The 56,850-nt window shown below is 63.4% G+C and carries 57 protein-coding genes (2 of these 57 running past the window's edge); 18 read left to right on the top strand and 39 right to left on the bottom strand.

What is annotated here, in order from left to right:
* From QN084_RS06625 to QN084_RS06610, 4 genes are all read right to left on the bottom strand, one after another.
* Positions 1–1,611, bottom strand: the 5' portion of a protein-coding gene (locus tag QN084_RS06625) for an ABC transporter ATP-binding protein (protein WP_285751386.1). The gene continues 222 nt to the left of window position 1, outside the view; only the first 1,611 of its 1,833 coding nucleotides appear in the window; the start codon lies at positions 1,609–1,611; its stop codon lies off the left edge, out of view.
* The gene (locus QN084_RS06620; RefSeq protein WP_021473782.1) at positions 1,608–3,407 is read right to left on the bottom strand and encodes an ABC transporter ATP-binding protein; all 1,800 of its coding nucleotides are present in this window, start codon (positions 3,405–3,407) and stop codon (positions 1,608–1,610) included. Before QN084_RS06620 ends, QN084_RS06625 begins: the two co-directional genes overlap by 4 nt.
* Positions 3,408–3,558: 151 nt before the next feature.
* Positions 3,559–4,506, bottom strand: a complete 948-nt coding sequence (locus tag QN084_RS06615; RefSeq protein WP_021473783.1) for a metallophosphoesterase — start codon at positions 4,504–4,506, stop codon at positions 3,559–3,561.
* 3 nt (positions 4,507–4,509) lie between these two features.
* Positions 4,510–6,828 (bottom strand): transglycosylase domain-containing protein, encoded by a 2,319-nt coding sequence (locus tag QN084_RS06610; RefSeq protein ID WP_069695975.1) that lies wholly within the window; start codon positions 6,826–6,828, stop codon positions 4,510–4,512.
* Positions 6,829–6,865: 37 nt separating this feature from the next.
* Between QN084_RS06610 and sp36 the strand changes: the two genes are divergently transcribed.
* The 3 genes from sp36 to QN084_RS06595 are packed head-to-tail and all read left to right on the top strand — an operon-like array spanning position 6,866 to position 8,489.
* Positions 6,866–7,021 (top strand): Sp36 family protein, encoded by a 156-nt coding sequence (gene sp36 / locus QN084_RS06605; RefSeq protein WP_011775990.1) that lies wholly within the window; start codon positions 6,866–6,868, stop codon positions 7,019–7,021.
* A gap of 2 nt (positions 7,022–7,023) precedes the next feature.
* Entirely contained in the window at positions 7,024–7,560 is a 537-nt protein-coding gene (locus QN084_RS06600) for a RidA family protein (protein ID WP_021473785.1), read from the top strand.
* Between the two features lie 17 nt (positions 7,561–7,577).
* Positions 7,578–8,489 (top strand): NUDIX hydrolase, encoded by a 912-nt coding sequence (locus tag QN084_RS06595; protein WP_069695933.1) that lies wholly within the window; start codon positions 7,578–7,580, stop codon positions 8,487–8,489.
* Positions 8,490–8,614: 125 nt separating this feature from the next.
* Here the strand turns inward: QN084_RS06595 and QN084_RS06590 are convergent, their stop codons facing one another.
* On the bottom strand, positions 8,615–9,292 hold the full coding sequence (locus tag QN084_RS06590; protein ID WP_011775987.1) for a Crp/Fnr family transcriptional regulator: 678 nt from the start codon (positions 9,290–9,292) through the stop codon (positions 8,615–8,617).
* A 236-nt stretch (positions 9,293–9,528) separates the two neighbouring features.
* Between QN084_RS06590 and QN084_RS06585 the strand changes: the two genes are divergently transcribed.
* Together QN084_RS06585 and aroQ are read left to right on the top strand one after the other, a co-directional pair.
* Entirely contained in the window at positions 9,529–10,713 is a 1,185-nt protein-coding gene (locus QN084_RS06585; RefSeq protein WP_062097903.1) for a MarP family serine protease, read from the top strand.
* 145 nt (positions 10,714–10,858) lie between these two features.
* Entirely contained in the window at positions 10,859–11,323 is a 465-nt protein-coding gene (gene aroQ, locus QN084_RS06580) for a type II 3-dehydroquinate dehydratase (protein WP_021473788.1), read from the top strand.
* Positions 11,324–11,472: 149 nt separating this feature from the next.
* Here the strand turns inward: aroQ and QN084_RS06575 are convergent, their stop codons facing one another.
* The 4 genes from QN084_RS06575 to QN084_RS06560 form a co-directional block, all read right to left on the bottom strand.
* Positions 11,473–13,644 (bottom strand): alpha-galactosidase, encoded by a 2,172-nt coding sequence (locus QN084_RS06575; protein ID WP_069695932.1) that lies wholly within the window; start codon positions 13,642–13,644, stop codon positions 11,473–11,475.
* Between the two features lie 93 nt (positions 13,645–13,737).
* Positions 13,738–15,075, bottom strand: coding sequence for an ABC transporter substrate-binding protein (locus QN084_RS06570; RefSeq protein WP_069695931.1), 1,338 nt, complete (start codon positions 15,073–15,075; stop codon positions 13,738–13,740).
* Between the two features lie 29 nt (positions 15,076–15,104).
* Positions 15,105–16,025 (bottom strand): carbohydrate ABC transporter permease, encoded by a 921-nt coding sequence (locus QN084_RS06565; RefSeq protein WP_069695930.1) that lies wholly within the window; start codon positions 16,023–16,025, stop codon positions 15,105–15,107.
* 9 nt (positions 16,026–16,034) lie between these two features.
* Positions 16,035–16,997 carry a carbohydrate ABC transporter permease gene (locus QN084_RS06560; protein ID WP_069695929.1) on the bottom strand — a complete coding sequence of 321 codons (963 nt, stop codon included), beginning with the start codon at positions 16,995–16,997 and terminating at the stop codon, positions 16,035–16,037.
* Positions 16,998–17,194: 197 nt separating this feature from the next.
* On the opposite strand from QN084_RS06560, the gene QN084_RS06555 reads away from it, so the two are divergent.
* Both QN084_RS06555 and QN084_RS06550 read left to right on the top strand, forming a co-directional pair.
* The gene (locus QN084_RS06555) at positions 17,195–18,394 is read left to right on the top strand and encodes a Gfo/Idh/MocA family protein (protein ID WP_069695928.1); all 1,200 of its coding nucleotides are present in this window, start codon (positions 17,195–17,197) and stop codon (positions 18,392–18,394) included.
* 14 nt (positions 18,395–18,408) lie between these two features.
* A complete protein-coding gene (locus QN084_RS06550; RefSeq protein ID WP_069695927.1) occupies positions 18,409–19,425 on the top strand; it encodes a LacI family DNA-binding transcriptional regulator in 1,017 nt (338 codons plus the stop codon).
* 151 nt (positions 19,426–19,576) lie between these two features.
* Here QN084_RS06550 and QN084_RS06545 read toward each other — a convergent pair whose 3' ends face one another.
* The 4 genes from QN084_RS06545 to acs all read right to left on the bottom strand — a co-directional run bounded on the left by QN084_RS06545 (position 19,577) and on the right by acs (position 24,799).
* On the bottom strand, positions 19,577–20,944 hold the full coding sequence (locus QN084_RS06545) for an FtsX-like permease family protein (protein WP_228145565.1): 1,368 nt from the start codon (positions 20,942–20,944) through the stop codon (positions 19,577–19,579).
* Positions 20,937–21,677: an ABC transporter ATP-binding protein gene (locus QN084_RS06540; RefSeq protein ID WP_031216937.1), complete on the bottom strand. Its 741-nt coding sequence runs from the start codon at positions 21,675–21,677 to the stop codon at positions 20,937–20,939. Before QN084_RS06540 ends, QN084_RS06545 begins: the two co-directional genes overlap by 8 nt.
* A gap of 142 nt (positions 21,678–21,819) precedes the next feature.
* Entirely contained in the window at positions 21,820–22,614 is a 795-nt protein-coding gene (locus QN084_RS06535; protein ID WP_021473797.1) for a DeoR/GlpR family DNA-binding transcription regulator, read from the bottom strand.
* Between the two features lie 145 nt (positions 22,615–22,759).
* On the bottom strand, positions 22,760–24,799 hold the full coding sequence (gene acs / locus QN084_RS06530) for an acetate--CoA ligase (protein ID WP_069695925.1): 2,040 nt from the start codon (positions 24,797–24,799) through the stop codon (positions 22,760–22,762).
* 467 nt (positions 24,800–25,266) lie between these two features.
* On the opposite strand from acs, the gene QN084_RS06525 reads away from it, so the two are divergent.
* Genes QN084_RS06525 through QN084_RS06515 form a run of 3 tightly spaced genes read left to right on the top strand, consistent with a single transcriptional unit; the run spans position 25,267 to position 28,204 of the window.
* Entirely contained in the window at positions 25,267–26,727 is a 1,461-nt protein-coding gene (locus QN084_RS06525) for a hypothetical protein (RefSeq protein WP_069695924.1), read from the top strand.
* A gap of 9 nt (positions 26,728–26,736) precedes the next feature.
* Complete coding sequence (nth, locus tag QN084_RS06520) at positions 26,737–27,540, top strand: endonuclease III (RefSeq protein WP_069695923.1); 804 nt, start codon at positions 26,737–26,739, stop codon at positions 27,538–27,540.
* A complete protein-coding gene (locus QN084_RS06515) occupies positions 27,527–28,204 on the top strand; it encodes an NUDIX hydrolase (RefSeq protein ID WP_021473801.1) in 678 nt (225 codons plus the stop codon). Before nth ends, QN084_RS06515 begins: the two co-directional genes overlap by 14 nt.
* 38 nt (positions 28,205–28,242) lie before the next feature.
* Here the strand turns inward: QN084_RS06515 and QN084_RS06510 are convergent, their stop codons facing one another.
* The 3 genes from QN084_RS06510 to QN084_RS06500 form a co-directional block, all read right to left on the bottom strand.
* Complete coding sequence (locus tag QN084_RS06510; RefSeq protein ID WP_069695922.1) at positions 28,243–28,443, bottom strand: YegP family protein; 201 nt, start codon at positions 28,441–28,443, stop codon at positions 28,243–28,245.
* 151 nt (positions 28,444–28,594) lie between these two features.
* A complete protein-coding gene (locus QN084_RS06505) occupies positions 28,595–29,491 on the bottom strand; it encodes a CHAD domain-containing protein (RefSeq protein ID WP_069695921.1) in 897 nt (298 codons plus the stop codon).
* A 44-nt stretch (positions 29,492–29,535) separates the two neighbouring features.
* Positions 29,536–31,218 (bottom strand): bifunctional 3'-5' exonuclease/DNA polymerase, encoded by a 1,683-nt coding sequence (locus tag QN084_RS06500; RefSeq protein ID WP_062099338.1) that lies wholly within the window; start codon positions 31,216–31,218, stop codon positions 29,536–29,538.
* Positions 31,219–31,374: 156 nt separating this feature from the next.
* Between QN084_RS06500 and ssd the strand changes: the two genes are divergently transcribed.
* The 7 genes from ssd to QN084_RS06465 all read left to right on the top strand — a co-directional run bounded on the left by ssd (position 31,375) and on the right by QN084_RS06465 (position 36,592).
* Entirely contained in the window at positions 31,375–32,481 is a 1,107-nt protein-coding gene (gene ssd, locus QN084_RS06495; RefSeq protein WP_139126853.1) for a septum site-determining protein Ssd, read from the top strand.
* A complete protein-coding gene (locus QN084_RS06490) occupies positions 32,478–33,665 on the top strand; it encodes a TadA family conjugal transfer-associated ATPase (RefSeq protein WP_139126852.1) in 1,188 nt (395 codons plus the stop codon). Before ssd ends, QN084_RS06490 begins: the two co-directional genes overlap by 4 nt.
* Positions 33,662–34,498, top strand: a complete 837-nt coding sequence (locus QN084_RS06485) for a hypothetical protein (protein ID WP_069695919.1) — start codon at positions 33,662–33,664, stop codon at positions 34,496–34,498. Before QN084_RS06490 ends, QN084_RS06485 begins: the two co-directional genes overlap by 4 nt.
* Positions 34,498–35,127, top strand: coding sequence for a type II secretion system F family protein (locus QN084_RS06480; protein ID WP_062097863.1), 630 nt, complete (start codon positions 34,498–34,500; stop codon positions 35,125–35,127). Before QN084_RS06485 ends, QN084_RS06480 begins: the two co-directional genes overlap by 1 nt.
* Positions 35,128–35,424: 297 nt before the next feature.
* Positions 35,425–35,802 (top strand): DUF4244 domain-containing protein, encoded by a 378-nt coding sequence (locus QN084_RS06475; RefSeq protein ID WP_228145566.1) that lies wholly within the window; start codon positions 35,425–35,427, stop codon positions 35,800–35,802.
* The gene (locus tag QN084_RS06470) at positions 35,799–36,191 is read left to right on the top strand and encodes a TadE family type IV pilus minor pilin (RefSeq protein ID WP_062097861.1); all 393 of its coding nucleotides are present in this window, start codon (positions 35,799–35,801) and stop codon (positions 36,189–36,191) included. Before QN084_RS06475 ends, QN084_RS06470 begins: the two co-directional genes overlap by 4 nt.
* Before the next feature lie 89 nt (positions 36,192–36,280).
* The gene (locus QN084_RS06465) at positions 36,281–36,592 is read left to right on the top strand and encodes an Rv3654c family TadE-like protein (protein ID WP_241650875.1); all 312 of its coding nucleotides are present in this window, start codon (positions 36,281–36,283) and stop codon (positions 36,590–36,592) included.
* A 68-nt stretch (positions 36,593–36,660) separates the two neighbouring features.
* On the opposite strand, the gene QN084_RS06460 is transcribed toward QN084_RS06465, so the two are convergent.
* Positions 36,661–39,003 carry a DEAD/DEAH box helicase gene (locus QN084_RS06460; RefSeq protein ID WP_069695918.1) on the bottom strand — a complete coding sequence of 781 codons (2,343 nt, stop codon included), beginning with the start codon at positions 39,001–39,003 and terminating at the stop codon, positions 36,661–36,663.
* Positions 39,004–39,012: 9 nt separating this feature from the next.
* Positions 39,013–39,708, bottom strand: coding sequence for a GNAT family N-acetyltransferase (locus QN084_RS06455; protein WP_069695917.1), 696 nt, complete (start codon positions 39,706–39,708; stop codon positions 39,013–39,015).
* A gap of 257 nt (positions 39,709–39,965) precedes the next feature.
* Between QN084_RS06455 and QN084_RS06450 the strand changes: the two genes are divergently transcribed.
* Positions 39,966–40,115 (top strand): hypothetical protein, encoded by a 150-nt coding sequence (locus QN084_RS06450; RefSeq protein WP_285751373.1) that lies wholly within the window; start codon positions 39,966–39,968, stop codon positions 40,113–40,115.
* 50 nt (positions 40,116–40,165) lie between these two features.
* On the opposite strand, the gene QN084_RS06445 is transcribed toward QN084_RS06450, so the two are convergent.
* From QN084_RS06445 to QN084_RS06345, 21 genes are all read right to left on the bottom strand, one after another.
* On the bottom strand, positions 40,166–40,318 hold the full coding sequence (locus QN084_RS06445) for a hypothetical protein (RefSeq protein ID WP_285751370.1): 153 nt from the start codon (positions 40,316–40,318) through the stop codon (positions 40,166–40,168).
* A gap of 10 nt (positions 40,319–40,328) precedes the next feature.
* On the bottom strand, positions 40,329–42,140 hold the full coding sequence (locus QN084_RS06440; RefSeq protein WP_285751368.1) for a polysaccharide deacetylase family protein: 1,812 nt from the start codon (positions 42,138–42,140) through the stop codon (positions 40,329–40,331).
* A 9-nt stretch (positions 42,141–42,149) separates the two neighbouring features.
* On the bottom strand, positions 42,150–42,515 hold the full coding sequence (locus tag QN084_RS06435; protein WP_285751366.1) for a hypothetical protein: 366 nt from the start codon (positions 42,513–42,515) through the stop codon (positions 42,150–42,152).
* 1 nt (position 42,516) lies between these two features.
* Positions 42,517–43,419 (bottom strand): tail fiber domain-containing protein, encoded by a 903-nt coding sequence (locus QN084_RS06430; RefSeq protein ID WP_285751364.1) that lies wholly within the window; start codon positions 43,417–43,419, stop codon positions 42,517–42,519.
* On the bottom strand, positions 43,420–44,502 hold the full coding sequence (locus QN084_RS06425; RefSeq protein WP_285751363.1) for a hypothetical protein: 1,083 nt from the start codon (positions 44,500–44,502) through the stop codon (positions 43,420–43,422).
* 22 nt (positions 44,503–44,524) lie between these two features.
* Positions 44,525–44,791 carry a hypothetical protein gene (locus QN084_RS06420; protein WP_264398749.1) on the bottom strand — a complete coding sequence of 89 codons (267 nt, stop codon included), beginning with the start codon at positions 44,789–44,791 and terminating at the stop codon, positions 44,525–44,527.
* Positions 44,792–45,541 (bottom strand): hypothetical protein, encoded by a 750-nt coding sequence (locus tag QN084_RS06415; RefSeq protein WP_285751358.1) that lies wholly within the window; start codon positions 45,539–45,541, stop codon positions 44,792–44,794.
* Positions 45,538–45,900 carry a hypothetical protein gene (locus tag QN084_RS06410; RefSeq protein WP_285751356.1) on the bottom strand — a complete coding sequence of 121 codons (363 nt, stop codon included), beginning with the start codon at positions 45,898–45,900 and terminating at the stop codon, positions 45,538–45,540. Before QN084_RS06410 ends, QN084_RS06415 begins: the two co-directional genes overlap by 4 nt.
* Positions 45,897–46,898, bottom strand: coding sequence for a hypothetical protein (locus QN084_RS06405; RefSeq protein ID WP_285751355.1), 1,002 nt, complete (start codon positions 46,896–46,898; stop codon positions 45,897–45,899). Before QN084_RS06405 ends, QN084_RS06410 begins: the two co-directional genes overlap by 4 nt.
* 3 nt (positions 46,899–46,901) lie before the next feature.
* Entirely contained in the window at positions 46,902–47,810 is a 909-nt protein-coding gene (locus QN084_RS06400) for a phage distal tail protein (protein ID WP_264398744.1), read from the bottom strand.
* A 9-nt stretch (positions 47,811–47,819) separates the two neighbouring features.
* Positions 47,820–50,399: a hypothetical protein gene (locus QN084_RS06395; RefSeq protein ID WP_285751352.1), complete on the bottom strand. Its 2,580-nt coding sequence runs from the start codon at positions 50,397–50,399 to the stop codon at positions 47,820–47,822.
* Positions 50,400–50,606: 207 nt separating this feature from the next.
* Positions 50,607–51,029 carry a DUF7426 family protein gene (locus QN084_RS06390; RefSeq protein WP_264398741.1) on the bottom strand — a complete coding sequence of 141 codons (423 nt, stop codon included), beginning with the start codon at positions 51,027–51,029 and terminating at the stop codon, positions 50,607–50,609.
* Positions 51,030–51,129: 100 nt separating this feature from the next.
* Complete coding sequence (locus QN084_RS06385; protein ID WP_264398739.1) at positions 51,130–51,831, bottom strand: phage tail tube protein; 702 nt, start codon at positions 51,829–51,831, stop codon at positions 51,130–51,132.
* A 9-nt stretch (positions 51,832–51,840) separates the two neighbouring features.
* Entirely contained in the window at positions 51,841–52,290 is a 450-nt protein-coding gene (locus QN084_RS06380) for a minor capsid protein (RefSeq protein WP_285751350.1), read from the bottom strand.
* Positions 52,287–52,625: a minor capsid protein gene (locus QN084_RS06375; protein WP_227471533.1), complete on the bottom strand. Its 339-nt coding sequence runs from the start codon at positions 52,623–52,625 to the stop codon at positions 52,287–52,289. Before QN084_RS06375 ends, QN084_RS06380 begins: the two co-directional genes overlap by 4 nt.
* Positions 52,626–52,635: 10 nt before the next feature.
* Positions 52,636–52,953, bottom strand: coding sequence for a hypothetical protein (locus QN084_RS06370; protein ID WP_264398733.1), 318 nt, complete (start codon positions 52,951–52,953; stop codon positions 52,636–52,638).
* Positions 52,946–53,254: a hypothetical protein gene (locus tag QN084_RS06365; protein ID WP_285751345.1), complete on the bottom strand. Its 309-nt coding sequence runs from the start codon at positions 53,252–53,254 to the stop codon at positions 52,946–52,948. The genes QN084_RS06370 and QN084_RS06365 overlap by 8 nt, the downstream gene beginning before the upstream one ends.
* Before the next feature lie 189 nt (positions 53,255–53,443).
* Positions 53,444–54,655, bottom strand: a complete 1,212-nt coding sequence (locus QN084_RS06360) for an SU10 major capsid protein (protein ID WP_285751343.1) — start codon at positions 54,653–54,655, stop codon at positions 53,444–53,446.
* 20 nt (positions 54,656–54,675) lie between these two features.
* A complete protein-coding gene (locus tag QN084_RS06355; protein ID WP_285751341.1) occupies positions 54,676–55,308 on the bottom strand; it encodes a hypothetical protein in 633 nt (210 codons plus the stop codon).
* Between the two features lie 23 nt (positions 55,309–55,331).
* The gene (locus tag QN084_RS06350; RefSeq protein WP_285751339.1) at positions 55,332–56,504 is read right to left on the bottom strand and encodes a phage minor capsid protein; all 1,173 of its coding nucleotides are present in this window, start codon (positions 56,502–56,504) and stop codon (positions 55,332–55,334) included.
* Positions 56,428–56,850, bottom strand: partial view of a phage portal protein gene (locus tag QN084_RS06345; RefSeq protein ID WP_285751336.1) — the end only. The gene runs 1,203 nt beyond the window's last position; 423 of the gene's 1,626 nt are visible here — the last part of the coding sequence; the start codon falls outside the window, past its right edge; the stop codon is at positions 56,428–56,430. The genes QN084_RS06350 and QN084_RS06345 overlap by 77 nt, the downstream gene beginning before the upstream one ends.

Genomic DNA, 56,850 nt, shown 5'->3' with positions numbered 1-56,850 from the left:
CATCCGCTCGGAAGGGATATCCAGGGAGGAGGTTGCCTCATCCAGGATCAGGACTGCCGGCGCCGCGAGGAAGGCCCGGGCGAAGCCTATGAGCTGGCGCTGCCCGGAGGATACGCGTCCGCCCCGCTTGTTCACATCGGTGTCGTAGCCGTCAGGCAGGCCCATGATGAACTCGTGGGCTCCCACTGCCCGTGCCGCTGCTTCAATCTCGGCGCGGGACGCTTCCGGGCGTCCCAGGGCAATGTTGTCCGCCACCGAGCCACTGAAGAGGAAAGCTTCCTGGGTGACCATGACCACTGCCCGCCGAAGATCGGTGGTGGACAGATCGCACAGATCGACGCCGTCCAGCGTGATGGACCCGGAAGAGACGTCATAGAAACGCGCTATGAGCTTGGCCAGCGTTGACTTGCCGGCGCCCGTCTGCCCCACCAGCGCCACGGTCTGTCCGGCAGGAATGTGCAGGTCAAGCCGTGGAACCACAATGCTGCCGTCGTTGTAGCCGAACTCCACGCCGTTGAAGTCGATCTCGCCGCGCGGCTGCTTCAACGCCACCGGGTTCTTGGGCGGACGAACGGTGGGAACTTCCTCGAGCAACCCGGACACCTTTTCCAGGGCAGCCTGCGCACTTTGGAAGGAGTTGTAGAACATGGCCATCTGGTCCACGGGTTGGAAGAAGCGCTTAGTGGACAGGATGAGGGCCAGCAGGACACCCACCGCCAGATCCCCGCTGAGAACCCGGAAGCCTCCGAACAACAGAACTACAGCCACGCAGACGTTACCGATCAGCACCAGGCCGGGCTGCAGGACACCGTTCAGGAAGATCGACCGGACCGTGACCTTGCGGTAGTCCTCGGCCACCTCGCCGTACTGTTCGGCGTTCTCCCGCTCCTTGCGGAAAGCCTTGACCGCACGGATGCCGGTCATGGTCTCCACGAAGTGGACGATCAGCCGTGCCGACACGACGCGGGATTCCCGGAAGGCGATCTGGGAACGAATCTGGTACCAGCGGGCCAGGAAGAACATGGGCACCCCTGCAGCCAGGACGATCAGTCCGCTTCGCCAGTCCAAAGCGAAGATGGTGACCGCGGTGAAGATCATGAACAGCAGGCCGGATGCCAGTGAGCTGACGCCCGAGTCCAGGAGCTCGCGGAGAGCCTCCAGGTCCGAGGTCTGCCTGGCGATGATGCGCCCGGAAGTGTATTTCTCGTGGAATTCGAGGCTCAGCCGCTGAGTGTGGCGGAACACCCGGACCCGGAGATCCAACAGCATCGCCTGGCTCAAGCGTGCCGTGGAGGTGACGTACAACGCCGTCATTCCGGCAGTTGCCACAGCCGCGGCGATATACAGAACGCCCACCAGAACCAGCGGACCGTTGTCGCCGGACTGCAACGCGGGGAGTGCGTGGTCGATGCCAAAAGCGATGAGTGCCGGCCCCGCAACGCGGGTGAGCTGCGAAACCACCACCATCACGATCGTCAACCAAAAACGCAGCCGGACCGGACGTATCAGGGAGGCAAGCAAAGCGAGGGACCGCCGTCGTACGGTTTTGCTGTCAGCTTTGGAGAGAAGGGTGTTGTCCTCGTTGGCCGTTCCAAAAGTCGTGGCACTCACCGGCGGGCCTCCTCTGCGTCCTCGAGATCGTGCAGTTCGCTGTCCAGGTCCTTGGGCCCGGTGTCCAGGCTCGCGATGACGTAGCGGTAGTGGGCGTTGTTGGCCAGGAGTTCGGTATGGGTTCCGACGGCGGTGATTGTTCCGTTTTCGAGCAAGGCCACGCGGTCCGCCAACGCTACCGTGGACGGCCTGTGCGCAACGATGAGCGTCGTGGTGTCGTGGAGGACATCGCGAAGCCGCGCTTCCACGCGTTCCTCGGTGTTGACGTCCAAGGCGGACAGGGGGTCATCCAACACCAGGACCTTCGGCTTGGCTGCGATGGCACGGGCCAGGGCGATCCTTTGCCGCTGGCCACCGGAGAGGCTCAGCCCTTCCTCTCCGATCAAGGTGTCCACGCCGTCCGGCAATGAATAGGCGAACTGTGCCTGGGCGACGTCAAGTGCTTCGTCGAGGGCTGCATCCGAGGGGTCGGGCGCGCCCAGCAGGACGTTGTCCCGGACGGAACTGGAGAAGAGCGTGGTGTCCTCGAACGCCACTGCCACAATCCTCCGGAGTTCTTGGAGGTCGAAATCGCGCACGTCCACGCCGTCGATGGTCACAGCTCCTTCGGTCACGTCGTAGAGGCGCGGAACCAGCTGCAGCATGGCGCTCTTTCCGCTTCCCGTGATGCCCACGAGGGCCATGGTTTCGCCGGGGCGGATGTCCAGGGTGACGTCGCGCAGGAGCGTCCCGCCGTCGTCGAACCCGAAGCCTGCGTGCTCAAAGCGCAAGGCGCCCCTGACCACGGAAGGGGTGGCGGGCTGGTCCGGGGACGTGATGGTGTTGACCGTGTCCATGACCTCGAAGTGGCGGTCAAGCGCGGTTTTGGCGGTCAGCGCCATCGCCAGAAGCATGCCCGAGAATTCCACGGGAGTCGCCACGACCGCCGCGGTGGCGAAGAAGGCCACGAGCGCTCCAATGCTCAGCTGGCCTGAAGCAGCCAGCATGATGCCGACTACCAGTCCAACACCCAGGGCAAGTTCGGGCAGGAGGGTGACTACCAGCGTGAAGCCGGCCTGTTGCTTGGCTTTGGCGATCTCCGTCTGGCGAAGTTCCTCGGCCTGTCCATTGAAGTTCTCCAGCGCTTCCCGGCTGCGGCCGAACGCCTTGAGGACGCGGATGCCATGGACCGACTCTTCCACTGTGGTGGCAAGGTCGCCGGCCTGGTCCTGGCTGAGCCGCGTGACCAGGCTGAAGCGGCGGCGGAAACGGAACGAGTTGACCATGATCGGGACGGCAGCGGCCAGGAAGATCAACGCCAACTGCCAGCTCATGGAGAACATGACGCCCACGCCAATGATCACCGTGAGCGTCGTGACCACCAGCATGATGGCGCCGAATGCCATCCAGCGGCGGAGGAAGCTGAGGTCCGTCATGGCCCGCGAGAGCAGTTGCCCCGAACCCCAGCGATCATGGAAGGCAACCGTGAGCTGCTGCAAGTGCCCGTACAGGGACACCCTCATCTTCGTCTCGACCGTGGTCGCAGGGTTGATCACGAACTGACGGCGCAGCGCCACCAGTCCCGCTTCGCCCACGCCAAGCGCAAGAATCACGACGGCGGCAGTCCAGACGGCGCCCGGGTTGCCGTCGGGTTCAAGGGAGTTATTGACCAGTACCCGGAGCACCTGCGGGATGGCCAGTGCGACGACACTGGCAAGCAAGGCACACAACAGGCCCATGAAAAGCCGGGGGAGGATAGGCCGCACATGGGGGTATAGCCGGCCGACGGAGGTAAAGAACGACGTTTGCTTGGACATGCCCGCTTCTCAACAGCTGGATCTTCAGGTGGTGCGGAGGTAGTTTCCCGTAGCAACAACCCTATGTCATGCCGTGATTCGTTTCACAGGATGGCGCGACGCCGTTGGAATGATGGTCCCAGTTATTGGGCTTTGTAATGCCGCAGCTGGTTCAGTTGCGGGCCGTAAGGGTCAACAGGACCGCTTCCGGGCGGCACGCGATGCGGACCGGGGCGAAGCGGGAGGTTCCGATGCCGCCGGAGACGTTCACCGGCGTCGTGAATCCATCGCTTTCCCAATCGTGGAGGCCGCGGGCGCGCCACGTGGGGAGGTCGCAATTGGACACGAGCGCACCGTAGCCGGGGATGCAGATCTGGCCGCCGTGAGTGTGCCCGGCGAGGATGAGGTCTGCCTCCGCTTCGGTGAAGCGGTCAAGGACGCGTTGGTAGGGTGCGTGGATGACCCCAACCCTCAGATGGGGGCGGGCATCCTGGTTGACCGTGCCGCGGGGCCAGCCGGCGAAACGGTCACGCTTCAAGTGCGGATCATCAACACCGGAGAAGTCGAACCGCAGTCCGTCGATGACCACCGATTGTGCCCGGTTGGTCAGTTCGATCCACCCGCCCATGCCGAAGGCCGTGCGGAGCTTGGGCCAGTCGAGCTTGATGGGGTCTTGCTTGGGCTTTGACGGTCCACGGAAGTAGCCGGCCGGATTCTTCATGCGGGGCGCGTAATAGTCGTTGGAACCCGGCACAAAGACGCCCGGGAATTCCATCAGGGGACGGAGCGCCTCCACCAAGGGATCTATTGCCTTCTGGTGGCTCAGGTTGTCACCGGTATTGACCACGAGGTCCGGTTTGAGGTCTGCCAGAGACCGCAGCCACTGCGCCTTTTTGTCTTGTCCCGGGACGAAGTGGATGTCGCTCAGGTGCAGGACGCGGAGTGGTCCAAAGTCCTCGGGCAGAATGGGCAGCGTCTCCCGCCTGAGCTCGAACTGGTCCTTTTCCCACCAGCCGTAGGCGGCAGCTGCTGCGCCGGCTGTTGCTCCGATTGCTGTGGTTACGGCGAAACCGCGCCCGATAACGCGGACGCGGTTTGCCAGGGAATCACGGAAAGTCACTAGTCAGTCCTTGCCGGGGCCGTTGTTATTGCCGTTTCCACCGTTGTTCCCGTTATTGCCACTATTGCCGCTGTTGCCGCCGTTGGACGGGGCTTGGCTGTTCTGTGTGTTGGGCGCCGGTGTGTTGTTGCGCTGCGGTGCTCCGCCGCCCATGAGGTTGGATGGCGGTGCCGGGAACGGGTTGGTTCCATACGCAGGTGCTACCGCCAGCATGAAGTTGGTGAACTGCGGACCGGCGATCATGTAACCGTCAATGGACTGGTAGAACTTGCCGTTGACGGTGATGTTACGGCCTGGGCGGAGCTGGTCACCCAAGGGATCGCCGAACCAAGAGGCCGTGGCCAGCCCCGTGGTGTAACCCACAACCCACGTGGAGCCGTTGGAGTCGTTGGTACCGGTCTTTGCGGCGACGGGGAAATTGTTCTTCGTGCTGAGCGCCGGGCGGATCAAGGAACCGGAGCCGGCATTCAGTACTTCCTGCATCGCGTAAGCCACGCCGCGTGCAACTTCCGGCTTCACAGCGTCCTTGCAGTTGGACGACTGCGCCGGAAGATCTGCTCCGGTCTGGTCCTTCACGGAGGTGATGGCGATTGGTTCGCAGTACTTGCCGTCAGCGGCGAATGTCGCAAAGGCACTTGCCATCGTCAGCGGTGCCGTCTGCGTCGCACCGATCAGGTTGGACAGCGTGGTCATGGTGACCTTGGGGTTCGGATCCGTGATCTTGCCGGTTTCCTTGTCCCGCGCGGGCAGACCGCCATGGATTCCCACAGCGTCAACAATCTTCTGAATCCCACAGAGGTCCACCTGTGCCGCTGAAGCGAACGTGGCGGTGTTGATGGAGTTCATGAGGCCGTAAAGGACGGTCATGTTGCGGTAGTAGCCCTCATCGGAGTTCTGGAGATCGAACGTGCCGTTGGTGGCGTCATACCAGCCAACGGTCGGCGTTTCACAGGTGTTCTTCCACGGGAAGTTTTGTGGATACCGGCGCTGCGCTGCATTGACCGTCTGGTTCATGGACTTGCCTTCGTTCAACCATTCGGCGAACGTAAACGGCTTCATCGTCGAGCCGGGCTGGAAGCCACCGATGCCGTTCAGGTCGTTGCCCTTGGCGTCCATGACGTCCACGTTGAAGTTCTGGGTTTGATCGAACTTGCCCTCTTGCGGGAGCCACACGGTGTTCTGGGCCATGCTCACGATCTGGCCGGTGCCCGGCTGTACGGAGACGATCGACGCGCCCCACTTGTCCGGGTTGGCGCCGGCCGTACCATCCACCTGCTGCTGTGCCACAGCCTGGGCCGTGGGGTCGAGGGTGGTCTGGATGGTGAGGCCGCCGCGCATGATGCGCTTCTCGCGATCGTCGGAAGTTTCGCCGTAGGCGGGGTTGTTCAAGAGAAGGTGGAGCACGTAGTCACAGAAGTACGGAGCCATGGTGGCGTAGGCGCAACCCTGGCGGGCCGGGGTGACCTTGGTGGTGACAGGAGTGGCCACAGCCTCGTCGTACTCTGCCTGGGTGATCTTGCCCTGGTTGACCATGGCGGCCAGCACCAGGTCGCGGCGCTTCTTGGAGTTGTCCGGGTTGCTGATCGGATCAAAGGCCGAGGGGCTGTTGACCAGGCCTGCAAGCAGGGCTGCCTGCGGCAGCGTCAGGTCCTTCGCGCTGGTGCTGAAGAAGAACTTGGAAGCGGCTTCGATGCCGTAAGCGTCACGGTTGAAGAAGACAATGTTGAGGTATCCCTCAAGGATCTGCTCCTTGGAGAACTTCTTCTCCAAGGCGATCGCGAGCTTCATTTCACGCAGCTTGTCCCCAACGCCCTTGTTAAGGCCGTTGAGCTTGACGTCTTCTTCCTTGCCGGAAGCCACCAGTGACTCGTTGATGACGTTGTTGACGTACTGCTGGGTGATGGTGGACGCACCCTGCTTGTTACCGCGGGCCGTGCTCACCAGCGCGCGCATGATGCCCGTGGTGTCGATGCCGCCGTGCTCATAAAAACGGCTGTCCTCGATCGCGATGACAGCGTCCTTGATGAAGGGGCTCATCTGGTCGAGGGGGACCTTCGTCCGGTTCTCCGCGTAGATCGACGCAATGGGCGATCCGTCCTTGGCCAGAATCGTGGTGTTCTGGCTCGGCGGGTCCACTTGGAGCTCCGCCGGAAGCGTGTCAAAGAACTGGATGGAACCACTGGCGGCACTGCCGGAGACGGCGGCGGCCGGGACCAAGAGGCCCGCCACCAAGACGCCACAAATTGCACTCACGCCAAGGAAACCTAGAATCTTTCCGAGGGTGGTGGCAGTGTCGAATATGGGGTTCTTGCGAGTCACCATGTTTTCCACTTTACCGGCAAGGGCTAGGCTTTCTGTCATGACCAAATGGGAGTACGCCACGATTCCGCTCATAATCCATGCCACGAAGCAGATCCTGGACCAGTGGGGCGAGGACGGCTGGGAGCTTGTACAGGTCGTCGGTGGCCCCGATGGCAAAGGACTTGTCGCATACCTTAAAAGGGAGAAGCAGTAACAATGACTACCCCCGCAGAAACCACCTCTGCCGCGGAATCGGGCGCTCCGACGTCCGCCGTCGAACAGCGCCTCGCGGAGCTCGGACTGACCCTTCCCGAGGTCGCCGCTCCGGTTGCTGCCTACGTTCCGGCCGTCGTGTCCGGCAGCTACGTCTACACCTCCGGCCAGCTGCCCTTTATTAACGGCAAACTCGAAGCTACGGGCAAGGTCTCCACAGGCGAACTCGGCACGTCCGATGAGCCCACCGTCGATCCCGAGGACGCCAAGCGTTACGCCGCCGTATGCGCGATCAACGCCCTCGCAGCAGTGAAGAGCGTCATCGGCGACCTCGACCGCGTTACCCGGATCGTCAAAGTTGTTGGCTTCGTCTCATCCGATCCCACGTTCACCGGCCAGCCCGGTGTCATCAACGGCGCTTCCGAACTCCTGGGCCAGGTATTCGGCGACGCCGGCATCCACGCCCGTTCCGCCGTCGGCGTTGCCGTATTGCCGCTTGACTCGCCTGTCGAGGTCGAGCTCATCGCTGAATTCAGCTAAGGAACCGGTTCACCCAAGTGCCTCAGCTTGCCCGTCGCCTGTTTGTCCTGCCTCCTGAACTCGAAGGAGCGGCAGAGAACTGGCTTCACCTTGGCGAGCGGACCCCCAGGACCGCCCGCTACGCATCATCCGTTGTCCTGCTGCGTGATTCGCCCACCGGCTTGGAGACGTGGCTTGGTTACAGGCCCGGCTCCTCGCCGTTGGGCGTTCTCGCGTTCCCCGGCGGTTCGCTTGAACCCTCCGACGACGAACCCGTCGGTTGGTTGGGCCCGTCGCCCCAGCACTGGGCCGAGCAGATGGGGACGGACGACGTCGGACTCGCCCGCCGTCACGTGGTGGGCGCCATCAGGGAGCTCTTCGAAGAGACCGGCGTTCTGTTGGCAGGCCCTGACGCTGCCTCCACGGTGGAGTCGAACTCCACCGTGGAATGGATGAAGGCCCGCGAGGCCGTTGCCGCCCAGGAGAAATCCTTCACAGAAGTCCTGGCGAAGCGCGGACTGTCCGTGCGCACCGACCTCCTCAAACCCCTGGTCAATTGGCTCAGCCCCGACTTCGCGCACTCACGCTTCAACACGCGCTATTTCGCGGCCACTGTTCCCGTCAACCAGCAGCCGAGCATCCTGGGCAGCAAGGGCGTATGGGGCCGATGGGTCAATGCTGCCGAGGCTATTGCCCTCAGGGACACCTCCGCCTTGGGTGATGAAGTGGCACAGGAAAACACCGTCGGCCACAAGCTCGGCGAGCTGCTGGTTCCCGGGTCTGAGATCATGCTCGAGAAAATGGCCCACGCCAACGGCTGCATCGCTTACCTGAGCTACAAGCGGAAGGCGCATGTCTACCAGCCCCGGCTCGTGGACGAGGGCGGGCAGCTCATGCTCGAGGTTGAAGCCGCAAGGACCGTCCCGGGCGAACCCCAGCGCGAACGCTGACCCTCTATCACTTCCCGCCCGTTTTCCGGCGTCCCTCTGTCACGTCCCGCCCATTTTCGGGCGTTCCTCTCTCACGAAAAAGGCCGCCCCGGTGATCACCGGAGCGGCCTCTTTGCGAAGGGGGTTTAGCGGGAGCGCTGACGCAGGCGCTGCATGTCGAGAATAACGACGGCGCGCGCTTCCAACCGCAGCCAACCGCGCTGGACGAATTCGGCCAGGGCCTTGTTGACAGTTTCGCGGGATGCGCCGACCAGCTGGGCCAGTTCTTCCTGCGTCAGTTCGTGGGCGACCAGCACGCCGTCGGTCGCAGGGCGGCCGAAGCGGTCGGCGAGGTCCAGGAGGGCCTTCGCTACGCGGCCGGGGACGTCGGAGAAGACGAGGTCGGACAGGGAATCGTTGGTGCGGCGCAGGCGGCGCGCCAAGGCCTGCAGCAGCTGGGCCGACACCTCAGGGCGGGTGCGGAGCAGTGCGTTGAGGCTCTCGTTCTTCAGGCCGGCGAGGCGGGTCTCCGAGACAGCGGTTGCCGTAGCGGTGCGGGGGCTCGGATCGAACAGGGCCATCTCGCCGAAGAGTTCACCGGGGCCGAGGATCGCCAGCAGCGACTCACGGCCGTCGGGGGAAGTGCGGCCGAGCTTTACCTTGCCGGACACAATGAAGTAGAGCTGGTCACCCTGGTCTCCTTCGCGGAACACCGACGCCCCGCGGGAAAGATCCACCTCGGTGAGTTCGTCTGTCAGCAAGCGGAATGCATCGTCGTCAAGGGTGGCGAAGAGGGGTGCGCGGCGCAATACCTCGATGTCCATGAAGTCTCCTGAGAATAAAGTTTCGGTCGTGGCGCTTCAGCCATTGTTTCAGAATTTTTAGCGTTCTGTGACGTACTTGGCACGTGAAACGCTGAAATCACGCGGATTCCGTTGCCCGATCGCCCTGTTTCAGGCCACAACTGAACCCGGACCGAGCCCGCTCCGTGACCGGGCTAACGGTTTACTGTCAGGGTCCCCCTCTAGAATTGGCGCTACCCGGCTATGAGGAGCACTTGGTGTTTGGCTTGACCATTTTGGACTTTGCATTGATTTTCATGCTCTTGTCCTACCTGATCTATGGCCTTCGCAATGGCTTCCTGGTGACCCTCGGCGGGATCGCGGGATTCATCGTTGGTGCAATCGCGGCCTTCATCGCGGTCCCGCTGGTCAGCGGCTGGGTGAGTGACAGCGCGTGGAGGCTTACCGCCACAGTGGCTGCCGCCGTCGTACTTATTGCTTTGGGCCATGGACTCGGAACCATGATCGGGCGACGGGTCCGTCACGTGGTGCGGCTTAAGCCGCTGCACGCTGTGGACCGCCTGGTGGGCGGTGCGGTAAGCCTCGTGGTCGCCGCGCTGGTCATGTCCATGTTGGCCTTCAGCATCAGTTCCCTCGGTGTGCCCTTCGTCTCACAGCAGCTGGCGCAATCCAGGGTGATCCGGTACATCGATTCACTGACGCCAACGCCCGTCAAAGCCACCATGGCGCAACTGCGGTCCACGGTGATCGGCGATGGCATTCCCAAACTGATCGAGGGCTTCGGCTCCACCACACCGGCCAAAATCCCCAACGAGTCCACCGATACCCCTGCCCTCAACCAGGCTGCACAATCCGTGCTGAAGATCGCCGGCACAGCCTTCCAATGCGGCCAGAACCAGACGGGTTCCGGCTTCGTGGTGTCACCGGAGCGCGTGGTCACCAACGCGCACGTCGTTGCCGGCGTGTCGCAACCGGTGGTGGAAGTGCCCGACGGCGGTGCGCTGCCGGGACGGGTGGTCTACTTCGACCCCCGGCGGGACATTGCCGTGTTGGCTGTGGACGGACTCGCCGCTTCGCCGCTGCCGTTGAGCGGGGACCTGCCTGACGGCAGTCCCGCAGCGTTCGCCGGTTACCCGCACGGCGGGCCGTTCCAGTCCAAACCCGCCACTGTGGAAGGGATCTCGACGATCCTGGTTCCGGACATTTACGGCAGCAACCCGTCACCTGAGCTGGTCTATAAGCTGGCGGGCGACGTCCAGCCGGGCAACTCGGGCGGGCCTTTGCTCACGACGCAGGGGCAGGTGGCTGGCCTCATCTTTGCCAAAACAACAACCAATGCTGCCCTCGGTTTCGCGCTGACCATGCAGGACGTCCAGCCGGTAGCGGCGCAGGCTCCCGGATTGAGCGCCCCGGTGGAGTCAGGCCAGTGCACGCGCAAGTAATAACCGCTGCCTGACCTGCCCCCGTCCGCGTGATGTGCCCCCACATTCGCGATGCTCTCTCACATAATGAGCGTTTTTTGCCAACGCTCGTTCACCTAATGGCCCTGATTCCCAGACGCTCTTTCACCCCTATAGATTGAGAGTCATGACTGAAGCCACTCCCGCCTCTGAACCCGGACGCGGCACCATTCTTGTTGTCAACGGCCCCAACTTGAACCTATTGGGTACGCGTGAGCCCGAGAAGTACGGGACCTCCACATTGGCGGACGTTGAACGACTGGCCTTGTCCGCCGCCGAATCGCACGGGTTCACGGTGGATTGCGTCCAGTCGAACCATGAAGGCGATCTCTTGGACGCAATCCACGCCGCCCGCGGAACGGCGGTTGGCATCGTGATTAATGCGGGGGCGTTCACTCACACGTCCGTGGCGCTTCGCGACGCCTTGGCAGCTGTCCAGCTCCCCGCCGTCGAGGTGCACATCACCAACGTCCACCAGCGGGAGGAATTCCGCCACCACTCATACCTGTCCGGCGTGTGCAATGCGATCATTGTTGGTGCCGGTGTACTCGGGTACAAGCTGGCCGTCGACTATCTGGCCGACACGCTCTGACGGTTGGGATGTGATAGGGCGTCGGGCCCAGCGCGTTGGGATGTGATAGAACGTCGGGCCCAACGCGTTGGGATGTGATAGGGCGTCGCGTCCAACGCGTCGGGATGTGATAGAGCGTCGGGCCCAACGCGTTGGGATGTGATAGGGGATCACAGGGCGGTGATGCGGAGGAGGACCGCGTGTTCAGGGTGCAAAACGGGCATCGGCAGCCCGACCTCCCCGAGAAACCGCCCGGAAGCTTCCGCGCCGGAGGCCAGCCATTGCACCGGCTGGGCTTCGATGACCGTGTGGCTGTAATCGGGGTCTTCCGGCGTGGGGAACAGCAGCTCCACACGGTAGCCACGGTCCGAATCGAGCCCTGGGAGTGAAACGCGGCCCACCTGTTCGGCGAACGACGTCCGCGTCTTGACCACCGCAAACAGCGCCGCAGTGGCACCGGCCGGGATACCGCCGTCGTACTCCGACGCGACCACGCCATGCACCATGAGGGACTCATCGTGGGAGTCGGCGCGCACCATTCGTCCACTGTGGATGAGGTCCCGGTGCGCCTTGTACAACGCGATGAACCGCTTGAGTTCCTCGCGCTCGGCTCCCCTGACCGCGCGGACATCCCACTCCATGCCGAAATGGCCGAAGAGTGCGGTGATCGCGCGGAAGGAAAGATCGTGTGTCCGGGCGGTGGTGTGCGACGTCGTGGGACCGATGTGGCTGCCGACCAGCTCCGGGGGGACCACCATGCCTGTCCAGCGCTGGATGGTTTGGCGCTCCAGCGCGTCGTTGCAATCCGATGCCCAGATCCGGTCTGTCCGCTCCAGGATCCCCAAGTCCACGCGGGCGCCGCCGGACGAGCAGCTCTCAATCTCCACCTCCGGGTGCGCAGCACGCAAGGCGTCGAAGAGTCGGTATGCGGCGAGGGTCTGCTCATGGACCGAAGCGCGCCCCGCATGTCCGTGTTCGAGCAGGTCGCGGTTTTGGTCCCATTTGAGGTAGCTGATGTCGTTCTCCCGCAGCAGGGCGTCGATCCGATCGTAGACGTACTGCCAGGCTTCCGGGTTGACGAGGTCCATGACGTGCTGGTGCCTCCACTCGAGCGGGAGCCGGCCGCCCTCCTTGTAGGACGCAACCGAGGGGCCAACAATCCACTCGGGATGGGCGCGCGCGACGTCCGAATCAAGGTTGACCATCTCCGGTTCCACCCACAGCCCGAACTCCATGCCGCGGGACGTCACCGCCTGGATGAGCGGTGTCAGCCCCTTGGGCCACACCGTTTCATCCACGTACCAGTCGCCCAGCCCGGCATGGTCATCACGGCGGCCACGGAACCAGCCGTCGTCCAGCACAAAGCGTTCCACGCCCAAATCAGCGGCTGACTCCGCGAGTTCCAGCAGGGTGTCCAGATTGTGGTCAAAGTAGACCGCTTCCCAGGTGTTCAAGACCACCGGGCGCGGGCCCGACACGTGGTGCGGCCGGGACCGGAACCAGCTGTAGAAGGCTTCAGTGATGCCGTCGAGGCCACGGTCCGAGTAGGCGGCGTACAGGGCGGGAGATGTGTAGCTTTCGCCGGGTTGCAGCACCACTTCGGCGGCGCCCAGCAACTCGGAGCCGCCGATCATGGTGCGCCCGTCGGCCGCGCTGTCCGCAAATTGTTCATGGTTGCCGCTCCACGCGAGATGCGTGGCCCAAACCTTGCCGTGCCGGTTGCCGAAACCTGCCGTCCCGGCGGCGAATAGCAGGGACGAATCATGCCCGGTGCGCCCGTGCCGTCCCGTTCTGACCCACGTTCCCTGCTGGAGGGGGCGGCGCTGCGGGTGGCGCTCCCGGCACCAGCGTCCGGTCAGGTCCAAAAGTTCGACGGCGTCCGGCGCCACCGGGAGAACGGTTGCCAATTCGTCCACCTGGAACGGCGACGTTCCGTCATTCCGTAGTTCGTGCCGCAGTTCCAGCAGCCCGCCCGGATGGAGGGTGAGGTTGCTGGTGACGGTGATCCCGGCGTCGGGGTCTGACTGAATAACGACGGCGGTACTGCCGTCCGTCGTCGCACTCAGCACGCGGAGGCGCACCGAAAAATCAAAGCCGGGTACGCCGTCTATGACGCGCTGTCCCCTGAGGCCCGGGCGGCCTTGCCAAGAGGAGGAAGCCTGGGGGAGCAGCCCTGCCGGTACGTTCGTGTCAGCCGCGGACGGCGGAACGGGCTCGTTGAGGATGGAAAGGTCGGGGAGTGAGTCGCCGAGGTCGGCTCCCCAGTGGGTAATCTCGGCCTCTCCGCGGTGCGTGCTGATGACCAGGCTGGTGCCGGCGGAACGGAGGTGGAGCGGGTGCATGGAATGAGTCGCTTTCAGATAAGGGGTGCGGAGCCCGTTGTGCGCGCCGTCCTGGGAGTCAATGCGCGCAGAACGGGCCCCGCAAAAGGGGCTTTACTTGAAGAGATCGTTGACCTGGTTGTTGGCTTCCGTGAGCGATGAAGCGGGCTTCTTGCCCGAAAGCACGGCGTCCATGGCGGGCTTCATGATGCCGTCCACCTTTGCTGCTTTGTCTGCAATCGGGAAGAGGAAGGTGGTGCCGTCCTTGACGTGAGTGGTGAAAGCGGACACGTCGATGCCCTTGTCGGCGAAGGCCTTGGCGGCGATCTCGGCGGAGCTGCTGATTGCCGGGAACACCACGGCCTTGCCCGCGACGACGTCCTGGCAGGCTGCTGAGCCGAGGTATTCAGCCCACTTGACGCTCGCTGCCGGGTTCTTGGTGCCGGCCCAGACGGAGTCCGCCAAGCCGTTGAACATGGAAGCGCGCTGGCCGTTGGGGCCCTTGGGCGTAGGAGCAATGGCGGTCTCAATGCCCTTGTAGGTCTTGTACTGCCCGATCAGCCAGTCGCCGTTGGAGTTGATGGCGGCCTTTCCGGCGCCGAAGCTGTCCGGCATGCTCGCACCCACGGTGGTTTCCAGCTTGGGCATGTAACCCTTTTCCGTCAGCCCGGCCCACCAGGTGATGGTCTCCTGGAAGCGGGGGTCGTCGTAGTTGAACTTGCTTCCCCAAGGGTTCTTGTCCGTAGCAGTCCATCCGGTGGTGGCGGTGAGGAAGCTCCATTCAGTCTGGCCTTGGCCTGCGCCGCTGCCGGTGAGTCCCAAGCCGTACGTGGCTACATTGTCCTTGTCGAAGCCGGGTTCGTCGCCGCGCTTGCCGTTTTTGTCCACCGTCAGCTTGGCAATGACTTTCTCGTAGCTGCCGCCGTCCTTGGGGTTCCAGTCAAGGTTGGCCATCTGTTCGGCCGGGATGCCTGCGGCGTCGGTCATTGCCTTGTTGTAGAACAGGCCCACGGTGTCCCAGTCTTTGGGAAGGCCGTAACGCTTGCCGTCCTGGCCAACCCACAGTTCCGGAAGCCCGGCGGTGTAGGCGTCCAGATTGATGCCGTCCTTTTCCACCGCTTCGTCCAAAGGCAGCAACTGCTTCTTGGCCGCGAATTCCGGGTATTTGGAGAGGTGGTTGGTAAAGACGTCCGGTGCCGTTCCGGCTACAAAGCCGTTGGTCAACGTGGTCCAGTAGTCGTCCCACCCGCGCTGGGTGATCTTGACCTTGATATCCGGGTTGGCTTTGGTGAAGTCATCGGCGCACTGTTGGTAGGCGGGAAGCTGGTTGGCGTCCCAAAGCCAGTAGTTGATTTCGCCGTTTGCCGCGGAGCCGGAATCGGAGCCACCGCAGGCGGACATCGTCAGGGCAAGGGCGGCGGCTGCAGCTGCGACGCCAAGGGGTTTCTTCATGACAGGCCTTTCAGGAGTGTTCTTGCGGTTTATTTGATTCCGGAGAATCCGATGGAGTTCACAACCTTCTTGCCGAAGGCGATGAACAGGATGAAGATCGGCAGCGCGGCCACGAGGGTTCCGGCCATGAGCCCGGACCAATCCAGGGCGCCTTGCGGGGATTGTGATTTGAAGACGCTCAGGCCGACAGTGAGTACCCGGACGCTTTCGTCCTGGCCAACCAGGAGAGGCCAGAAGTATTCGTTCCACTGACCGATGAAGGTGAGCAGCGCCAGGGTGGCGATGGGGGCTGCGGCGTTGGGAAGCACAATCTGGAAGAAGATCCTCAGGTGCTTGGCGCCGTCGAGCATGGCCGCTTCCTCCACCTCGCGGGACATGCCCAGGAAGAACTGGCGGAGGAAGAAGATCGCAAACGGCGTCATGAACAGGAACGGGAGGGTCATGCCGGCCATGGTGTTGAGTAGCCCGAGGTTCTTGATCATGAGGAAATTGGGCAGGGCGGTGAAGATGGGCGGGACCATCATGGTGGTGAGGAACAGGCCGAAGACCTTGTTCCGTCCGGGCCAGCGAAGCCGGGCGAAGGCGTAGGCGGCCATCGCGCTGAAGAACACCTGCGCCACCGTGGTGACCGTGGCAAAGACGATCGAGTTCCTCAGGTAAAGCCAGAAGTTGATGGCGGCGCCGGAGCCGCCTTCGGCGATCGCTTCCTCGGTGGTTTGAAGGCCAAGGACCCGTTTGAAGGCGCCCCAGCTGAACTCGGCGGGGAGGAGGTTGCCCGAGTTGGAGGCTAGGGCGCCGTTGCTGGAAAGTGCCGTGCGCAGCATCCAGTAGAAAGGGGCAATGGTCACGGCGACGGCGACGGCGACCAGCACCCACGCGCCGATGCGGCGCCAATTCAGGGGCTTCTTCCGGGACGGCGTGCGGGTTTCAGGCAGGATTGAGCTTGTCATTGCGGTTCCTTAGTCCAGGTCCGATTCGTTGCCCTTGAGGAACTTCATCTGGATGAAGGCCACCAGGGCGAGAATGATGAACAGGATGACGGACAGTGCGGAGGCGTAGCCGAAGTCCGACTCGCCGAAGGCTTTTTGGTAGATGTACATCTGGATCACGCGGGAGGCGTTGACGGGCCCGCCGTTGGTGGTGACGGCCACGGTGTCGAAGACCTGGAACGATCCGATGACAGTGACCACCAGCACCAGAACCAGCACGGGCCGGAGCAGGGGCATGGTGATGCTCCAGAACGTCCGGGTGGGTGAGGCGCCGTCGAGGTTTGCTACCTCGTACAGGTGGTTGGGAATGGACTGTAGGCCGGCAAAGATCAACAGCGCCGTGTAGCCCATGTGCCGCCACACATTCACGAAGGCGATGGTGGGAATGGCCCACTGTTCGCTGCCGAAGAAAGCCACCCGGGGGAGTCCGATCCAGCTCATGACTTCATTGACGATGCCCAGTTGGTAGTCCAGCATCCAGAACCACACAAGTGCCACGATGACGTTGGCTACCAGGAACGGCAGCAGCAGGGCGCCACGGATGAAAGTGGATTTCGCTACCCGGTGCATCAGCAGCGCGAGACCCAGCGCGATGACGGTCTGGAATCCGATGTTGAGCGCCACGTACTGGAGGGTGACTCCCATGGCGTTCCAGAACAGTTCGTCCTGGAAGAGTGCCGAGTAGTTCTTAGTCCCGATCCACGTCGGCTCACCCAGGATGCTGTATTCCGTGAAGCTGAGGTAGATGCCGCGGATGGTGGGGACCAGGAAGAAGGCCACGAAGCCAACCATCGCCGGAAGGATGAAGAGGATTGCGATCCGAAGGTCGCCGAGGCGGCTGGTAATGCTGCGTTTGACGGGTGCGTTCCCGGGCCCCTGCTTGCGTCCGGAGCGCTTGGCTGCGCTGGCCGGAGGCTTGGTGAGTGTGGTCATCGTCGACACTTCCTGACTGTGATGCGGGTAACAACGCTGCTGAATCTACACGAGTAGAAACTTGTTAAGCAAGGTCTTGCCTAGTTTATTGATGTGATAAGCCTCCTTAGTTGACTCGAGTAGATAGTGGTGGGAGACTCGCATCACGCCCTTCTACGGGCGCCTCAATCCCAGGCAACGCAGCTCAGGAGGGCAAAATGTCGTTTTCGATTGGTGTCTTGGGCGTCGGCCAGTTCGGCGGCCAATTCGCGCACTTGTTCAAGCTCCACCCCGGTGTCAGCGCGGTCTACGCGGTGGATGAACGCCCCGAGAGGGCGCTGGCCGCCCGGGAGCAATGGAGCTTGGACGGCACCATGGCCTCCTTCAACGAACTGCTGGCCTCCGACGTCGATGCGGTCGCTATCTTTACCCAGCGATGGACGCATGGCCTTTTGGTTGAACGGGCGCTGCGCGCCGGAAAGCACGTCTACTCCGCCGTGCCGATGGCCGTTTCCGAGGAAGAAATCGAGCGCATCATCACCGCCGTCCGGGAAACCAAGCTCGTCTACATGATGGGTGAAACGAGTTATTACAACCCCGCCACGGTCTTCGCCAGGAAACAGCAGGAAGCCGGAAAGTTCGGCCGCATTTTCTACACCGAGGGGGACTACGTCCATGACATGGACCTTGGTTTCTATGAGGCCTACCAGTACAGCGGCGGCGAGCGTTGGAAAGAGACCGCCAGCTACCCGCCCATGCTGTATCCCACCCACGCAATCGGCGGGGTTCTGGGTGCTGTCCCCGGCCATGCGGTCAGCGTCAGTTGCATCGGTATCAAGGACCACCGGAACGACGGGGTCTTCGACAAGGACGTGAGCATGTTCACCAACGACTTTTCCAACGCAACGGCCCTGTTCGAAATGAACGACGGCGGTGCGATGCGCACCAATGAGATGCGCCGGGTGGGGTATCCCTCCCACATCCGGGAGTCACGGTTCCGCTATTTCGGCACCGAGGCAAGCTTCGAACAGCTCGCGACCACCACACTGTGGCAGGACAAACAGGGCGTCACCGATGTCTCGGACCAGGTTGAAACGAAACCCTCCATGTCACCTGACGATCCCACCCTGGCTGGCGTGGCCCCTGAACTTCGGGGCGCTTTCATCTCCGGCCTTGCGCCCGTCCACGAGCCGGCCCGGCTTCCGCAGGAGTTCCTCGGTGCCCCCAACGGCCACGAGGGCAGCCATCAGTTCCTCGTGGACGACTTCGTCACTGCCGTCAACAAGAACCAGCTGCCACCCGTCAATGCCTGGGTTGCTGCGCGGTATACCCTTCCCGGCATCGTGGCGCACCAGTCCGCGTTGCGCGGAGGCGAGCGCCTTCCCATCACGGACTTCGGCGACGCTCCTGCGATGTAGCTAGCATTTACCCCATGACCTCTGCTGTACAAACCCCGCGCGGCCCTGTGACCCGCAAGGACGTGGCCCGGTACGCCGGGGTGAGTACCGCCGTCGTGAGTTACGTTGTGAACGGCGGTCCCAAGAACGTGGCGCCGGCCACCGAAGCCAAGGTGCGGGACGCCATCCGAATCCTCGGATACCGGCCCAACGCGGCTGCGCGGGCGTTGAAGCTGGGGTCGAGCGAGACTATCGGCGTGGTGGTTCCGGACAACACGAACCCGTTTTTTACCCATCTGGCGCATGCCGTGGAAGAAGCTGCCGCCGCGCTGGGCTACGGCATGGTGCTCGCCAACTCGAACGGCAGCCTGACCCGTGAACGCAAAAACATCCACACCTTGGCGGCGCGGCAGGTGGACGGGGTTTTCCTGGCAAGCTGTGTTTTCGACCCGGACCTGACGGACCTGGAGGCCACCGACATTCCGTCGGTGCTGCTGAACAACCTGGGTTCGCCTCCCGGTTTCAGTAGCGTCGGAGTGGATTTGGAAGCAGGTGCCCGTGCTGCCGTGGAGCATTTGATCGGCCACGGCCACACCAGCATCGGCCTGGCGATCGGCACCAATACCGGCAATCAATTGGACGGGCGTGAGGCTGGCTGGCTGGCCGCGTTGCGTGCGGCAGGGCTGCCCGACGGACCGCTGATACACGGGGAATTCAGCAGGCCCGGCGGCTACGAGGTGGGCAAGCGGTTCCTGGCCATGGCCAACCGGCCAACGGCGATCTTTGCCAGCAGTGACATGCAGGCTATCGGCATACTGCGCGCATTCCACGAAGCCGGCGTGCGGGTTCCCGCGGACATCGCGCTGGTCTCCTTCGACGGTTCCCTCGACGCCGAGTACAGCTGGCCGGCGCTGACCACCGTTTCGCAACCCATCGAGGCAATGGCCGAGGCCGCGGTCCGGTCACTCGTGGGCGCGAACCGTGCGGAGGAGCTCCAGCACCACATCCTGCCCACCGAACTGATCATCCGGCAGTCCTGCGGTTGCCCCTAGCTTCCTCTCTCACGTCCCACCCCCTTCCCGGGCGGTCCTCTGTCACATCATCACCCGTTGAGGGCTTCCCTCTATCACTCCTCTCAAGGAAGTGATAGAGGGTCGGCCTGAACGCTGCGGAAAGTGATAGAGCGTCGGTAGGGGAGGCCGGCTACGAATCCACGCTGGCGTAGCGCGCCGGGCGGGACAGCACCCGGTTGATCTGTGCCGTACCGGCAGCAACGGCCAGCCGCACCAAGAGGAAGCCGACGGCGAACACCGAGCCTATGGTCAGGAAGACCACCGGCCGGGTCAGCAATGTCGGGCCCGCCAACGGCAGCACCAAGGCACCAGCTGCCGTCGCCGAGATACCCGCCACCAGAAGCAGCGGTGACATCACGGCCCTGACCCGCGCACTCACCATGAGCTTGCGGGGCATGCCCACTCGGTCCAGGGCAACCAAAATGGCCGCCCTGTCCAACACCGAGGACGCCTGGTTGACCCCGGCCGAGCAGGCAACCATCAGAAAGCTACCCAGCAAGGTGATCATGACGCCGGTGTTGATATCCCGGACCAAGAGTGTGGTTTCGTCCGCGGCCCCACTGCCCATGGAGTCCGCCACGGCCATCCCGACCCCCACAAACACGCCTACGAAGCTCGTCATGGCGACGCCGCCTACTTGGCGCCACGATTCCTTCGGGTTATCCAGCACGGTCCGTGCCGCGAGAAGCTGTTCGGGCTGTCTGGCGCGCTTCAGCTGCGACATCGCCTGCAACTTCAGAACCCAGGGCCCCATCAGATTGAGGGCCAGCAACGCCATGCCGAAACATCCGGCCATCACGCCGAGGATCACGATGAACGTGCCAAAACTGCTGAGCATGCCCATGGCCACCACTCCGGCAACCACCACCAGAACCGCCACGAGTCCGCGAACCCAGTGGGCCCCGTAGGTCGTTTGCCGTGTTCGTACGCCCAACGGAGTCACCACCACTTTCCGCAGCCCGAGCGCCGCGCTGACCGCGGCAATGAGGCAGACGGCAAGGACGCAAGCCAGAATCGACGGGATCGACAACCATGCATGAGTGCCGATTGCCTGTCCCCTGAACTGGATCAACCCGAGGAACGGTGCCACAACGGCGTACAGCGACGCCCCGGCCAAGGCCCCTACAGCGGCCAGGACGGTGGACTCGATGACTGTCATCCAGACCACGGTGGCGCTGTTCGCCCCAAGCAGCCGCAGGGACGCCAGCCGGTCATCCCGACGGCGGGCGGCAAGGCGGGCAGCCGACCCGCCCAAGGTCAGCAGCGGGATAACAAGGAGGACCATTGCGACGACGGCCAACGCTTGGTAAGTGCCTGCGAGACCGTCCGTCCAAGTCCAGAAAACCTGCGAGCCCGCCGCAACGGTAAGCAGCAGCGCAGTGACGGTTCCAAACGCAAGGACCGGCAGTCCGGTCTCGTGAAGGCCCGAATCACGGATATTGCCCTTGCTGCGCGCAATGTACGGCGTCAGCCGGAGAGCCATGCTGAGGCTAGACATTGAAGGCACCCTTGAAGTTGTAGTTGCCGGAAGCTGCAGTGCTGCCCAATCCCGCGCTGTCCGCAATGATCCGACCGTCCCACAGCTCCACTACACGCCCGCAGCGTTCGGCGACATTGGGATCGTGCGTCACCACCAACAACGTGCGCCCGTTGGCGGCCACGGAGCGAAGCAGCACGTCGAGTACCTCGCTGGATGTCGCAGAGTCCAAAGCTCCAGTGGGTTCATCCGCGAAAACCACCCGGGCTCCTGTCACCTGTGCCCGCGCGATCGCCACCCGCTGCACTTGGCCGCCGGACAATTCGCCGAGGCGACGCCTCTCCTTGCCCGCCAATCCCAAGGCGGCCAACCACTCGGCGGCACGCGACTCAGATGTGCGCCGGTCCGTGCCAGCAAGCATGAGCGGGAGAGCGACGTTTTCCACGGCGGTCAATTCCGGTAGCAGCATGCCCTGCTGGAAGACGAATCCGAACTCCTCGCGGCGGAGCTTGGACAACTCAGCGTCGGACAAGGTGCGCAAATCGAGCGCGCCCGCCTGCCGCCCCAAGGTGACCGAACCGGCGTCGGGCCTCAAAATTCCGGCGAGGCAGTGCAGAAGGGTGGTCTTCCCCGAACCGGACGGCCCGATGATCGCGATCGACTCGCCCGCCTGCGCGGTGAAGTCAACGTGGTCAAGGGCGACGCCGCCGGGGTAGTGCTTGGTGAGTTGCTGGGCGTGGAGGATGGCGTTCATGATTCCAGCATCCCCAAGCCCGGGGTTCCGGGGCATCAGTCCGCCGGCTGAACTCCGTCGTCGGGCCTCCACCCGCGGTATGAGACCCATCCAGGTCGCAGCTGAGCGCGTTGTGAAGGCTCAGAACGCGCACAAATGCGACCTAGTTGGGTGCGCCGGCGATCCGGAGCTTGGCCACATTCTCGGCCAGCACCTTGCGGGCATCGTCACCGAGCAGGGAGTCGGTGATAAGTTCGTCCGCCTCCTCAAGGGCAGCTATGGAAGCGATGCCTACAACACCCCATTTGCTGTGGTCGGCCAGGACCACGGTGCTGCGGGCCGATGCCATGAAGGCCCGGTTGGTTTCGGCTTCAAGCAGGTTGGGCGTGGTGAAGCCGGCCTGCGCATCCATGCCGTGCACGCCGAGGAACAGCGCGTCCAAATGCAGCTGCTTCAGCGATGACGTTGCGATCGGGCCTACCAGGGCATCCGACGGCGTGCGCTCGCCGCCGATCAGAATCACTGTGGAGCCGAACCGTCCCGGACCGGACGACGCGCCGTGGTGGAACAGATCCGCAATCCGGACAGAGTTGGTCACCACCGTGATGCGAGGGCCGTGGACGAGCTCCTGGGCCAGCGCCCACGTGGTTGTCCCGGCGCTGAGCCCGACGGCCATGCCCTCGTGCACCAGTGTGGCCGCCTCAACGGCAATGGCATGCTTCTCGGACATCAGCCGGGTGGACTTCAGTTCAAAGCCGGGTTCGTGGGTGCCCGCATCTCCGGGAAGCTTGGCGCCGCCATGGATGCGCTCAACACGCCCGGTTTCTTCCAGGGCTTCAATGTCCCGACGGACCGTCATGGGGGAAACGCCCAACAACTGGGCCAGATCCGAGACACGCACCACGCGTTCGCGTTGCACGGCTTCGAGGATGGCGGAGTGGCGTGCTGCCTGAAGCATCAGGGCCTTTCTTGGGGGGCCTCGAGGGAGGGAGTCGTCTGGCTACAGTCTAGGGCGGGTTCCGTTGGCTGAGTGCACAGAACGACGACGGCGCCGCTCACCTGGTGTGGTGGGCGGCGCCGTGGTTCCCGGCAGGGAAGGGACGTTACTTGCGCAGCGACTCGGCGATATGGTTCATGATCGAGGGGTCGGCCAGGGTGGTGGCGTCTCCGGTGTCGCGGCCTTCTGCGATGTCCTTGAGGAGGCGGCGGACGATCTTGCCGGAGCGGGTCTTGGGCAGTTCCGGCACGATGAGCAGTTGCTTGGGCTTGGCGATGGGACCGATTTCCTTGCCCACGTGGTTGCGCAGTTCCAGCACGGTTTCGTCGCCCTTGTTGGTGGCGTCACCGCGAAGGATGACGAACGCGACGACGGCCTGTCCGGTGGTGTCGTCCGCGGCACCGACCACGGCTGCTTCAGCAACAGCGGGGTGGGAGACCAAGGCCGATTCGATTTCGGTGGTGGAGAGACGGTGGCCGGAGACGTTCATGACGTCATCCACGCGGCCCAGCAGCCAGACGTCGCCGTCTTCGTCCTTCTTGGCGCCGTCCCCCGCGAAGTACATGGCTTCGAACCGGGACCAGTAGGTGTCCTTGAACCGTTCCGGGTCGCCCCAGATGCCGCGGAGCATGGAGGGCCACGGTTCGCGGACCACGAGGTAGCCGCCCTCGCCGTTGGCCACCGAGGCGCCGTTTTCGTCCACGACGTCCACGGCGATGCCGGGCAGGGGAACCTGGGCGGAGCCGGGTTTGGTGGAGGTGACCCCGGGAAGCGGGGCGATCATCTGGGCACCGGTTTCGGTTTGCCACCAGGTGTCCACGATCGGGGCTGGATTGGCTTTCTTGCCGCCGTTGCCGCCGATGACCTCGCGGTACCACATCCAGGCTTCGGGGTTGATGGGTTCGCCCACGGAGCCCAGGACCCGGATGGCGGAGAGATCGTACTTGGCAGGGATCTCGCGTCCCCACTTCATGAACGTACGGATGGCCGTGGGGGCGGTGTAGAGGATGGAGACCTTGTACTTTTCGGCGATTTCCCACCAGCGGCCCTGGTGCGGGGAGTCCGGGGTGCCTTCGTACATGAGCTGGGTGGCGCCGTTGATAAGCGGGGCGTAGGTTACGTACGAATGCCCGGTGACCCAGCCGACGTCGGCGGTGCACCAGTACACGTCCGTTTCCGGGTGCAGATCGAATACGGCCCTGTGCGTGTAGGCGGTCTGGGTCAGGTAGCCGCCGGTGGTGTGCAGGATGCCCTTGGGCTTGCCCGTGGTGCCGGAGGTGTAAAGGATGAACAGCGGGTGCTCGGAATCGTGCCCGACGGCGGTGTGCTCGCTGGGTGCCTTATCAACCGTTTCGGACCACCAGAGGTCGCGGCCGTCCACCCAGTTGACGTCTTCGCCGTTGCGCTTAACCACAACCACGTTGTTCACTGAGTGGCCGTCGCCGTTTTCCATAGCAGAGAGTGCTTCGTCCACGGCGGGCTTGAGCGGGGAGGGCTTGCCGCGGCGGTACGTGCCGTCGGCGGTGACCACGAGCTTGGCCTCGGCGTCCTCGATCCTGGACCGCAAAGCATCAGCGGAGAACCCTCCGAAGACCACGGAGTGGACCGCGCCGATCCGGGCGCAGGCAAGCATGGTGATGACGGCCTCGGGAATCATCGGCAGGTACACGGCCACCCGGTCGCCCTTGGCAACGCCCAGGGACTCGAAAGCGTTCGCGGCTTTCTTCACCTCTTCGGTGAGCTCCGCGTACGTGTACGTGCGGGTATCGCCCGGTTCGCCCTCGAAGTAGATCGCTACCCGGTCGCCCAGGCCATTCTCCACGTGCCGGTCCAGGGCGTTGTAAGCGGCATTGACCTCCCCGCCAACGAACCACTTTGCAAACGGCGGGTTGGACCAATCCAGCGCCTGATCGAAGTCCTTGCTCCACGTCAGAAGCTCACGCGCCTTATTCGCCCAGAACGCAGGCCGGTCCGCATCAGCTTTAGCGTACTCATCAGCCGAAACCACCGCATTCGCCGCGAACTCCGCAGACGGCGCAAACTTACGGTTCTCCTGAAGCAGGTTTTCAAGGGCATCCTGGCGGGTCTGGCCCCCGGCGGCCGAAGGTGCTGCGGTTGCCGTTGATCCGGTGGTGTCCTGGGACATGTGAACCTCATCATTCATCGCGATCTAAGCCGCAACCGCCGTCCGCGGGGTCCCGCACAAGCCGTTTTCCGGCGTCGTACTGGCCCTGGGCGGGGGCTGCAGCGCTGTCCGCCATCAACACTATCCCTTTCGAGAGGTCCTACGTGTGCGTCATCACAAATGCGTCAGTGAGCGGTAAGAATTTGGCGCCGAATGGCGCGTTGGGTGGCTGGGAACCGCTTTCATGACGACGACGGCGTTACTCGTTTCGCTGGTCGCGGGCCACGCATTCCTGCGCCCATCCGTAAGTAGCCTTTGAGTTTGCTGAGGGCGAAGCCGGAGGACCGTTTTTGGCTAGGTCAGTGTCTGTGGGGTGGCATAGGCTGAATAAGTCTTGGGGACGCCAGAGGCGTGTCAGGTTGGGCTGCGGAATGCCGCGGAACAGCCGGTCCGGACTGCCCAGGACGACGCCGCACGAAGGAGATTAGATGAACCAGCTGAGACCAGGCCCGCACGACTCGCAATCCTCGGGAACGGACACCAACGCTGGAACGGCCACACCTGACAGCACGGCAACCACGTCCGGGGCAGCCGGCAAGTTTGAAGCCGTCGCCGGTCCGTTCACGGTCAGGGACTTGACGGTCTTTGGTTCCGTCCTGTTGATGTTCATTGCGTCGCTGCTTCCCATGTTTGGCGGTCGCTACAACCTGTGGAACCTGGGCAACCTGTTCTTCCTCTTGTTGGGGGTCATCCTTCCGCTGGTGGTTGCCGCACTTTTTGTGGCACGTCGCCTCCAGCCCGGCACCAACATCCGCATCGGCTCCCTGTCCATTGACCAGTTCGCCTCAGTCACCGCTGCCTTTGCCTTGCCCCTGTTTTTCCTGACGATCGCGGACTCCTTTAACGGCAGCGTTTTGCTGGGCCTCGTGGGCTCCGTGGGCCTGCTTGCCGCCACGGTCCTTGGGCCGCACCTTCCCTTCCTCTCGGTCGACTTCAAGGGCCGTGCCGAAACACCAGCGCACGTCGTGGCCCGGCAAGCCGCTGTTACCATCCGCAAACCGGCTGCGCCCAAGGCACCGAAGGTGCCCAAGGACGGCAAGTCCGGTGTTGGCCCGGCAGTCCCCGGATTCACCGGTTCGGCCTCGGCTTCGGGTGCGCAGGCCCCTGTTCCGCAGCAGACGCCTGTTGCGCAGCAGACCGGGAGCCAGCAGCCTTCCGCCCACACGCCTGCGACCCACTCTGCGCCGGCGACGCAAGCAGCGCCGAGGACCGCAGACCAGTCCGCGCGGGGCCCGCAGCAAGGTGCGCAGGAACCTGCCTCCCGGGAGCCCGGCAATTCCTCCGCAGCCCTCGGAACCGCGGCCGGTACTCCCGCCGCTGCAGCCCAAGGCGGCGATCAGCCTGCAGCTGCCCAGCGGGGAACCGCCCAGCCTGCAGCTGCCCAGCCGGGAACCGCCCAGCCTGCAGCCGGCCAACCGTCAGCCGCCGAACCGTCAGCCACCCAGCCGGCGGCCGCCCAACCGGGAACCACCCAGCCGGGAGCCGCCCAGGAAGCAGCTGCGCAGCAGGCAGCATCCCGACAGGCTGCGGCCGAACAGGTCGGCCAGCCGGCCGCCCAGCAGCAATCCAATGAACGTCCATGGGCAGCGACCATGGCGACGCCGATCGTTTCGTCCGACACCCGGACCGTCAGCGACTCCATCGGCGCAACAGTGGATCCCGCGAGCCGACCCGACGAGTCCCAGGACGCGCCGCACTACGAGGCTTTCTGGTTCGCCGTAGCCCAGCCGCGAACGGCCTATGACCAGAGGACCGGCGCTCCTGCGTTCGTCATTCAACCCGGTGGTTGGGTGTTGGCTCTCGAGGACCGCGGCCATGAGTTCCTGGTGCAGGACACCGACGGCAAGCTTGGGGTCCTCAGGGAGCTCAGCAACATCGAACGCGGTTAGCAGGACGCCGTGGCCATCACTGACGCTGGTTCCCCGCTCGCGCTCAAGCGCCGCGCACGCAAGATCAACAGGGTGCTCGCGGAGAAGTATCCGTACGCACATGCCGAGCTGGACTTCCGCAACCCCTTTGAGCTTGTGGTGGCCACGGTCCTTTCTGCCCAAACCACGGATGTCCTGGTAAATCAGGTCACCAAGATCCTGTTTGCCCGCTACCCGGACGCCCGTTCCATGGCGGAAGCAGACCCCGTCGAACTTGAGACCATCCTGCAACCCACGGGGTTCTTCCGTGCCAAGGCCCGGAACGTCCTCGCCCTATGCAACCGGCTGGTGGACGAGTTCGACGGGCAGGTCCCCGGCCGCCTGGAGGATCTGGTAACCCTGCCCGGCGTTGGCCGGAAGACTGCCAACGTGGTCCTGGGCAATGCCTTCGGAGTCCCCGGTATCACGGTGGATACCCACTTCGGCCGCCTGGCAAGGCGGTTCGGGTGGACCGCATCGGAGGATCCGGTCAAGGTTGAGTTCGACGTTGCAGAGTTGTTCGAGCCGCGCGATTGGACCATGTTGTCCCACCGTGTGGTGTTCCACGGCCGGAGGATCTGCCACGCGAAGAAACCGGCTTGCGGGGCGTGCCCGGTGGCGAGCTTGTGCCCTAGCTACGGTGACGGCGAAACAGATCCGGTCAAAGCCGCGAAGCTGCTTAAATACGAGTTGGCGCCCGGCAACGATGCATTGCTGGAGCAGTTGCTGGCAGAAACACACCGGGCCGCCGAGATCCGGATGGAGTCCCAGAGGAGGCCCGTTGACGGCGTTTGAGGATTTGTCAGCGCTGGTTGCCCGTTTCGAGGATGGTGGGCAAAGCCACGCCGGGCAGTGGGCCAAGCTGCCGGTCAGCGCCGAGACGAACAGGCCTGCGGCGGTGTTGATGCTCTTTGGAAAGCTGGACGATGTCCCGGCCGAATCGGATCGTCCCATTGCACCGGCAGACCTCGATGTCCTCCTTTTGGAACGGGCACATACCTTGGACGACCATCCAGGCCAAGTGGCTTTCCCGGGTGGCAGCGTGGACCCCGAGGATGAATCAGTGGTTGCTGCCGCCCTCCGGGAAGCCGTTGAGGAGACCGGACTGGACGTCGCAGGAGTACGTGTTCTGGGAGTGATCCCGGAGTTGGGCATCACGCGCAGCAACTTCCGGGTCACTCCCGTTGTGGCCTGGTGGGACTCCCCGTCACCGGTGGGTGTAGTGGATTACGCCGAATCCGCGCAGGTGTTCCGCGTTCCTGTCCGGGACTTGCTGGATCCCGCCAACCGGGTGACGGCCACCATCAGCCGCATGGGACGCACCTTCACCAGTCCTGGTTTCACGGTGAACGGCGTCCTGGTCTGGGGGTTCACGGGCATGGTCCTCAGCGGGCTGTTCGATGAGCTCGGCTGGACCGTGCCTTGGGACGAAGGCAAGCTTTACGACGTCGATCTCTGACGCTTGCCAACCCTGCCCCTGGCAGTCCCACGGCTATGTCAGGCTGCCTCCCGGGCAGTGCTTGAACGGTCCACGATCAGTCCCGTTGCTGCGTTTTCGCGTACCGCGTGGATGCCTTCCACGACGCCCTTCAGGTGCTTGTATGCGGGCGATTCCGCCACCACGGTTCCGTCCGCTGCCGTAAGGCGGAAGCGGTACGCGCCGTCGTCGTCCCGAACAATTACGAATCTGCCAGCCATCGCTGATCCCCCTTGTCAAAATGCGTCTTTGCATACGTTGAGTGACCTTGTGTTGCAGGCCACACAAGAGACCGTATCCAGAAGCGGCGAGGAATTAAAGTTACTTCCGAGTACCCGTCATTGGGGTGGTCATGGTCCATCACAAAGCGTCTTATGACTGGTCCTGGAGCCGAACGGCGGGTATTGCGCCGTCAGATGAAAGCACGGCTCCCGGTGCGGGAACAGGTGTTTCCAGCAGGGTCCGGCTGTACTCCCTCTCTGCTTCTTCCAAGCGCCGTGCTTCCATGTGGCGAAGCTGGTCCAGGTCCGATGCGTCAATTCCCCGGTCCACGGCGAGGGTGTCCATCCACGCCAGGCTCGCAACGGCGTCGTGGTGTTCTCCGAGAACCCGCTGGAGGGCAACGGCCGGCTGAAGGATGAGTAGGGAACCGGGACCGAGCGCCCCGGCAACGGCCTCCAGGGCATAACGGAGTCTTTTGACGTCCTTCCGGGCGTCGTGGAGGAGTTCATTTCGTGCGGAGCCGGAGCGGGATTTCTCTGCTTCGGCGATTCGCTGCTGCATCACCTCCCACTGACGGTGCAGGCAGGCGATGGCTTGCCCGTCGGTGGGCCCATTCGGCCCCGTTCCGTGAGACGGGAGGCCAGCAAAATCCGTTATCGCCCTGCTGGCACGTAGATCGCCGGCAACGTGACGGGCGATGCTGTTGCTCCGCTCCACCAGACCCTCGACGGCGGTGCGGAGGACCTCTGCCGACCGCCACGGCACCGGGGCGTCCAACCACAGCTTCACGCGCTGGGCCAGGACAAACAGGTCCCGCGCCTCACCCAGGGACGTCGCAAGCCACCTGATTCCGTGGCGCGCCTCCGGCGGGGCAGGGGGCAGGAAGATGCCAAAGCAGGAAATCCCGGACCGCAGCCGCCGCAAGGCGAGGCGGGCGCTGTGGACAGCTTCCTGGTCGGCCGCCGAAATGAGGGGCATGGAACGCTGCACCTCGGCGATCTGAAAGGCGAGGTAGGCGTCCAGGGATTCGCGGACTTCCGAAGCCATGCAGCCAGTTTCCATCCGTGATGCGGCGGGCTACAAGGCCGGGGCTACTTCGCTTTGTCGTAGGAGTCGACGACGGCGATGCTCACCGGGAACTCCACGGGAATCCGGCCGAACATGAGTTCCTTGGCGGCATCGGCTGCTTCCCGGATAGCCTCCACGCACGCCTCCACCGCATCGTCCGCGGCATGGACCATCACTTCGTCGTGCAGGAAAAAGACGAGTTCACCCGAGGGACGTCCTTCTGCCCTGAAGGTTCGCAACCGGCGTCGTAATTCCGCCAGCCAGCACGCAGCCCACTCAGCCGCGGAACCTTGCACCACGAAGTTTCGGGTGAAGCGTCCGCGCGAGCGTGCGATGGTGTCTGCCCGCCGCTGTTCCTCGGCGGTGGTGGACTGCTGGCTGCGCAACCAACCGAGGGAAGGCGCGGGACTGCTGCGACCCAGCCGGGTGGTCACCGTACGCCCCGCCTCGCCTTCGCGCGCCGCCTGCTCAACGAAGCCGACAGCACGCGGATACGTGCGGGCAAGCTGGGGCATCAAACGGCCGGATTCACCCGTGGTGGCTCCGTATATTGCGCCCAGAAGCGCCACCTTGGCTTTTTGGCGGTCGCCGCCGAACCCCTGCGCGGCGATGCCCGCATACAGGTCCTTGTCCCGCGCGGCCTCCGCCATCTTCGTGTCCTGCGCCAAGGCCACCAGAACCCTCGGTTCCAGCTGGGATGCGTCGGCGACAATGAGCTTGTGTCCGGGTTCTGCATGGACGGCCGCACGGATGTTCCTGGGAATTTGCAGGGCTCCGCCGCCCCGCGACGCCCAACGGCCGGAGACGACGCCGCCAACTACGTACTCGGGATGGAAGCGTCCGTCGCGAACCCAGGTATCCAGCCAGGTCCAGCCATTGGCGGTGTGGAGGCGGGACAGTTGCTTGTACGCCAGCAGCGGTTGGATGGCGGGGTGGCCGGACTGCTGGAGTTCCCACTTGCGGGTGCTTTTGACCTCGATGCCGTTGCGGTGCAGGGCCCGCATGAGGTCCTGGGGCGAATCCGGGTTCAACGCGGGCGAATTGAGCATGTGCCGTAACTCGTTGCACAGCGCCTCAAGCGCGGGTGGCCGGTGGCCCAGCGGAGGCCGCGGGCCAAGGGCTTCGGTGAGGATCTGCTCATGCAGTTCCTCGCGCCATGGAACGCCGGCGTGCTGCATTTCGACGGCGATGATCGCGCCTGCCGATTCTGCGGCGAGGAGCAGCTGCAGCCGCTTGGATAGATCAGCATCATCGACGTCCGCTAGGGCGGCCTGCTGGGCGGCGAACTCGTTCCGCAACTCAACCACGCCCGCCACAACGGGTTTGATGTCCTCGAAGAGGGCCCCTTGCGTACTTGGCGGGGGCGGCGGTTGCAGGGCCCTGGCAGGGGTTGTGTCGTCATCCTGGACGAGCTTTTCAGCGTTCTTCGCGTACTCCGTGTGGGCGGTCAGGGCGGAATTGGCGAGGATCGATCCGCACAGCGCCAAGTCATGGCAGCGCTCCAGTTCAACACCCCGGGCCAGCAGTTCGGGGTACCAATCCTGGGCGCGGCTCCACACCCAGCGGGGCCGCTGCAGTTCCAGTTCACGTACGACGCCGGGCAGCTCACCTTTGGTGACGGGGCGCGCATCGGATGTGGGCTTTCCGGAAGGGGAAATCCTCTGAATAGCTGCGCCGTCCTGGTGGGCGGCGAGCAACAAATACATGGAGTCCATTCTGCCTTGCGGCGCGGGACGCGTTGTACGCGCAGGGCCTGTAAAGCCCGGGTGACTGTTCCTCCACAGCCTCGGGGTCCCGGGCTTGTCCACATACGCCCGGTCAAGCCTTACTTCCCGGCCCGGACACAAGCGAGGCTGGCTTCCATGGGCAGAAGACAACAACGGCCACGACCACCACACAGTGAAGCCTCAGGGGACCCCTGGATACCGCCTGCCGCCGCTGACATCCTGCTCATTTCAGCCGACCCATACCTGCAGGATGAAGCCGTGCGCATCGTGGCTGCGTCCGGCGGGAGGCTGCGCACGGTCGAACGGGTGGAAGAGGCGCTTTCGGGATGGGACACGGCCGATGTTCTGATCGTAGGCAGTGACGTCAGGGAGACGCCGCCACGCAGGCGAGCCCCGGCAGTCCTGTTGGGCCGGTCCGCCGAAGCCGAAGAATTGTGGAGGCTGGCAGCGGTCCTGGGAGCAGAGCGTGTTGCGGCGCTGCCGGAGGCCGCGGCATGGCTTGCCGAGCACCTGAGCCTGGCCAGCGCCCCGGAGCCCGGCGGAACCATGGTGGGGGTGGTCGGTGGGAGGGGAGGATCCGGCGCCACGACTGCAGCCATCTGGTTGGCCCATGCCGCGGCCAACCATGGCGTCGCTACCCTATTGGTGGACGGTGACCCGTGGGGAGGCGGGGTGGAACTGGCTGTCAGCGACCAGTCCCTGCCGGGACTGAGGTGGCCGGACTTCGCCGCGACAAGGGGCAGCATCGATCCCGGCCAGTTCAGGGACTCCCTGCCCACGGCTGGAGGCTTCGCGTTTTTGTCCTGGCCCGGTAGGCGCGAGCCGTTCGAAAGCACGGATCCGGCCTCCGCATCTGCCGTTCTCGATGCGGCCCGCCGGGCATTCGAACTGACTGTCATTGACATTGCCCGGAACCAGGAAGGATTGCAGGCGTTCGCCTGGGACTGTGACCGGATACTGCTTCTCACCACAACGCACCTGAAATCCGCCGTCGCAACCGCAAGGGTCCTCAACGAGGTGCCACCTACCGACACAGGGCTGCTTGTCCGCGCCGCTGGATCGGACCCAACAGACCCTCACCTTGTGGCCGATGCCCTGGGAATTCCGCTGGCAGGAGTGGTACCGGACCTCCGTGGTGTAGGGGCCGGGACGGAGCAGGGACGCCTCCTGGAACTTGGACGGCGCCGGCCCGTCAGGCGGTTTGCCGAGGCGGCACTTGGATTGAACGGTGGCGACCGGTGAACCGAAGGGACAACCGCGGACGGGAACACCGACGTCTTGACGCGGTCCTTCTCGAGACAGTTCGGGAGTCGGTGCTGGCAGGACGCGGCCCCGTCACCCCTTCCACCGTGGCAGCAGCTGTCCAAGCCAGCGGCAAGCTCCTTGGCACAGCAGGGGCTTTGGAAGCGGCCGAGACGATCAACGCCGAACTCAACGGCCTGGGTCCGCTGCAGCCCCTGGTCCGCGATCCAGCGGTCACCGACATCTTCGTCAACGCGCCCGACTCCGTCTGGTTGGACAGGGGCAGCGGTTTGGAGCGCTCGGCCGTCAGGTTCGACACAGAAGCCCAAGTACGGTCACTTGCCTCACGTTTGGTAGCCGCTGGCGGGCGTCGCTTGGACGACGGCTCACCCTGCGTGGACGTTCGCCTCAGCGGTGGCTACCGGGTGCATGCAGTGCTCCCGCCCATCTCCACCGTTGGCACCCTGCTCTCCATCCGTATTCGGCGGGAAGAAACATTCACCATCACCGAATTGCGGGCAGGAGGAATGTTCTGCGAAGAGATAGAGGACGTTCTCAGGGCGATCATCAGGCACCGCCTCAGCTTCCTCGTCAGCGGCTCCACAGGCTCGGGGAAGACCACCCTTCTGTCCAGCTTGCTGGGCCTCAGCGATCCCTCCGAACGACTTGTCCTGATCGAAGACGCAGCCGAACTCAACCCCGTCCACCCCCACGTGGTGACCCTTGAGTCCAGGCATGGAAACCTTGAAGGGGGCGGCGCGCTGGATCTTGGTGAATTGGTGCGGCAGGCTCTCCGGATGCGGCCGGACCGGCTGATCGTGGGCGAATGCAGGGGAGCGGAGGTCCGTGAACTTCTGACCGCGCTGAACACCGGTCACACGGGCGGGGGCGGGACCATCCATGCCAATACGGCCCAGGCGGTCCCTGCACGGTTGATCGCATTGGGCGCGCTAGCAGGGTTGAGCGCGGAGGCCGTGCGGTTGCAGGTCGCCAGTGCCTTGGATCTGGTGATCCACGTGGAGCGTTCGCAGACGGGCCGAAGAGTCTCCTCACTTGGCATCGTGAGCGACGCTGGTGTCAGCCAGACCGTGGTGCCTGCACTGACGTTGACGGACAGCGGCCTGGCCCGCGGTCCGGGCTGGCCGCTGCTGGCAGCACGCTTGGCCCTCGGCGCTGATGCATGAGTACCGCGTTCGTCGTCGTGTTCGCCACTGTTGCTGTGCTTCTCCACTTCCGGGGAGCTTATGCAGCCACACGGCGGATACGACGCCGTCTTGACCCTGGCGATGGAACGCCACCCGGGCCGGGCGTGCCAGCAACCGGGCGGGCGCAACGTGCAGGACTTTCCGGCCGTTTTAGGGGCGCCGTTGCCGAACGAACCCCGTCAGTGTCCATGGTGGTCCTGGTGCAGCAGCTCGCTGCCCTTCTCCGTGGCGGACGGGCGCCCCTGCAGATGTGGGACGAGCTGTGGCGCGTGCATACATCGATGCCCCGTGGCACGGGAGTACCTGGGCGCCGATCCTCCCGCGATGGAAGGCAAAGCGCTGTATCCGTAGTCTCCGGCGAATCTTTGGAGATACTGGCCGCGGCCCGTGCAGTAGCAGCAGTGGGCAGTTCCCCGGCCCAAGCAATTAGGAGCGCGTGTGCCCGGGTGTATCCCGTGCGCGGTAGCAAGGAACGGCGGGTTTGGATTGAGTTGGCCGCGTGCCTCGACATCGCGGAGATCAGCGGGTGTCCGCTCGCCGGGCTATTGGCGCGCTTTGCTGCCCAGCTGGAAGCGGAAGAGGACGCCGAGGCTGCCCGGCAGACTGCCTTGGCGGGACCCAAGGCAACCGTCCGGCTCCTGTCGTGGCTCCCCGTCTTTGGGCTGTTGCTCGGGATGGCCCTGGGAGTGGATCCCGTGGGGATCCTGCTGGGTAACGTCATGGGCACGGCGACGTTCGTCTCGGGGCTGGTGCTGACCATGGCAGGCCGCCTGTGGTCGGCGCGCTTGGTTGCGGCGGCGGGGGCTGATTGATGTCCGGTATGTCCCTGTTGGTGCTTGCGGGCCTGCTTCTGGCAGTCGTGGTGGGCTTCGGGAAACGTCGACGGCCGCGTGCGGAGTTCCGCAGACGACTGAGTCTCACCGGCGCCGGGCATCCGGCAACGCCGCACACCAGGAACTCTGAAATTTCCGTGGGTCATGCCGCGCCGCTTCACGAGAGCGCAGCGGACGGTTTGCGCGATCCCGCTATGATGCTCGAGCTGATGGCCTCGATGCTGGACTCCGGGGCAGGAATCGGGCGGGCCTTGGAACTCATTGCACGGAGTGCCACCACTCCTGTTCGCGACTCCCTGAGGCCTGTGGTGGCCGCGTTGTTCTTGGGAACGGACTGGGAAACAGCGTGGAGTACACCTGGCCGCCAACCTCCCGAAGTGGCCCGTATACGTGACGCGTTGGCTTTCGCAGCACTTACCGGTGCGCCCTCGGCATCGATCCTGTATGCCCAGGCCGCCCGGGAACGCCGTGAGCAGTTCCGTGCTGCAGAGAAACGCGCGGCCGCCCTGGGGGTCAAACTCGTTATTCCCCTTGGCCTGTGCTCGCTTCCGGCCTTCATTTGCCTCGGGGTGGTGCCCGTCCTCATCGCCATGCTTCCCCCGGGTTGAGGCTCACACTGCTCCTCCACAGAAGGTGCAGGCAGTGGGTTTTCCACTTGAACGAACGGGGATCTTCAAAGGTAATCCGCGGACCGGAAGAGTCGTCTTACCGGAATCTTCCGGATCTACGAGAGGAATGTCTTGACCATCATCACCAGCTCTTCGCCAGCTCGTCGAACGCATCGGCGTCAGGGCCGTTTTGTCTTTGGGGCCTTTACGGCCAGACGAGGTGCCAGGAATTCGCAGGCAGAGGGGGAGGCACGTCGGAAGCCCCTGCCGCAGGCAGCCGGGGAAGCTCGTCGGCCGTTGGCACAGACGACCGGCGCCAGCCCGTCCCTCGCCTCGCAAGCGCCGCACATCCCGCAAGCGCAGCACATCCCGCAAGCGCAGCACATCCCGGAAGGCGTGCCTTCCCTACAGGTGGCGTCATCGGCCGGAACTTCACGGATCGGAACTTCACCGGCCGGAACGTCATCGGCTGGAACGTCACCGGCCGGACGTTCCCTGGTCAGCAGGATGCGCAGGCGGGTCATGGCCGGTGAAGCGGGGATGGCTACGGCCGAATACGCCATCGCTACCCTCGCTGCCGTTGGACTCGCCGGGCTGCTGGTGGTGCTCCTGCGCAGCGATGAAGTTCGTGGGTTCCTGCTCAACCTGATTCGAACCGCGCTCTCTTTGCCATGAGGCAACACCTCCGGGCCCGGTTGGCCGGCAGGGATGACGTGGACGGCAGGGAATCCGGAGCCGTGACGGCCGAATTGGCGGTGACCTTGCCCGCGGTGATCCTGCTGTTGGCCTTTCTGTTGGCCGCGGGTGCAGCAGGTATCACCCAGCTGCGTCTGGAGGAAGCTGCGCGCGCCGGCGCTCGGGCCCTGGCCCGCGGAGAAACCGAGGGGGAGGTGCAAGGGATCGTCCAGCGCATCGGTGGAGAGGAAGCAAGCGTGCACGTGGGAAGCGACGGAGACTGGTTTTCCGTTACCGCCACCGCCCGGGCAGGGGGAGCGGTCGGCCCACTGATTCCGTGGGATCTGAGTGCTACGGCCATAGCTCGCCAAGAGGTACCGGGAAAGTGAGACGTACCTCCGGAATGACCCGAAGGGCAGGTACGGGTTCAGAGAAATGTTGTGAAGCGTTCCTCGCTGAGCGCGGATCCGGAACAATCTTGTCCCTTGGCCTCGTCGCAGTCCTGGGCGCGCTGCTGGCGGGACTGCTGCTGTTGGCCCAGGCCGGCGTCATGGCTTCACGGGCGGCAACAGCTGCGGACCTATCGGCTCTTGCGGCCGCCGATGCCGCTCGCGGGCTGACCAGCGGAGAACCGTGTTCCGTCGCATCGGCTGTCGCGGCGGAGCACGGTGCCCGTACTACTCGTTGCGGGACATTGGGGGAAGGGATCGTCGAGGTCAGTACGGAGCTGCTGCAACCGTTCCTGTTTGGCCAAGCCACTGGACGGGCACGGGCCGGACCGCCGCCCTAGCGTCTGCGGGGCTGCGGCTCTGGCACGGGTAGGACCGCGGAGGGTAGGACGGGCACGGGAGCACCGGATCAGACGGCTTGCTTCAGCAGGACATCCAGAAGTGTGATGGCGGCTGCCTTGTCCAGCGGGTTGTTCTTGTTCCCGCATTTGGGGGACTGCACACAGGACGGGCAGCCGGCGTCGCACTCGCAGGCGGCAATGGCATCCCGTGTGGCGCTGAGCCAGGTTTTGGCCTTCTCGAAGCCGCGCTCCGCAAAGCCTGCTCCTCCGGGGTGCCCGTCGTAGACGAAGATGGTGGGCAGCCCGGTGTCAGCATGCAGCGCCGTGGAGACGCCTCCAATGTCCCATCGATCACTGGACGCGACCAATGGCAGGAGCCCGATCGCAGCATGTTCCGCGGCGTGCAAGGCTCCCGGGAACTGGGCTTCAACCAGGCCGGCATTGTTCAGGGACCGGTTTTCGACAACAAACCACACGGCCTTGGTGAAGAGTTCCCTGGCTCCAAGGTCCAACGGTTCTTCACCGAGGATTTCGTTGGAGATCAAGGCCTTGCGTTGGAAGGACACCACTTGCGTGGTCACTTTGACTTCCCCGAAGTGTGCGGTGACATCGCCCCATTGGACGGACCGGTTCGTATCCAGCACCTCGATCTGGGTGACGTCCCTTGCCGTCGTGTAGAAATCGGGGTTCACCCGCCGGACCATGACGCAATGATCGCCCTCGTTGAGCTCCTCCACGAGGTAGCTTTCGCCTTGATGGACATAGATCGCGCCGGTGTGGGCCTGGTAGTGCGTCTGTGGCGAATCCATGGTGCCCAGGAGGGAGCCGGTTTCGGCATCCACGATGCTCACGGGGCCGCCACCGTCGGCCCGGAGATTGACCATTCCGGCGGCGCTTTCCGAATGCGTCCAGAACCAACCGGCAGGGCGCTTCCTGAGGTAACCCTGCATGACCAGCCGGTCGAGGAGTCCCTCAGCGCTGGGCCCGAACAGATCAAGTTCGGCCGGTCCAATGGGCAATTCCGCGGCAGCGGCACACAGATGGGGGCCGAGGACGTATGGATTTCCGGGATCAAAGACCGTGGCCTCCACCGATACGTCGAAGATGGCCTGGGGGTGGTTCACGAGGTAGGTATCCAAGGGATCGTCGCTGGCCACGAACGCAGCCAAGGCGTCCTGCCCGGCGCGTCCCGCGCGCCCGATCTGTTGGAAAAGCGATGCCCTGGTGCCCGGCCATCCTGCAACGAGCACGGCGTCGAGGCCGGAGATGTCGATTCCCAGTTCCAGTGCCGAGGTACTGGAGACGCCCAGCAATTGACCCGACCGCAGCGCTTGCTCCAGGGCCCGGCGTTCCTCCGGCAAATAGCCCGAACGGTAGGCCGCCACCCGTGCAGGCAGGCTCGGGTCCACCTCGTCCAACAGCCGCTTGGTGATCGAGGCGATGGACTCAGCGCCGCGGCGGGACTTGATGAAGGCGATGGTACGGACGCGGGACGAAACAAGGTTGGCCAGGATATCTGCGGTTTCGGCCACTGCCGTCCGCCGCTGTTTGGCGCCGTTCTCGCCCTTGAGTTCGGTCAGGGCCGGCTCCCAGAAGGCTACCGTTGTGGAACCGTGCGGAGAGCAGTCCTCCGAAATTTCCCGGGCGGGGGCTCCGATGAGCCTGCCGAAGGACACGCCGGGGTCCGACGCCGTTGCGGATGCGGCGATGAAGACGGGCTCGGGAAAGGACGTACCTGCGCCGTAATAAGCGCAGACCCTCCGCAACCGCCTCATCAAGTTGGCGACGTGGGAACCGAACACCCCGCGGTAGCTGTGGGCCTCGTCCACAATGACGTAGCGCAGCCTACGGAAGAACTTGGCCCACCACTCGTGGTTGGGCAGGATGCCGAAGTGCAGCATGTCGGGGTTGGCGAGGATCAGGTTGGCATGATCACGGATCCAGCGCCGGGACGACTGGTCTGTGTCGCCGTCGTAGGTTTCTGCGCGGACCGTCGGCAAGCGCAACGAGCGCACGGCAGCGAGCTGATCGGCGGCCAAAGCCTTGGTGGGGGACAGATACAAAGCCACGGCGCCGTCGTCGTGGAGTTTGCCGGGTTCGGACAGGACCCGGAGCTCAGACCTGTGGATCGCATCCAAAGCGGGCAGTTGGTAGGCGAGGGACTTCCCGGAGGCGGTGCCCGTGGCGATGACCACGTGTTGGCCGGAGTGGGCCAGACCCGCTGCCTGCACCTGGTGCCGGTACGGTTCCTGGATTCCCAGGCCTTGGTAGGCGGCAACGATGTCCGGATGCACCCATTCGGGCCACGGCTCGTTGACGGCTTTGCGCGCCGGGATGGTGTGGACGTGGCGAAGTTGCTCCGGATCGGTTGTCCGGCTCAGCAAGGGGATCAGGGATGGTGTGGCCACCAACCCATTCTGTCATTCCGCGGAAAGGTCCGATCCTCCAGAGCTTCCCACGGACATCATGAGGACGTGGCACACCACGTCCCAACCGAGGTGGGAGTAGAGCTTCTGCCCGTCCAACGAAGCCAGCAGCAGCCCGTTCTCGACGTCGTGCGAGAAAGCCTGGGCGGCCAGTGCCTTCATGATGAAAGTTCCCAAACCGCGCCGCTGGAAGGCGGGCTCCGTGACGATCTTGTCGAACACCGCTGTGCCGTTCACCACGTAAACCCGGCCGCTCGCGGCCACCTGCTCACCGGAATGGACCACGGCGTAGTGCACGCCATTGGACTCGCTGGTGGCCAGTTCAAGATCATCGTCGGGAAGCCAGGGATCTTCGGCATCCTGGGTCTCCATGTCCACGATCATCATGGTCTGGGAAGCGGAGTTGACGTTGAGTCCGTGTTGTTCGGCAAGGTACTTGTACCGTTGAACGTCGTTGGTCAGGATCGTCAGGATCCGGGTCTCTGCTTCTGCGGTTTTCGCAGCCAGTGCAGCGAATTCCTCGTCGGAAGGGTCATGGGCAAAGTACTCCCAGTCACCTGTCTTGTCGGCGCGCAGCGCGGCAGGAAAACGGCCCTCTTGCCGTGATTCGTAGCCCCGGCAGCCGGTCCACCCGGCTACCCAGACTTCCAAGAGGTGTGCGATGTCTTCAACCAAGGCGTCTGGACTCATGTAGAGAGAGTATGCCAGCGCTCCGGGAAGCAACAGAGCCGGTTCTGCCCGCTAGCGGGTGCTTATGAAATTGTGACTTCGCCGCGGGATTCTAATACACCAAGTAACCTTTAACGGTGGCTTTGAACCGGAATGTGTTCTCTAACCTTGCATCCCAGTAACGGAGCGGGTCAATGGTGCTGCAAAATGATTTACGGGACGCTTACGGGACTATTTGAAAGTACCTCCGCAGCCCCCACTGGCGTAGGATTGCCGGCGTGGAAGTAACCCTGACTATTGAGAACGGCGAGGGCGAACAGGGGCATGTGTCCGCCGTGGGCGCCGACTACACGGCCGCGCTCACCAGAGCACAAGCACTCATCCCTGAAGGCTGCAAAGCCATAACCATCCGCACAGACAACTACTAGAGACGACGAAAGGCCCCCACCCATCCGAAGATGAGCGGGGGCCATATGTTCTACTGCTGCGCGAGGGCGTCTAGGAACTCCTTGTCTTCCCCAACGATACGCATCATCAAGTCAAATGCGGCATCGTCGTCAAGATAAGTCGTACCGTCCTCATCTACCTGCCTTTGGGCATTGGCATATGTGGTCAGTCGGTGCTTTGGCATTCCGGTTTCCTTACCTTGTGGCACTCATTGCGTCGCGGAAGGTCAGCGCCTTGAGGTCGCCTGCTGTCACCTTGGATGCTATCCAGTCCAAGAATGAAGTGAGTTCTGCCGTGGTCAGCTTTCCGGCGTCGTTCAAGAACTGCGGATGCAGGCGCACAATCTGGATGCCCTGTTTAGTTATCGCGTTCTGGACGGCGGTTTGAACGCCCACGGTTGAAGCGTCATTGTCAATCCATAGTCCCGCGGCCCCGATGCTGTTCACGCCAATAGGCAGGGTGCCTGTGTCGAGTAGCCCGGTGACCGCTCCGTGGCAGGCGAGGATTTTCCGGCCCGCCTCGGTTGACCAGTACAGGGTTTTATCGGCGGTGACGGTGAAGTCGCCGAAGACGTTGCCGGGGTGTACCCACGTGTCGATGGTCTGCCCGAGCTGCGTTTCCAATTCAACTCGGGACGAACGAATTTCAGTCTCAAACTGGGCGCTCGTAGTACCGCCAACATGGTTGTAGGAGTGGTTTGCCGGCTCCACCAGCCCGGTAGCAGCCCACGACTGGATATCAGCGTATGTAGCGCCGCTATTCTGGGCGTCTGCCATTTGCCCAGGGTTTAGACCGATGGTAACCGGAATGTTGCGGGCTTGAAGTAGAGGCCAGATGGTTGACTTGAAGTTGGTAAGCCCGTGGTCCAACACCAAGACAACAACGCCGGGTGCGGTGACACGGTTGAATCTGCGACGGCGCATGTCGTTTTCGCGCATGAGGTGTTCATACGCGCCAGTGTCTACCGCTGGTGTTGCCGCTGCTTGGTTGTCCAACCTGTTCCATGCCGTCCAGTTGCCGGATACGTCCGAGGACACCCGCCAATAGACTGCCGCGTTGACCCCGTAGACAGTGTACCGTTGGACGGCGATCACGGCGCCGAAGGTGCGGAGGTTCTCTAGTACGCCAGGGAACGCGGCGGGGAGATTGGTGGTGTTGTTGACAGCGGTGGTGTTGTTGACCGTGAACACGCCGGGGGTTGTGAAAGTGTTCAGATCCACTGGTGATGCGGTAGGGATGTTCCCTCGAAGGAACGCCTCTCCGAGCTCCCACCAGCGATCCCACGTTGTTGTTGATTGACGGAACCGCACCCAGACGCCCGTATTTGGTGACGCGCCGCCTTTTGTGCCGAACGTAGTGTATCGCTGGTACCCGACAGACGTGGACGGCAGGAACGTTTCCAACACTCCGGGGTAGAGGACCGGGAGGTTGATGAGGGTGTTAGCTACGGCCCCGGATGTGATGGTGTGGTAGCCGGTTGTTTGTAGCGTGTTTACGTCGGTACCGTTAGCCGGTGTGCCGAGGTTCTTGAGTGCGGCGGCGACGCCTGTCTCCGTAGCGGCGATCCTGCCGTCTTGTGTGGAGGCGTTCCAGTTCGCGGCGCTGTATGAGGCGCCGGAAGTAAAGTCCACCTTCGCTGACACAATGTCACCGTTTGGTGCAATGACGCGCTGCCCAGCGACGTAGGCGGTCGATGCTTTCCAGACGGGGATGAGGCCTGCCGTGTTCTGCGCCATGGTCGCTGCTGAGTCCACAACCGTAGGGTCGTTGGCGATATAAGCGGAAACGTGCGGCGGAACTTCCGCGGCTACCTGTGTGGACACGGTCGCTGGGGTTGCGTAGGTCGCGGCGGCTTCCGTTTTGTCCAGCTTCGTCGTTTCAACGGACTTGGCAGCGTACTTAGTGCCGAGCGCGGCGCTGGTTGCACTGCCAGCGTCGTTGATCCTTGCGGCGGTGACGTTGTCGATCACGTCCGGGATGGTGGGCGTTACGTCGAGGATTCCCAAGGGTTTCTCCTAGCTGCTGACCGTGATGTCCGGGCGGTTGGTGATGGCCCCGTTGCTGCTGTCACGGGTCACTGCGGGCTGGGTGTAAGTGCGCGTTGGTGAACCGACGCGGGTAATCGTGTACGAGTTGATAGCTCCCGGCCACGTGACTGATGCCGTGCCTGAGTACACCCCGGCTACCCCGTCAGGCCATTTGACTTGCGCCGAGATGGGAGCCCCGTTCGTGTCACGGGTGATGGCGCCAGAGAATAGGGCCTCGGGAGTACGGGCGAGGGCGAGCAATGCCGCTTCGAGGTCGTTCTCGAGGTCATTCAACCGGGCGGAGGATAGTGGCGTGTTGCCGATAACCCCGTCATTCCATGTGCGGCGTGCCATGCTAAACGTCCCATCCGTGAGCCCGCGCGGCGGCGGTAAGTTTGTCGATCTGTGTTTGCTGGGCTTTCACTACGGGTAGGAGTGCGACGCCCAATAGGTCGTACCGGACGCCGTCCACAACCCCGCCGTAATAGGTGACGATTTCGGGGAGGGTGAGCGCGACTTCCTCAGCGATCAGCCCGAACTCGTTTTTCGCGCCGTCTATCTTCTGTTCCGGGCCGATGAGCCGGTTACCGTCCGAGTCTTCCGGGTAGCGGAACGTAGCTTTGCGGTCGTAACGGACAGGTCGGAGAGCCAGGACGTTCTCCGGGTCTACCGGGTGGGTGACGATGTTTTCCTTGTACCGTTCCGATGAGACGTTCCTGCCGAAGTGGAACCCGCCATCATTACCCACCCACACCGCGTAAAACTCGGTCCCGGCGACGTTGTTAGTCCACCCGTACTGCGACCCGTCAGCCTGCGGCACCGTCCCACTGGTGATGTCAGCGCCAACATGCGTGTGAGCTGACGGAGTGAACGTCGATGGCTTTCCGGATACGGCGTCCCATGTGGTGGTCTGGTTGCCAAGGCGAACCCACGTCGAACCAACCAGCACCTCAACCCCATACTCGGTAGGGGCGGTTTCGATCAGCGACCCGAATCGGGCAACCGGTGTTGTCCCGGCTGCGTCGTAGGCGACGAAAGTGCCCGTGGCCGGGTCAACACTGACACCAACGGTCCCGTCCGGGCGTTTGAATTGCATGAGCCCGTTGACAAGGATTCCGTCAGGGATAACCCCGATTCCCGCGGTGGCGAGAATGTTCGCTGGACCGTACTCGCGCAGCAACCGTTCAAAATCAGCGAGCTTCCTTGCGATCCAGTCATCCCCCGTGAACTGGGCGCCTAGCTGTCCAGGCTGCGGCATTTAGATACCCCCGATGGATGTCACGTCAATAAGTGGCTGGATGGTGTCCGCGTCCATGCGCCAACCGACGCAGCGGCCCGTTCCGTAAATCCCGTCAGGCCACGCTGGTCCGGTGAGGTCGAATCCAATGTCATCCCCGATAAACCAGTCCTTGCCGAGGCGCGGCGCCTCCGGACGGTTAGCTGTAATTTCCAAACCGAGGCCGCCGTCTTTCATCGCAGCAAGGGCGCGATCAGCGTGCGCGTCAAGGGTAGCTATGTCCGTGATAGACGTCGACGGGGACCACCGGTACTCAAACGCGGGGCGCATGTCCGCCGCGTTCGCTTTCTGCGACGACTGCGGGCGGGCATCATCAACACCAGACGAAACAGCAATGACACGGTTAGCGCCCAACTGGGAAGTGTACGACTCGCCCAGCTCAGCCGTGGTAACCGAACCGGGCAGGTAAAACTGCGCCGCAGGTTTCAAACCGGCCGGCGCGGACTTGCCGATACGGTTACCCACATAAAAGACGGGTGTGATGAGGTTATTGACGTTCTCCCACCCGACAGTCCATTCAGGACCGCCAATAACCCCAGCCAGGTCGCCGAGCACCGAGTACACGGTTTTGTCCTCGACGGCTTTGTAGGCGCGGTCCCGTGCGGTGCCGTTGCTGCCAACTACCTGGACCCGGATAGCGATGCCAGCCATGGCGGCTGTTGCAACGTAGGACTCGATAAGGTCTTTCGCGATCAGGTTTTGTGCCGTGCCGGTATAGGTTCGGTTCCCCACGAAACGCCGGTCAAAGTACGCTTCCGGGGTTGCTAGGGAGAGCTCGACCTGACCTGCATGGTTGGTGCGCCGGTCGATGACCATGCCACCCCACAGCGGGGTAGCTCCGTCGTCATCGAGGCACACGATCCACACGGCGCCGGGCCGGGTCGCTTGCCGCCAGTTCGGCGGGGCGGACAGTGCCGGGAGGGACGCGGTTTGTGTTTCGTAGCGCATCATCGTGCACCCGAACATGCCGCGCATGTCGAGTTCGGGGAGGTCCGCGATCATTTGGCCGTTGTTGACGTTCACGGCAACCCAAGACAAAGTCACGCGGACCCTCCCGATTAAGTTGTTATGCTTCGTGCTTGCCCTCGTAGGCGGGCGTTTTTGCGGAGCCGAGGACGGCCCGGACCAGCCATGCGGGCAGGAGTGGTTCCAGCCAGCGCCAGAGCGCGTACCACGCGGCGATAATCACTGCCCCGAGAATGGGGACCAGAACGTCAGCCTGCGACAGCAAGAGCTCACGCAGTGGCTCCAACACGGGGGCTACGGAGAGCAGCCACCCGATCAGGGAACCCCATAGTGCGGGTACGACGGTGCGGAGAATGGAGGTCAGCATTTAGGCCTTCTTGGTGTTCTCTTCCACCCGGCCAAGGGATGCCTTGACGGTGGTGAAGTTGTCGTGGATGAGGTCCTTGAGGGGCTTACCCTCAGGCATGGACGTTCCACCGTTGAACAGTGCGTCGTAGATGGCGTTGAGTTTGCGGCGGTCTTCGTCGTTCATTTCGTCCTCCTGGACGGTGTTCGGGGATGCTGCGCCATTGAGAACGTCAGCGGTGTATTTGAAGAACCGGGACCAGTCGAAGTTCACGCCTGGATCGGAACGGGAAATGCCAGAGTCGCCATGCGCGGCGAACCCGGGAACGCGGGCACGGGCCTGCGCCCCAGTGATGCGGCGCAGCGGGACATGAATGTCCTTCGACGCCATGTAATTGATGAAGTCCGCGGCCATGAGCGCAAGGTTCCGGTAGAAGCCTTCCTCGACATCGGCGGGCATGTTGCCCCAGTCCGTTGTCTTGCACGCAGCGGAGATACCAACGGCCCAGTTGTTCGTCTCGGAGTCCTGCCACGTCTCCCACTCCCACGGGTAGTAGGCGGCTATGTCCTGCCAGTCGCAGGCGCGGTGGTAGCACCCATAGTCAGTGCGGGAGCGAACCAGGTTGGTGAGCGCGTCAACACCGCCACGCCAGTTCCCCTCGGACGTGTGCACGATGCACGTGCCTGACAGCTTCGCCCCGCCCCGACGCGGGAACGTTCCCTGTGGGGTGTATGGGTTTGGGCCGTCAACCAGAATGTAGCCGCTTGTCATGGTGTTCCTCCGGGAGGGTTGACGTTGATGGTGGTGGTTGGGGGTGGGCACTGTGCAAGGTGGTCCTCAAGCTGCTTATGCTGCTTGTCAACGGCGTCCCGCAAAGACTTCCCACTGTTCGGGAACAGCTCATGCCGGATGGTTTCCAGGAGCTCGTCCTGCCGGTCCATGCGCTCGAATAAGCCGGGAATCTCTTTCTGCCCGGATTTCTTGTCTTCGGGGACGCCGTTGATGCGGTCAAGGAACCGGCCCCACTTCCGCAGGGACGGGCCTACCCTCCATAGGAAGAGCCCCACAAGGAGAATCGCGACCAGCCACGGGGCGACGGGGATCAGGTCAGTTATCCATTGAGGGATCATGTGGTCGGCCAGCTGGTTCCGTCGCAGATGATGAACGTGGACGCGGCAGCGACAGACGAAAACGCGGTAGGCGTCTCGAACGTCACCGCGCCGGCAGGAGTCACGTACAGCCGCCCCCAGCCGCCCATAGCCGTAGAGGTAGGTACGATGATCATCTTGTTAGTCATCGGACGGTAACCAGACGGCACCGCCCCAAGGGTGTACTGAGTATTTGCGAGCATCGTGAGCGTGCCTGTAGCTCGCTGCCAGGCACCTTCGAAGATCACGTCACCATCCGAGTTCTGCGTGACCTGCGGCGCCGCGTACCCGGCCCCCAACGGGGCGTATAGCGAATCCAATGTCACCGAGGCGCGCCCACCAACCCAGCGGGAGCCGTTGTAACGGAGCACCCGGTCAAGGTCAAGCCGGTCGATACGCAGGCCCTCATACGCGGTAAGCGTGGCCTGTTCCGCCGCGTCCGCGACAGGCTGAATACCGCCCGCAGCAACAAACCGCGCTGTGTTCAGAACAGCAGTAGGAGAACCACCGCCAGCGACCGGGACCGTGATTGTCCCAACAAGGAACGACCGCGCCGGCAAGTCAGGCGCGACAGGGGTCGCGGAGGGCGTCCCCGCAAGATACAACACAGGCGCCGTGAGCGCGCCAGAACCGTCACCAGCGCTCGAATCGTTCACCTGAATGTAAACGATGTCCTTACGGGCGTAGGTAGCATCCGCAGCCGTCACCGACCCCGACACGTTCTGGTCAGAGGCCCAACGATACGAACCCTGGACCGAGGACGCGTTAGGCGTGATAACAGCAGAACACGGCCCCAACGTCCACGTCGTAGAAGTCGCCGTCAGGATGCCCGAGCCCGTACCTACACGGAATCCCGGCACGGCACGCATCGAGAACCCCGACCCGCCCCCATACAGGGGCGCGTTCGCTTGGCGCTCATTTGACGCCGAATAAGTAGGGGCGCCACCACTGGCGTCCATTGGTTGGCAAGTAATAGTCATGGGTTAGCTCCAAGAGGGCTTCGTAGTGACCGTCAGTTGGGCGGTAGCGCTGTACGCGGCAGCGCTGAACGCAATGTCGTTATCGCCAGGGTCAAGGGAGAACCAGCCGCGGGAAGTCACGTAGCCGGCGCGTGCTGCTTGGCCTTGGGCGAGGACTTCACGGCGGTCCATGTCCACAGTCACGAACTCACCCGAGGTGAGTGCGAGGGAGGTGGCGAACGTGAGGGCTTGTTTCTTGCCGATGTGTGTTACCGTCCACCCGCCTGCGGGGATTGGCCCGTCAACGCGGAGCCACACAGGCGCTTGGGTGTTGCCGGTGTTGGTGAGCCTGACAACGCCCGTCTCGGAAACACCCGTGTACGTGATCGGGTACGTTGCGGGGTACGTGCGCCCGCCAGAGCTCGACGGCAACGGGGTTGATACCGTGATCAGGTCCCCGAACTTCCGCGGGTCCTTCGCGACAACCTGGATGCTGAACGAGGCCTGCCGGTTATTGAACCGGTTCACGAAAATCTCGCCCTGACGCTGCGCTAAAACGTGCCGGATATAGCCCGTCTCGGAAACAATCATCGTGAACTGATCCAACGTCACCGACGCCGACAACAGGTCAAGCGCCGCGGACAACAGTTCCGGGGACTCCGTCAAGATGAGCCCTTCGATGACCATGACCCGGTGCTCGTAGAACGCTTCCGAAGCGGTGGAGCCGTGGCCCCGCGCCCGCTGCGTGAAAACCGCAGTGGACCCAGGACCACCCCACCCGTCAAACCGTTTCACTATCCACCGGGAACCGTTCTCATCGATCGCGTTGAGCAGCAAGTCACCGATAGCGATCGGGGAGAGGTTGAACTCTTGTTCGGTGGTACCGGGGTATAGGAGCCGGGACGGGTACGTTATCGGGCTTGGGTAAGGCACCCGTCCTCCTTAGACAGCACGCGCGGCCAGCACACGGGCGGTGGTGTACGCCGTTGATACCGGGTTCCCGGACGTGTCATTGATGATGAATGTGTTGCCACCCTCAGGGAGCTTCCCGGTTTCGTTGGCGTGCAGGAGCTTGTCCGCGCCGATGGAGTCCACGGAGGATTTCTTGATGACAATCTCGCCGGGGGTTAGCATCGCCGGGACCGTGTCCGTGCCGATCGGTTTGAACTGCGGGAACCCGCCCGTGGCGAGGTAGTTGACCATGCCGCCGTTGGCGTATGTTCCCATCCGCCCGGAACCGGAAGCGGCGCCGTTCAGGTCGGGCATTTCGGATCGGGTGACGATGGCGTTGATGCGCACTTCACGGTTACGGGTCAGCGCGGCGAGCTGTTGCTCTGCGAACGCCGTGTCTACCGTGATTTTCGTTGGCGGCACGCTGGCCGGAATCTTCATGATGGAGTCGATGTAGCGGGTGACCGCGTCGCGGTTCTGCCCGTTCGCCACCGCGTTATCGATGATCGCCTGCCGCTGCGCTATAAGCTTCTGGCGGGCCTGTTCCGAGCTGCCCGTCATCGTGCCGAACGCCTCAGCGGAAAGCTGAGCGGACGACACAAGCTGTAGCAGGTTCCCGCGGTTCGTGACCGCAGCCTCACTGTTGCCCTCAAGGGCGGTACCGTTCGACTTGATGGTTTGCGTGGTCGAGATGAGCTGACGCTCGAACGAGTTCTGTGCCTGCTCAAACGAGAGCGACTTACCAGCCAGCAAATCAAGCTGCATTTTCAGCAACCCGCCAGCGTCGTTCTGCAACTGCATCTGCAACGTTGTCGCCGCCAACTGGTCAGCGGTCTTCCGCTCCGCTTCCTCAGCACCAGCCAAAGCCGCTACGTTGGTGCCGAGCATGCCCGCCATCATCGTCAGCTTCCCGGCCTGCGCGTCCAACGTCGTGCCGGTCTGGCCCTTCGCTTCGTTGAACCGCTTCTCGTACTCGACAGCCTGATTCAAGGCGCTGTTCTGGTTGCCGATTTCATCCCGAACAGACTTCACCGACGCCTGCACATCCTTGTTGATGCGCATCTGCTCGACGTTGATACCACCCATTTCCAGCTGGGTGCTGTTCACGTCCTTCGCTTTGGCGTCATAGTCATCCAAGACGCGGGTCAGTTCCCCTTGCGCGTCCTTGTTACCAAGCGCCGCCTGGGTCAGGGTTTCAAGGTTGATGCCGAGTTTCTTAGCCGCGTCAGCGGCCTGCGACTTAGCGATCTGCTCCGCTGTGTGCGCGCGGACGTTCTCAGCGATGATGCCGTTGTCCCGTTGCAGGGCGGCGGTGTAACCCATGGTCGCCGCGGTCGCGTCCTTGGTGGAAGCAGCGGAGCCAACCATGACACCGATGAGCGCGCCAACGCCAGCGACCACAAGCCCGATGGGGCCGAGGGACAGGTTCAGCATGAGCCCGAAAGACTGGATGATGGGGATGAGCGCTGACCACGTAGCGAACGCGGCATAAGCGCCAAGCGCGCCGGAAACCAGCAAGGTAAGAACCTCAGTAGGGATCCCGTCAAGAATGTCGCCGATGACCTTGAGGGTGGTCAAACCGACGCTACCCAGGGGCGCGAGAGCGGCGAGAAGGTTACTAACACCGCGCACCAAAGATTCGATGGTTGCCATGACCTGGGGCATGACCGCTAGGGCGTAGTCCCCGAAGGAGCGGAGCCCGTTGCTTTGCCCGATGGTAGCGAACCGTGCGGACAGGTCGCCGAGGTACCCGGCGAAACCACGCATAACAGGATCCAAAGTGGTGAACATGCCAAGCATGCCAGTCAGGCCGTTCGCTGCGACGTTACCCGTGACGCGGGAGAAGTCGCCCATCTGCCGGTTCAGGGACGGCATGTAAGCGTTCAGGGTGTTAGCTGACCGGTTGAACCCCTCAAGGGTCCCTTCGGCGCTTGTCGCGGCGAGGCCTTTGAACTGGTCTTTGATCTGCTCGACACCAGCGGCGTACTGGTTGCCGACAGGCCCGCCCTTTTTCATTTCCTCGTTGACGCCAACAATGGCGAGGACACCGGCTACGCCGAGCGCGCCAAGAGCTGCGGCGCCGGCAGCGGCTACCCCGGCGATGGGGACGGCTGCGGGGGCGAGCATCGCCAGAGCGGAGTACAGGAGGTGGATGGACCCGCCAGCCTGCTTCGCGGTCGAATCTACTTTACGGTTCGACTCGGACGTTTTTTCTTTAGCGGCGGTGTCTTGCTTTGTGGCCTCGGTGGAGCGTTTCGTCCACTCGGTGAAGTCCATCTTCGGTTTGATGGACTCTTTGTCAGCGAGGGTCTGCCCGATGATGACGGCGCGAGCCTGAGTCCGCATACGGGCAAGCGCAGCGGAAGACGCCGAAACCTTCTTCTCAGCCACCTCCACGGCGGCGAGCTCCGCAACAGCCTGCCTCGTGCCAGCCGTCTCAACACGGATCTTCGGATTAGCCCTACCCAGAGAATGGGCGCGCGTCTCAGCCTGCGCGAGCTCCCGGATCCAATCAGACGAATCAATCTTGAGATTCGCTACGATTGTGCCGACATTCGTGGACTCAGACACCGGGCGCCCTTTCCTGGGTGGGTTGGTTGTAAACCCGACAAATCAGCGTCGAGTCATCGGTAAGCAGCCCGGACAGTCGCCGCACGAACCACGCCCATGACCGGGACCGCATGACCTCGTGAAGGTCAATGCCGAGGTACCGGTTGAAGGAGTAATCGACCAGATCCCATTTGGAGAGGATCGCGTCCCAGGTGGGGGCGTTGGTGTTTACTTCTTCCGGTATTTCGTAGTATTCGTAGGCTCCGGTGAGGGGGTCTTTGCTGCCTCTGCCGTAGCTTTCGAGGTCAAAGCCTCCGCGACTTCCACCGCTGCTTGTAGGGCTTTTGGGTCGATGCCCTGCTCCCAGATCAGTTCGGCGGCGGGGCGACCGGACTGCCAGTCTGCGAGGGCGACGAACGCGGCGCGGGCGATGACTTCGGGGCTGACAGCGTCGGCGGTCATCTCATCGAACGCATCACCCAAGAGGAAGGCGTAGAACTCCGGGTCGGTCATGGACTCGTCAGTGTCGGGGTTCATGACCTTGTGAAGGTGGATGCCCTGCTCAATGGTCAGGGTCGGGAGTGTGTACCGTTTGCCCTTGATGGGGAGGACGATGGGGCCAACGATGTCGGTGAAGTCGCGGAAAGACAAAGGGGGTGCTCCTGCTCATGAAAGTTTGGGGGGTGCTCATGGGTGCGGCCCCACCCGGTTGGTATGCACAGGTGGGGCCGCGATCAAAGGGGCGTGGCTGCTAAGAGCCCCGCGTGTACGCGAGGGCTGCGGATGCGCCCGTAGCGTTGGTGACGGTGATGTCCGCAGCGCCGGCAGTGCCGGTGGGGACGGTCGCGACAATGACAGCGTCGGATACGATGCTGTAGTTGGTCGCGTTCGTCGCGCCGAACTTCACGCCAGCCGCGCCGGTCACACTGGTGAAGTACGCGCCGGTGATCGTCACGAGAGCACCAGCCGCGGCGCCGGACGGGGTAGCGGACACAAGCTGCGGGACCGGCGTGGTGACCGTGACATCAGCGACAGTCGCGAGTGCACCGTCCCCCTTGAACTCGACAGTGACCTCGTCAAGGTCAGCTACGCCGGTCTTCGAACGGTTGTAGGACACAATCGCGCGGCCCTGCACAGCTTCCTTGCCCGTGTCACGCAGGTACCAGCGCACGTAGAGGCGCTGAGCGTCACCGAACACAAGCTGAGTGGCCTTGCACAAGGCGAGGCCGGCGTCGAGGACACCAGCGGTGCGACGCACAAGGGCCTTCACGCTGGCGGTCCAAGACTTCATCGTGGTTTCGGAAACTGACCAGCCGTCCGTGTCATACGCGGATGCGTCTTGGTCGTTGTTCGCGACGTTGGGGTTGAAGTCGTTGACGCCGTTGATCTGCACCCATGTGATGCCGTCAGTGGATACGTCTACCCGGTATTTCCGGGCGAGGTCGTTGGACAATTGGTGCTCCTATGGGGCTGGTCGGTTCGTGGTGGGTGGCAGGTCAACGTCGGCGTAGAAGTTGATTGACACTTCCCACCGTTTGGAGTCGTCTTTGCCGTTCGGGATGGTTGATTGGTGCAGGATTTGGTTTGCGTGGCAGGTGCCGTAGGTGCGGTGTTCCTGCCCGTGGAGCAGGTTGTAAACCTGGTCGCGGATCCCGTCAGGGTCGAGGGGCTGGCCGGGGTTCCCGCGGATCCTGACCTGTAGGGCGATGAGGGACAATGGCACGTGCGGGTTGTCGTCAGCGCCGGGGGAGTAGGTGTTGAGGACGATCACCCGGTTAGGGGTGGTGGGCATGTCCTTGAACACGATCCCGGTTTCCCCCGCAAGGTAAGGCGTGTCAAGCCGGTAGGTGCCTATGCCCGCGTCGTGCAACTGTTGGGCGATGCCGGTGAGGAAGTCCGTACTGAACGTCACAGGGCTTTCCTCACTTCGTTAGCGACAATCTCAAGCACCACGGGTTTCTCCGTGTGCATGGGCTGTTCGAGGTATTTCGCTTGGCCCTTTTCGTGCCGCCACGTAAGTTCTTCGTGCTGCCGGCGCGCGTAGGGTCCGTCATAGGTGATGGTCGCTTCGTCGCCGTTCACGGTGACAGTGGCGGATCCGACGAGGCGCCCGGTTTCCTCTGGGGTTAGTGGGGCGGCGACGCCTCGGACGTGTTCCATGCCTTTCGCGGCGCCGAGCGGGGCGGCTGTTGCCGCTGCCTCAGCGACCTTGCCCAAGTCCAGGTGGAATGACCAGTCAATCGACACGAGGCCCCCTTTAGGTCAGGTCGATTTCGAGGTGGTCCGGTAGGTCAAGCGCGCCAGAGGTGTAGTTCGCGACACCGATCACGAACGCCGTGCGCCCGTCGATCGTGACCTTGGAATCGGGGGTGAACTTGGGCAGGTGCGCGTTGTCGCAGGCGAACATTGAGGATGAGACGACCTCTTGCCCGTTCTTGTCCCTGACGATGCGGCGTTTGTCTTCCAACCACCCAGGCACCGTCACGGGGGCGGCGAACACGTCACCCATCGCGCCCGTGCCCGTGAGGGTCTGGACAGTGAGGGTGTGCACGTAGAAGTCGTCAAGGTCACCCACGTTGAACTCCTGAGGGTGTGACGCCTGCCTGTTGGAGGATCATGTGCGCCTCAGCGCAGAGTGTGACGGCTGCGGCGCGCTTAGCTTGGAAAGCGTTTACCGAGCCGGATACCGCCGTGTCGTACTCCACCCTGCCCGAGCCGAGGCTCTTACCCCGGACAGGCGCCGTGGTGCTGATGCCACCCGCGACCGGGTCAACCCCGGCGCCAACCCAGTACGCGACCTGCGCGCACGTGGCATCCCTGAATGCCTCCAACACCGTCGCGTCGGACGGCAACCCGGCATCATCCACGCCATACACTGACGCGACCGTAGCGGACGTGATCAGCATCGACGCGGAGCGAAGCAACTGAGTAGCATTAGCCGGCGCGGCCTGCCCAGTCCATTCCGTCAGGGCGGTCGCGTCTGCATAAACCAGAACCAATGTGTGCCGCCTTCCAACGGGGGCAGAGGGGCAGCAACCATGAGTTACTGCCCCTCCAAGTGGGTGCTAGACCTTCAGGCCCTTGAGCAGGCCGTGGGACCGCTCGGAACCGTATTCGAGGCCGATTTCGCCGTAGATCTGCACATCGTCGGATGCGCCGGTCTTGGCGAGGGCTTCCTCGAAGAACACGCCCTTGCCGGGGGTGTTCAGGAACACCGGGCGGAGCTGACCCATGGTCACAGCCGCGATGGAATCCTGCGGCATGTTGCGTTCCAGCATCAGGCCGAAGTCACCGAAGTCGGTCACGATCCGGTCAACCGCGACACCAGCGATACGCTCCCCGGCGTTGATCAGGCCGTGAGCCTGACCGTAAGCGGACGCGTAAGCCTTCGTGATGGCGAGCTTCTGGGACGAGTTCACGAGCAGGACGGGCATGCCGTTGAGGCCGCCGTTGTCGTAGATGCCCTGGATGAAGGTGTTGACATCATCGACAGCAAGCGCCGCGGTGGACGGGCGGTGCAGGGCAATGTTGGAGGCTGTGCCGAGGGTGATCGGGGCGCCGCCAGCGGTCAGGGCGACCTTGAACGAAACCGTGGTGGAGACATTCACGACGTAGTACACGCGGCCCGCGACGATGCCCGTGGCAACGTCGGTGTTGTCGAACACGACCTTGTCGCCGTTGGACAGGGCGTGGGTCACTGTGATGGTGTCCGTAGCGGACGTGGCACCCGTGTAGGAGACGCCGGACTTGTCCGTCTTGTTCGTCACGATCGCCTCAAGAATGCCGCGGGTCTGGCGCGGGGTGGCGTTCGTGGTGGGGTTGGCGTACTTGCCGTTGATGAACGACCAGTTCACGTCCAGGGCGATGGACTTGATGGCCTGCTGAACCTGCCAGTCCAGTTCGTTGCTGATCGGGTTGGACCCGTCAACGCCACGGTATGGGGCGGAGCTCGGGGTGGTGACCTGACCGGACGTGGCCTGCTTCGTGTACGAAACAGACACCTTTTCCTGGTGGATCTGCGCGACGTTGCGGACGTTGGAGCGGACGCGGCCTTCAGCGCCGGGTGCGGTGGCACCTTCAACGCGGACGCGGGTCTGCTGGTTCGGGTCGCGCAGGTCGTAGGTCTGCCATTCGAACTCAACGGACGAGGTCTGTCCGCCGCCGGTCAGACCGCCGATGGCGGACAGGAACGGGGTTTCGTCGGGGGTCAGGGCGAACAGTTCGCCGTGGTAGTTGGGGAGGTTGAATGTGGTACCGATACCGGTGATGCCGGACATGCGGGCTCCTTCTTAGGGGCTTAGTTGGTGTATGCCTTTTGGCGTTTCAGCTTGATTGCCAGTGCGTGGTCGCCTGCTTTTTCGGCGGCGGCGATCCTCGCGTCAATGCCGACTGTTTCCCCGGTTCCACCGGCAAAATCGGCCCCACCAGCGCCGGGAGCCGGTGCGCCTGCCTTGAGCTTGGGGTTGTTCTTGGCGGCGTTCGTTGCCGCTTCCTTGACTGCTTCGCCGAATTTCGGGTCGGCGGGGTCGAGGTCTTTGATGGCGCGTTCGAACGCGCGGGAGTCCGTGACGGCTGCGGGGTCTACGCCGAGTTCGGCGGCGTTGCGCCAGACGATGAGTTCGGCGGACGTGTCACGGGCTGCGGCGCGGGCGTTGTCGCGTTCCTGGGCGTTGGTCGCGGCGGCGTCCTGCGCTGCTTTGAGGGGGTCCTCAACTTCGTCGCTGATGCCGAGTGCTTTGAGTGCTGCCTTGACTTTGGCGTCGGCTGCGTCCTTAGCTTTCTGCGCCTCGGTGCGGAGGTTGGTGACGTACTCTTCGTCGTAGGTCTTCGCCTCCGCGGCGGTCGCCTGCTCAGCGGCGGTCGTGGTTGTCTCGGCTGCCGTCGTTTCGGCGGCGGTTGCCTCGGTTGTCGTTTCGGTTGTGTCGCTCATTACGGGGGCCTCCTGGGCTGTCGTTAGTTGGTACTGCGGGTATCGGGTACTCGTTCACGTGCGGGACGGCGCAACAGGCCAGTCTCAGCAGTGAACTCGCGGATACGTGCCTGTATCTCGCGTGCACGGCGACGGGCTGCTGCCCTGTCGGTGTCCGTTAGTGCCGCGCTTTCAGCGGTCTTCGCGGCACGCACGAGCCGTTCAAGGTGACGGAGTTTCTGGGTTTCCTTGAACCGTTCCGTAGCCTCAGCGATTTCCTCCGGGGTTCGCGTCACAAGCTTTGTGACGCCAGGGAAGTAGGCGATGAGGGTGTGTTTGCAGTTCGGGTGCTGCAACCCGGCTGCGCGGGCCTCCGCCACTGTCCCGGCGACCTGGAACGCGACACGCCCCTTGCCGGTCGCGTCGTCCTCCATGTACCTGCCGGCGCCCTTACGGGAAAGGATCCGGCCCTCCCATGGCAAACAAAGCTTGCAGGGGAACCCGGTGGGGGCGACAGTCCAATACCGGATACCAAGGGAGGTCATGCGGTCTTGGTGGGACTCGTTGTACGCGCGGATCGCTGCGGTTCGGGTCGCCATTTCCACGTAGGTGGAGAGGGTCCAGTCACGGCCCGCTGAATCGCGGAACCCGGTAACGCCGCCGTCAGTGAGCTCGCGCCACGCTTCCCGCTGCGCTTCCTGCGGGGTGCCGCCAACGACCAAGCCGATAGATGCTTTCGCGGTGGCTGCTTGGTACGCGTCAGCACTGAACCGGTTGATGCGCTGGTTAGCGGCGGTGAGCCTGTCCGTCAGGTCGCGGGCGATGTGCTGCGCGGCGTTTAGCCCATGCGGGGTTACCTGCATGCCATTGGCGCGGGTGTAGCGCTCCCGTAAAGCTGGGTGGTTCGTGAGGGCTTCACGCACTTCGCGGAGCGCGGCGGTGCTGCCCCGGCGTGCCGCTTCAACAGCGACACCCTGGGACAGTGCACCAACCTCCAACCCGAGCCGGGTAGCAATGGACCGTGCGAGGGCCTGCAAAGCGGCGTACAGGGACCGTTGAGCCTGTGGCGAGTCATCGCCTAGGTGTTGGGCGATGATCGCCGCTGACCCGGCGATGAGTTCCTGCTCCGCTTCAGCGTACTTACTGACCAGCGCCGCTGTTGCTACCTCGATCGTTACCGGTAGGCTGTCCACCGGTTCCGGTTGGGGTTGCGCCATCGTTTACCACCGTTCCGAACGTCGCCGGGTCGGGGAAGACCGACTTTTCTTGCTGGATCTTCCCGGCCTCGATGCTGATCTGCGTCTCATCCCAGTCCGGGTGCAGGATCAGCAACCGGGTTTCGATCGACGCGGACTCAGCCTGCTTGAGCAGGTTCACCGTCGCCGCCAACGCTTCAAGCGGGGTCTGTACCGCATCAGCGAACGCGACCGTCACAGGGGCGGCGGAAAGGTTCGTGCCGAACAGTGCGGCGTCCATGGCGAGGGCTTTGAACAGGATGCGTTCCAGTGCCGGGGTGGCGGCGCGGATCTTCCGGTCACGGGTCAGGTATGAGCGGCGTTCCTT

The sequence above is a fragment of the Paenarthrobacter sp. R1 genome, assembly GCF_030264015.1.
GTDB lineage: Bacteria > Actinomycetota > Actinomycetes > Actinomycetales > Micrococcaceae > Arthrobacter > Arthrobacter ureafaciens.
Note: the sequence above shows the minus strand (reverse complement) of the source record. Positions and strands in the feature narration are given on the sequence as shown.

What these genes read in the sequence shown, in the direction of transcription:
- QN084_RS06570 (WP_069695931.1), bottom strand. Translation starts at nt 15,075, where the DNA reads ATGAAGAAACCCCTTGGCGTCGCAGCTGCAGCCGCCGCCCTTGCCCTG.
- QN084_RS06500 (WP_062099338.1), bottom strand. Translation starts at nt 31,218, where the DNA reads ATGTATTTGTTGCTCGCCGCCCACCAGGACGGCGCAGCTATTCAGAGG.
- QN084_RS06545 (WP_228145565.1), bottom strand. Translation starts at nt 20,944, where the DNA reads ATGTCTAGCCTCAGCATGGCTCTCCGGCTGACGCCGTACATTGCGCGC.
- QN084_RS06525 (WP_069695924.1), top strand. Translation starts at nt 25,267, where the DNA reads ATGAACCAGCTGAGACCAGGCCCGCACGACTCGCAATCCTCGGGAACG.
- QN084_RS06455 (WP_069695917.1), bottom strand. Translation starts at nt 39,708, where the DNA reads ATGAGTCCAGACGCCTTGGTTGAAGACATCGCACACCTCTTGGAAGTC.
- QN084_RS06535 (WP_021473797.1), bottom strand. Translation starts at nt 22,614, where the DNA reads ATGCTTCAGGCAGCACGCCACTCCGCCATCCTCGAAGCCGTGCAACGC.
- QN084_RS06410 (WP_285751356.1), bottom strand. Translation starts at nt 45,900, where the DNA reads ATGATCCCTCAATGGATAACTGACCTGATCCCCGTCGCCCCGTGGCTG.
- QN084_RS06575 (WP_069695932.1), bottom strand. Translation starts at nt 13,644, where the DNA reads ATGCACCCGCTCCACCTCCGTTCCGCCGGCACCAGCCTGGTCATCAGC.
- sp36 (WP_011775990.1), top strand. Translation starts at nt 6,866, where the DNA reads ATGACCAAATGGGAGTACGCCACGATTCCGCTCATAATCCATGCCACG.
- QN084_RS06540 (WP_031216937.1), bottom strand. Translation starts at nt 21,677, where the DNA reads ATGAACGCCATCCTCCACGCCCAGCAACTCACCAAGCACTACCCCGGC.
- acs (WP_069695925.1), bottom strand. Translation starts at nt 24,799, where the DNA reads ATGTCCCAGGACACCACCGGATCAACGGCAACCGCAGCACCTTCGGCC.
- QN084_RS06600 (WP_021473785.1), top strand. Translation starts at nt 7,024, where the DNA reads ATGACTACCCCCGCAGAAACCACCTCTGCCGCGGAATCGGGCGCTCCG.
- QN084_RS06415 (WP_285751358.1), bottom strand. Translation starts at nt 45,541, where the DNA reads ATGACAAGCGGCTACATTCTGGTTGACGGCCCAAACCCATACACCCCA.
- QN084_RS06485 (WP_069695919.1), top strand. Translation starts at nt 33,662, where the DNA reads ATGAGTACCGCGTTCGTCGTCGTGTTCGCCACTGTTGCTGTGCTTCTC.
- QN084_RS06565 (WP_069695930.1), bottom strand. Translation starts at nt 16,025, where the DNA reads ATGACAAGCTCAATCCTGCCTGAAACCCGCACGCCGTCCCGGAAGAAG.
- ssd (WP_139126853.1), top strand. Translation starts at nt 31,375, where the DNA reads ATGGGCAGAAGACAACAACGGCCACGACCACCACACAGTGAAGCCTCA.
- QN084_RS06360 (WP_285751343.1), bottom strand. Translation starts at nt 54,655, where the DNA reads ATGTCCGGCATCACCGGTATCGGTACCACATTCAACCTCCCCAACTAC.
- QN084_RS06510 (WP_069695922.1), bottom strand. Translation starts at nt 28,443, where the DNA reads ATGGCTGGCAGATTCGTAATTGTTCGGGACGACGACGGCGCGTACCGC.
- QN084_RS06610 (WP_069695975.1), bottom strand. Translation starts at nt 6,828, where the DNA reads ATGGTGACTCGCAAGAACCCCATATTCGACACTGCCACCACCCTCGGA.
- QN084_RS06445 (WP_285751370.1), bottom strand. Translation starts at nt 40,318, where the DNA reads ATGCCAAAGCACCGACTGACCACATATGCCAATGCCCAAAGGCAGGTA.
- QN084_RS06420 (WP_264398749.1), bottom strand. Translation starts at nt 44,791, where the DNA reads ATGCTGACCTCCATTCTCCGCACCGTCGTACCCGCACTATGGGGTTCC.
- QN084_RS06505 (WP_069695921.1), bottom strand. Translation starts at nt 29,491, where the DNA reads ATGGCTTCGGAAGTCCGCGAATCCCTGGACGCCTACCTCGCCTTTCAG.
- QN084_RS06620 (WP_021473782.1), bottom strand. Translation starts at nt 3,407, where the DNA reads ATGTCCAAGCAAACGTCGTTCTTTACCTCCGTCGGCCGGCTATACCCC.
- QN084_RS06550 (WP_069695927.1), top strand. Translation starts at nt 18,409, where the DNA reads ATGACCTCTGCTGTACAAACCCCGCGCGGCCCTGTGACCCGCAAGGAC.
- QN084_RS06590 (WP_011775987.1), bottom strand. Translation starts at nt 9,292, where the DNA reads ATGGACATCGAGGTATTGCGCCGCGCACCCCTCTTCGCCACCCTTGAC.
- aroQ (WP_021473788.1), top strand. Translation starts at nt 10,859, where the DNA reads ATGACTGAAGCCACTCCCGCCTCTGAACCCGGACGCGGCACCATTCTT.
- QN084_RS06480 (WP_062097863.1), top strand. Translation starts at nt 34,498, where the DNA reads ATGTCCGGTATGTCCCTGTTGGTGCTTGCGGGCCTGCTTCTGGCAGTC.
- QN084_RS06435 (WP_285751366.1), bottom strand. Translation starts at nt 42,515, where the DNA reads ATGGCACGCCGCACATGGAATGACGGGGTTATCGGCAACACGCCACTA.
- QN084_RS06355 (WP_285751341.1), bottom strand. Translation starts at nt 55,308, where the DNA reads ATGAGCGACACAACCGAAACGACAACCGAGGCAACCGCCGCCGAAACG.
- QN084_RS06470 (WP_062097861.1), top strand. Translation starts at nt 35,799, where the DNA reads ATGAGGCAACACCTCCGGGCCCGGTTGGCCGGCAGGGATGACGTGGAC.
- QN084_RS06560 (WP_069695929.1), bottom strand. Translation starts at nt 16,997, where the DNA reads ATGACCACACTCACCAAGCCTCCGGCCAGCGCAGCCAAGCGCTCCGGA.
- QN084_RS06555 (WP_069695928.1), top strand. Translation starts at nt 17,195, where the DNA reads ATGTCGTTTTCGATTGGTGTCTTGGGCGTCGGCCAGTTCGGCGGCCAA.
- QN084_RS06430 (WP_285751364.1), bottom strand. Translation starts at nt 43,419, where the DNA reads ATGCCGCAGCCTGGACAGCTAGGCGCCCAGTTCACGGGGGATGACTGG.
- QN084_RS06350 (WP_285751339.1), bottom strand. Translation starts at nt 56,504, where the DNA reads ATGGCGCAACCCCAACCGGAACCGGTGGACAGCCTACCGGTAACGATC.
- QN084_RS06405 (WP_285751355.1), bottom strand. Translation starts at nt 46,898, where the DNA reads ATGACTATTACTTGCCAACCAATGGACGCCAGTGGTGGCGCCCCTACT.